57 protein-coding genes and 1 pseudogene (2 of these 58 running past the window's edge) are annotated in these 57,671 nt (G+C 56.7%); 39 read left to right on the top strand and 19 right to left on the bottom strand.

Annotated elements, in window-relative coordinates:
• The 10 genes from GNG27_RS01610 to GNG27_RS01565 form a co-directional block, all read left to right on the top strand.
• On the top strand, positions 1-456 hold the 3' portion of the coding sequence (locus tag GNG27_RS01610) for a DUF932 domain-containing protein (protein ID WP_023336625.1). Its footprint begins 363 nt before the window's first position; the window shows 456 of its 819 coding nt (coding positions 364-819); its start codon lies beyond the left edge, outside the window; the stop codon is at positions 454-456.
• A complete protein-coding gene (locus tag GNG27_RS01605; RefSeq protein ID WP_023336624.1) occupies positions 456-710 on the top strand; it encodes a hypothetical protein in 255 nt (84 codons plus the stop codon). Before GNG27_RS01610 ends, GNG27_RS01605 begins: the two co-directional genes overlap by 1 nt.
• A 16-nt stretch (positions 711-726) precedes the next feature.
• Positions 727-1,200 (top strand): antirestriction protein, encoded by a 474-nt coding sequence (locus GNG27_RS01600; RefSeq protein WP_023336623.1) that lies wholly within the window; start codon positions 727-729, stop codon positions 1,198-1,200.
• Between the two features lie 11 nt (positions 1,201-1,211).
• Entirely contained in the window at positions 1,212-1,691 is a 480-nt protein-coding gene (radC, locus tag GNG27_RS01595; protein WP_023336622.1) for a DNA repair protein RadC, read from the top strand.
• A 14-nt stretch (positions 1,692-1,705) separates the two neighbouring features.
• Positions 1,706-1,927 (top strand): DUF987 domain-containing protein, encoded by a 222-nt coding sequence (locus GNG27_RS01590; protein ID WP_023336621.1) that lies wholly within the window; start codon positions 1,706-1,708, stop codon positions 1,925-1,927.
• A 22-nt stretch (positions 1,928-1,949) separates the two neighbouring features.
• Positions 1,950-2,321: a type IV toxin-antitoxin system YeeU family antitoxin gene (locus GNG27_RS01585; protein WP_023336620.1), complete on the top strand. Its 372-nt coding sequence runs from the start codon at positions 1,950-1,952 to the stop codon at positions 2,319-2,321.
• Between the two features lie 327 nt (positions 2,322-2,648).
• On the top strand, positions 2,649-3,026 hold the full coding sequence (locus GNG27_RS01580) for a TA system toxin CbtA family protein (protein WP_023336619.1): 378 nt from the start codon (positions 2,649-2,651) through the stop codon (positions 3,024-3,026).
• Complete coding sequence (locus tag GNG27_RS01575; RefSeq protein ID WP_023336618.1) at positions 3,023-3,514, top strand: DUF5983 family protein; 492 nt, start codon at positions 3,023-3,025, stop codon at positions 3,512-3,514. Before GNG27_RS01580 ends, GNG27_RS01575 begins: the two co-directional genes overlap by 4 nt.
• 128 nt (positions 3,515-3,642) lie before the next feature.
• The gene (locus GNG27_RS01570) at positions 3,643-4,488 is read left to right on the top strand and encodes a DUF4942 domain-containing protein (protein ID WP_023336617.1); all 846 of its coding nucleotides are present in this window, start codon (positions 3,643-3,645) and stop codon (positions 4,486-4,488) included.
• Between the two features lie 277 nt (positions 4,489-4,765).
• Complete coding sequence (locus tag GNG27_RS01565; RefSeq protein WP_156262728.1) at positions 4,766-5,437, top strand: hypothetical protein; 672 nt, start codon at positions 4,766-4,768, stop codon at positions 5,435-5,437.
• 170 nt (positions 5,438-5,607) lie between these two features.
• Here the strand turns inward: GNG27_RS01565 and GNG27_RS01560 are convergent, their stop codons facing one another.
• Entirely contained in the window at positions 5,608-7,032 is a 1,425-nt protein-coding gene (locus GNG27_RS01560) for a DUF4832 domain-containing protein (protein ID WP_156262727.1), read from the bottom strand.
• 230 nt (positions 7,033-7,262) lie between these two features.
• On the opposite strand from GNG27_RS01560, the gene GNG27_RS01555 reads away from it, so the two are divergent.
• The gene (locus tag GNG27_RS01555; protein ID WP_156262726.1) at positions 7,263-8,189 is read left to right on the top strand and encodes a hypothetical protein; all 927 of its coding nucleotides are present in this window, start codon (positions 7,263-7,265) and stop codon (positions 8,187-8,189) included.
• Positions 8,190-8,310: 121 nt separating this feature from the next.
• Entirely contained in the window at positions 8,311-9,327 is a 1,017-nt protein-coding gene (gene galE / locus GNG27_RS01550; RefSeq protein ID WP_142487914.1) for a UDP-glucose 4-epimerase GalE, read from the top strand.
• Here the strand turns inward: galE and GNG27_RS01545 are convergent, their stop codons facing one another.
• From GNG27_RS01545 to proP, 11 genes are all read right to left on the bottom strand, one after another.
• On the bottom strand, positions 9,328-9,735 hold the full coding sequence (locus tag GNG27_RS01545; RefSeq protein WP_142487913.1) for a hypothetical protein: 408 nt from the start codon (positions 9,733-9,735) through the stop codon (positions 9,328-9,330).
• A gap of 2 nt (positions 9,736-9,737) precedes the next feature.
• Complete coding sequence (locus GNG27_RS01540; protein WP_156262725.1) at positions 9,738-10,850, bottom strand: glycosyltransferase family 4 protein; 1,113 nt, start codon at positions 10,848-10,850, stop codon at positions 9,738-9,740.
• Position 10,851: 1 nt separating this feature from the next.
• Positions 10,852-12,063, bottom strand: a complete 1,212-nt coding sequence (locus tag GNG27_RS01535) for a glycosyltransferase family 4 protein (RefSeq protein ID WP_156262724.1) — start codon at positions 12,061-12,063, stop codon at positions 10,852-10,854.
• The gene (locus GNG27_RS01530; protein ID WP_142487910.1) at positions 12,063-13,061 is read right to left on the bottom strand and encodes a glycosyltransferase family 2 protein; all 999 of its coding nucleotides are present in this window, start codon (positions 13,059-13,061) and stop codon (positions 12,063-12,065) included. The genes GNG27_RS01535 and GNG27_RS01530 overlap by 1 nt, the downstream gene beginning before the upstream one ends.
• Positions 13,058-14,434, bottom strand: coding sequence for a capsular biosynthesis protein (locus GNG27_RS01525; protein WP_142487909.1), 1,377 nt, complete (start codon positions 14,432-14,434; stop codon positions 13,058-13,060). The genes GNG27_RS01530 and GNG27_RS01525 overlap by 4 nt, the downstream gene beginning before the upstream one ends.
• Complete coding sequence (locus GNG27_RS01520; RefSeq protein WP_142487908.1) at positions 14,431-15,642, bottom strand: oligosaccharide flippase family protein; 1,212 nt, start codon at positions 15,640-15,642, stop codon at positions 14,431-14,433. Before GNG27_RS01520 ends, GNG27_RS01525 begins: the two co-directional genes overlap by 4 nt.
• Positions 15,639-17,756 (bottom strand): polysaccharide biosynthesis tyrosine autokinase, encoded by a 2,118-nt coding sequence (locus GNG27_RS01515; protein ID WP_156262723.1) that lies wholly within the window; start codon positions 17,754-17,756, stop codon positions 15,639-15,641. Before GNG27_RS01515 ends, GNG27_RS01520 begins: the two co-directional genes overlap by 4 nt.
• 2 nt (positions 17,757-17,758) lie before the next feature.
• On the bottom strand, positions 17,759-18,316 hold the full coding sequence (locus GNG27_RS01510) for a polysaccharide biosynthesis/export family protein (protein WP_142487906.1): 558 nt from the start codon (positions 18,314-18,316) through the stop codon (positions 17,759-17,761).
• Between the two features lies 1 nt (position 18,317).
• Positions 18,318-19,604, bottom strand: a complete 1,287-nt coding sequence (locus tag GNG27_RS01505) for an outer membrane beta-barrel protein (protein ID WP_156262722.1) — start codon at positions 19,602-19,604, stop codon at positions 18,318-18,320.
• On the bottom strand, positions 19,594-21,009 hold the full coding sequence (locus GNG27_RS01500) for an undecaprenyl-phosphate glucose phosphotransferase (protein ID WP_156262721.1): 1,416 nt from the start codon (positions 21,007-21,009) through the stop codon (positions 19,594-19,596). Before GNG27_RS01500 ends, GNG27_RS01505 begins: the two co-directional genes overlap by 11 nt.
• A gap of 318 nt (positions 21,010-21,327) precedes the next feature.
• Positions 21,328-22,830 (bottom strand): glycine betaine/L-proline transporter ProP, encoded by a 1,503-nt coding sequence (gene proP / locus GNG27_RS01495; protein WP_142487903.1) that lies wholly within the window; start codon positions 22,828-22,830, stop codon positions 21,328-21,330.
• A gap of 655 nt (positions 22,831-23,485) precedes the next feature.
• Here proP and kdgT point away from each other — a divergent pair.
• A complete protein-coding gene (gene kdgT / locus GNG27_RS01490; protein WP_142487902.1) occupies positions 23,486-24,481 on the top strand; it encodes a 2-keto-3-deoxygluconate transporter in 996 nt (331 codons plus the stop codon).
• A 40-nt stretch (positions 24,482-24,521) separates the two neighbouring features.
• Here kdgT and GNG27_RS01485 read toward each other — a convergent pair whose 3' ends face one another.
• Both GNG27_RS01485 and crfC read right to left on the bottom strand, forming a co-directional pair.
• The gene (locus GNG27_RS01485; protein WP_142487901.1) at positions 24,522-25,400 is read right to left on the bottom strand and encodes a diguanylate cyclase regulator RdcB family protein; all 879 of its coding nucleotides are present in this window, start codon (positions 25,398-25,400) and stop codon (positions 24,522-24,524) included.
• A complete protein-coding gene (gene crfC / locus GNG27_RS01480; protein WP_142487900.1) occupies positions 25,397-27,754 on the bottom strand; it encodes a clamp-binding protein CrfC in 2,358 nt (785 codons plus the stop codon). The genes GNG27_RS01485 and crfC overlap by 4 nt, the downstream gene beginning before the upstream one ends.
• Before the next feature lie 591 nt (positions 27,755-28,345).
• On the opposite strand from crfC, the gene GNG27_RS01475 reads away from it, so the two are divergent.
• From GNG27_RS01475 to phnP, 16 genes are all read left to right on the top strand, one after another.
• Positions 28,346-28,681: a zinc ribbon domain-containing protein YjdM gene (locus GNG27_RS01475; protein WP_142487899.1), complete on the top strand. Its 336-nt coding sequence runs from the start codon at positions 28,346-28,348 to the stop codon at positions 28,679-28,681.
• A gap of 123 nt (positions 28,682-28,804) precedes the next feature.
• Positions 28,805-29,233, top strand: coding sequence for a VOC family metalloprotein YjdN (yjdN, locus tag GNG27_RS01470; RefSeq protein WP_156262720.1), 429 nt, complete (start codon positions 28,805-28,807; stop codon positions 29,231-29,233).
• Positions 29,234-29,406: 173 nt separating this feature from the next.
• Positions 29,407-30,195, top strand: coding sequence for a phosphonate ABC transporter ATP-binding protein (phnC, locus tag GNG27_RS01465; protein ID WP_156262719.1), 789 nt, complete (start codon positions 29,407-29,409; stop codon positions 30,193-30,195).
• 23 nt (positions 30,196-30,218) lie between these two features.
• Positions 30,219-31,235, top strand: a complete 1,017-nt coding sequence (gene phnD, locus GNG27_RS01460) for a phosphonate ABC transporter substrate-binding protein (RefSeq protein ID WP_142487896.1) — start codon at positions 30,219-30,221, stop codon at positions 31,233-31,235.
• A 100-nt stretch (positions 31,236-31,335) separates the two neighbouring features.
• Complete coding sequence (phnE, locus tag GNG27_RS01455) at positions 31,336-32,091, top strand: phosphonate ABC transporter, permease protein PhnE (protein ID WP_156262718.1); 756 nt, start codon at positions 31,336-31,338, stop codon at positions 32,089-32,091.
• A 20-nt stretch (positions 32,092-32,111) separates the two neighbouring features.
• A complete protein-coding gene (gene phnF / locus GNG27_RS01450) occupies positions 32,112-32,837 on the top strand; it encodes a phosphonate metabolism transcriptional regulator PhnF (RefSeq protein WP_156262717.1) in 726 nt (241 codons plus the stop codon).
• Complete coding sequence (phnG, locus tag GNG27_RS01445) at positions 32,838-33,290, top strand: phosphonate C-P lyase system protein PhnG (protein WP_156262716.1); 453 nt, start codon at positions 32,838-32,840, stop codon at positions 33,288-33,290.
• The gene (phnH, locus tag GNG27_RS01440; RefSeq protein ID WP_142487892.1) at positions 33,287-33,871 is read left to right on the top strand and encodes a phosphonate C-P lyase system protein PhnH; all 585 of its coding nucleotides are present in this window, start codon (positions 33,287-33,289) and stop codon (positions 33,869-33,871) included. The genes phnG and phnH overlap by 4 nt, the downstream gene beginning before the upstream one ends.
• Positions 33,871-34,935 carry a carbon-phosphorus lyase complex subunit PhnI gene (locus GNG27_RS01435; RefSeq protein ID WP_156262715.1) on the top strand — a complete coding sequence of 355 codons (1,065 nt, stop codon included), beginning with the start codon at positions 33,871-33,873 and terminating at the stop codon, positions 34,933-34,935. The genes phnH and GNG27_RS01435 overlap by 1 nt, the downstream gene beginning before the upstream one ends.
• Positions 34,928-35,773 (top strand): alpha-D-ribose 1-methylphosphonate 5-phosphate C-P-lyase PhnJ, encoded by an 846-nt coding sequence (phnJ, locus tag GNG27_RS01430; protein ID WP_142487890.1) that lies wholly within the window; start codon positions 34,928-34,930, stop codon positions 35,771-35,773. The genes GNG27_RS01435 and phnJ overlap by 8 nt, the downstream gene beginning before the upstream one ends.
• Positions 35,770-36,525, top strand: a complete 756-nt coding sequence (phnK, locus tag GNG27_RS01425; RefSeq protein ID WP_156262714.1) for a phosphonate C-P lyase system protein PhnK — start codon at positions 35,770-35,772, stop codon at positions 36,523-36,525. Before phnJ ends, phnK begins: the two co-directional genes overlap by 4 nt.
• A 108-nt stretch (positions 36,526-36,633) precedes the next feature.
• Positions 36,634-37,314, top strand: coding sequence for a phosphonate C-P lyase system protein PhnL (gene phnL / locus GNG27_RS01420; RefSeq protein WP_156262713.1), 681 nt, complete (start codon positions 36,634-36,636; stop codon positions 37,312-37,314).
• Entirely contained in the window at positions 37,311-38,447 is a 1,137-nt protein-coding gene (gene phnM / locus GNG27_RS01415) for an alpha-D-ribose 1-methylphosphonate 5-triphosphate diphosphatase (RefSeq protein ID WP_156262712.1), read from the top strand. The genes phnL and phnM overlap by 4 nt, the downstream gene beginning before the upstream one ends.
• A complete protein-coding gene (gene phnN, locus GNG27_RS01410) occupies positions 38,444-39,001 on the top strand; it encodes a ribose 1,5-bisphosphokinase (protein ID WP_142487886.1) in 558 nt (185 codons plus the stop codon). The genes phnM and phnN overlap by 4 nt, the downstream gene beginning before the upstream one ends.
• The gene (gene phnO / locus GNG27_RS01405) at positions 38,988-39,422 is read left to right on the top strand and encodes an aminoalkylphosphonate N-acetyltransferase (RefSeq protein WP_142487885.1); all 435 of its coding nucleotides are present in this window, start codon (positions 38,988-38,990) and stop codon (positions 39,420-39,422) included. The genes phnN and phnO overlap by 14 nt, the downstream gene beginning before the upstream one ends.
• Positions 39,423-39,431: 9 nt before the next feature.
• Complete coding sequence (phnP, locus tag GNG27_RS01400; protein ID WP_156262711.1) at positions 39,432-40,190, top strand: phosphonate metabolism protein PhnP; 759 nt, start codon at positions 39,432-39,434, stop codon at positions 40,188-40,190.
• 106 nt (positions 40,191-40,296) lie between these two features.
• Here the strand turns inward: phnP and yjdP are convergent, their stop codons facing one another.
• From yjdP to GNG27_RS01385, 3 genes and pseudogenes are all read right to left on the bottom strand, one after another.
• Positions 40,297-40,623 carry a DDRRRQL repeat protein YjdP gene (yjdP, locus tag GNG27_RS01395; RefSeq protein WP_156262710.1) on the bottom strand — a complete coding sequence of 109 codons (327 nt, stop codon included), beginning with the start codon at positions 40,621-40,623 and terminating at the stop codon, positions 40,297-40,299.
• Between the two features lie 108 nt (positions 40,624-40,731).
• Positions 40,732-41,109: pseudogene (locus GNG27_RS01390) on the bottom strand (GNAT family N-acetyltransferase); the annotation flags it as partial.
• Positions 41,110-41,216: 107 nt separating this feature from the next.
• Positions 41,217-43,523, bottom strand: coding sequence for a hybrid sensor histidine kinase/response regulator (locus GNG27_RS01385; protein ID WP_156262709.1), 2,307 nt, complete (start codon positions 43,521-43,523; stop codon positions 41,217-41,219).
• 130 nt (positions 43,524-43,653) lie between these two features.
• On the opposite strand from GNG27_RS01385, the gene GNG27_RS01380 reads away from it, so the two are divergent.
• The 6 genes from GNG27_RS01380 (at position 43,654) to GNG27_RS01355 (ending at position 49,788) form a co-directional block, all read left to right on the top strand.
• Positions 43,654-45,168, top strand: a complete 1,515-nt coding sequence (locus tag GNG27_RS01380) for a sugar ABC transporter ATP-binding protein (protein WP_156262708.1) — start codon at positions 43,654-43,656, stop codon at positions 45,166-45,168.
• Positions 45,169-45,170: 2 nt separating this feature from the next.
• Positions 45,171-46,166 (top strand): ribose ABC transporter permease, encoded by a 996-nt coding sequence (locus tag GNG27_RS01375; RefSeq protein WP_156262707.1) that lies wholly within the window; start codon positions 45,171-45,173, stop codon positions 46,164-46,166.
• Between the two features lie 29 nt (positions 46,167-46,195).
• Positions 46,196-47,137 (top strand): ABC transporter substrate-binding protein, encoded by a 942-nt coding sequence (locus GNG27_RS01370; RefSeq protein WP_156262706.1) that lies wholly within the window; start codon positions 46,196-46,198, stop codon positions 47,135-47,137.
• 83 nt (positions 47,138-47,220) lie between these two features.
• Positions 47,221-47,907 (top strand): D-lyxose/D-mannose family sugar isomerase, encoded by a 687-nt coding sequence (locus GNG27_RS01365; RefSeq protein ID WP_156262705.1) that lies wholly within the window; start codon positions 47,221-47,223, stop codon positions 47,905-47,907.
• Positions 47,908-47,917: 10 nt separating this feature from the next.
• Positions 47,918-48,778: a ketose 1,6-bisphosphate aldolase gene (locus GNG27_RS01360; RefSeq protein WP_156262704.1), complete on the top strand. Its 861-nt coding sequence runs from the start codon at positions 47,918-47,920 to the stop codon at positions 48,776-48,778.
• Positions 48,778-49,788 (top strand): carbohydrate kinase family protein, encoded by a 1,011-nt coding sequence (locus tag GNG27_RS01355; protein WP_142490046.1) that lies wholly within the window; start codon positions 48,778-48,780, stop codon positions 49,786-49,788. The genes GNG27_RS01360 and GNG27_RS01355 overlap by 1 nt, the downstream gene beginning before the upstream one ends.
• On the opposite strand, the gene GNG27_RS01350 is transcribed toward GNG27_RS01355, so the two are convergent.
• The gene (locus tag GNG27_RS01350; protein ID WP_142487876.1) at positions 49,785-50,516 is read right to left on the bottom strand and encodes a response regulator; all 732 of its coding nucleotides are present in this window, start codon (positions 50,514-50,516) and stop codon (positions 49,785-49,787) included. The genes GNG27_RS01355 and GNG27_RS01350 overlap by 4 nt on opposite strands.
• A 265-nt stretch (positions 50,517-50,781) precedes the next feature.
• On the opposite strand from GNG27_RS01350, the gene fdhF reads away from it, so the two are divergent.
• The 3 genes from fdhF (at position 50,782) to GNG27_RS01335 (ending at position 54,196) form a co-directional block, all read left to right on the top strand.
• Positions 50,782-52,929, top strand: a complete 2,148-nt coding sequence (gene fdhF, locus GNG27_RS01345; protein WP_156262703.1) for a formate dehydrogenase subunit alpha — start codon at positions 50,782-50,784, stop codon at positions 52,927-52,929.
• A 322-nt stretch (positions 52,930-53,251) separates the two neighbouring features.
• The gene (locus GNG27_RS01340; RefSeq protein WP_142487874.1) at positions 53,252-53,404 is read left to right on the top strand and encodes a Hok/Gef family protein; all 153 of its coding nucleotides are present in this window, start codon (positions 53,252-53,254) and stop codon (positions 53,402-53,404) included.
• Positions 53,405-53,521: 117 nt separating this feature from the next.
• Positions 53,522-54,196, top strand: a complete 675-nt coding sequence (locus GNG27_RS01335) for a tetratricopeptide repeat protein (RefSeq protein ID WP_142487873.1) — start codon at positions 53,522-53,524, stop codon at positions 54,194-54,196.
• Positions 54,197-54,281: 85 nt separating this feature from the next.
• On the opposite strand, the gene gltP is transcribed toward GNG27_RS01335, so the two are convergent.
• A complete protein-coding gene (gltP, locus tag GNG27_RS01330; RefSeq protein ID WP_142487872.1) occupies positions 54,282-55,595 on the bottom strand; it encodes a glutamate/aspartate:proton symporter GltP in 1,314 nt (437 codons plus the stop codon).
• A gap of 420 nt (positions 55,596-56,015) precedes the next feature.
• Between gltP and acs the strand changes: the two genes are divergently transcribed.
• A protein-coding gene (acs, locus tag GNG27_RS01325; RefSeq protein ID WP_156262702.1) for an acetate--CoA ligase crosses the window boundary here: on the top strand, positions 56,016-57,671 show its 5' portion. Its footprint extends 303 nt past the window's final position; 1,656 of the gene's 1,959 nt are visible here — the first part of the coding sequence; it begins with the start codon at positions 56,016-56,018; its stop codon lies off the right edge, out of view.

Genomic DNA, 57,671 nt, shown 5'->3' with positions numbered 1-57,671 from the left:
GTCTGCCAGAACGGACTTGTCTGTGGCGAAACCTTTGGTGAGGTGCGCGTGCCACATAAAGGCAACGTGGTTGAGAAGGTCATTGAAGGGGCTTATGAGGTGCTGGGGATATTTGACCGGGTGGAAGAAAAGCGGGACGCCATGCAGTCACTGCTACTTCCCCCACCGGCACAGCAGGCTTTTGCCAGAGCCGCGCTGACGTATCGCTTCGGGGAAGAGCACCAGCCAGTGGCGGCATCCCAGATACTGACGCCCCGACGCTATGAAGACCGTCAGGACGACCTGTGGTCAGTGTTCAATCGTTGCCAGGAGAACCTGCTGAAAGGGGGTCTGCCAGGACGTACCGCCAAAGGCAAACGCAGCCATACCCGGGCGGTTAAAGGCATAGACGGCGACGTTAAGCTCAATCGCGCCCTCTGGGTGATGGCGGAAGAACTTCAGCAGGCGCTGAGCTGATGCCACCGCTACCTGATAACGCCCACCAGGCAACCCTTTATCCGACCGCCCTGGAGAACAATCCCTGCAGCCGCTCCATCTCCGATGACGACCTGTGCGCCTGGTGCTCACACCTTCTTTATCGTCCCGGCGAACTCAGCCTGTGCAGCTTAAGCCTCCCGGAGGGCCACTGGCCGTCACGCTGTGATGAGGACGGCTATGCGCAGTCCTGCCCGTCACTCCGGCTGAACCAACATCCCCAACCCGATAAATAAACAAGGAAAAACCAGCATGACCGATATTATTAACCTTAACGATATCCTCCCGTTACCGCCACAACCTGCCAGTTCTTCGCCAGCGCTGACCGCCACACTCGTACAGGACGAGCAGCGCATCAGCTTCTGGCCGCAGCACTTCGGCAGCATCCCGCAGTGGATAATCCTCGAACCGACAGTCTTCGCGTGGATGGACCGCTTCTGCACAGACTACCACGGCGGTATCTGGCAGTTTTACACGCTCAGCAACGGCGGCGCGTTTATGGCCCCGGAAGCGGAGAGCGATAAACTCTGGTCGCTGTTCAACACCCTGAACGGTAACGGCGGTGAGCTCAGCGCCGGGGCTGCCGGGATCGCGGTCTGCCTGATGACTTACAGCCACCACGCCATGCGCACCGAATGCGACGCCATGACGGAGCACTATTACCGCCTGCGGGACTACGCGCTCAGCCATGCGGAATGCAGTGCGATCATGCACATCATCGACTGAGGTCAGCCGCCATGGAACAACAGTTACCGCTGTTTGCCCGTGAATTACCCTCTGCCGACCAGCTGACGGTCAGGGAAGCCTTAACCCTGCTGGAAGGGCAGCTCCGTGAACCCGGTGCGTCATTTACGTCCGGCAATGCCGTGCGCGACTGGCTGCGCCTGCATCTGGCCACGCAGGAGAGGGAGTCGCTGATGGTGCTGTGGCTGGACAACCAGCACCGCCTCATCGCCTGCGATACGCTTTTTCTCGGCACCATCAACAGCATTACCGTCCATCCACGGGAGGTCGTGAAGGCCGGACTTCACCACAACGCTGCCGCCGCGCTACTCGCGCACAATCATCCTTCCGGAGAGGCTGAACCCAGTCAGGCCGACCGGCTGATTACCGGACGCCTGAAACAGGCCCTGGAGCTGGTCGATATTCGCCTGCTGGACCACCTGGTGGTTGGCGGGATGGATATAGTGTCTTTTGCCGAACGCGGCTGGCTGTAAGGAGAAAAACAACGATGAAGATTATCAGCAAACGCCAGGTGATGGCGATATACCGCCAGCATCCGCAGTCGCGGCTGTTCCGCTTCTGTACAGGGAAATACCTGTGGTCCGGTAGCATCTGCCACTATGCCGGACGGGAGGTGCAGGATATCTGCGGTGTGCTCGCCGTATTCGCTGAACGCCGCCAGGACCGCAACGGCCCGTATGTTGTCCTGCGCAGCGTTACCCTGAATTAACACCTAGTTAAGGATTACTTAAATGCAAAGCTCAACAAATGTAGCAAATCACGATATTGCCGCCCCCTGGTGGGGACTTAAGCCTGCAGCTATCCCGTGTTTTGGCGCACGACTGGTACAGGAGGGCAACCGGCTGCATTACCTGGCTGATCGCGCCAGCATCACCGGTACCTTCAGCGAATCAGACCTGCGCCATCTGGACCAGGCATTTCCACTGCTGTTGAAACAACTTGAGTTAATGCTCACCAGCGGTGAACTCACTCCCCGACATCAGCACGGCGTCACGCTCTACGCAAAAGGACTGACCTGCGAGGCAGACACCCTCGGCTCCTGCGGATACGTTTATCTTGCGATTTATGCGACGCCACCTGTGGCACAACCCGGAGGAGAATAGCCATGCCACACGCCTGTAAAATCAGCGAGGTCATTGAACTGCTGAAACAACATCAAAATGACGACTTCGTATTGTGTTCACTCTGATACGAAGACGATGTACGCAATGTGGATGACTCTGTGACGGCAGAAGAGGCCAGAGCGGCATTATGCCATGCAGCCAGCCATCACGACGCAGAACAGGGCATTAACTGGTTCACACTGGAGGCCGCACCTGACGCCATCAGACAGTAAGTGGATTACCTGAAAAACACCGTGACTCACCATCCCCCTTCACCGTTATCCCCCCGACCATCAACATCTTATTTATTTAACAGAGATCAACTTTATGCAAACCTTACCCACCATCCCGACGAGGAAGGTATCGTCACACCCGTCGCCGGTAGAAATCTGGCAGCAACTTCTTACTTATCTGCTGGAAAGGCATTACGGCCTTTCGCTTAACGACACACAGTTTGGTGATAGTAATGTGATTCAGCAGCATATTGACGCCGGGATTTCACTGGCAGATGCACTCAATTTTCTCGTTGAAAAATCTGAACTGGTTCGAATTGATCGCCCCGGTTTCTCCATTCAGCATCAGTCTCCGTTCATCAGCGCTATTGACATACTCCGGGCCAGAAAGGCCACCGGCCTGATGCAACGTACCGGCTATAAGGCGGTGACTTGCGCCATCAGTGGGCAGTCATCCAGGGGGCAGCAATGAAGCTGTCCCTGACGGTGGAAGCCGATACCGTTAATGTACTGGCCCTTAATGGGGGCCGGATCGCCGTCGATCTCGATGGTATTGAGCTGGCTGCGCTGATTGATGTGGTCAATGATAACGGTTACTCGCTTCGTATTGCTGATGCCCCCGGGAAGTTGGTTGTTGAAGATCAGCTACCACGTACCGCCCGTCTGAATGGGATCCAGTGCAGTACCGCTCATATCACGTGTGAGGATAACGCTATTCTCGACCAGGTCACTCTTCAACGCCACGAAGGCGGCAACAGTGACTGGATACTGTACACCGGCTACGGTTACCTGCTCAGACTTAATGCTCGCTTATACCCAGTGCTGGAACTAAAGAGATTGGGGCTTTCAAAGGGCTGCCGTCGGTTAGTGACCACACTGATACGACGTTACGGGATCGATATGCTACATCTGGATGCAGCGGGTGACCTGTTGCCGGGTTTTAGCACCTTCGACGGGTAGTCTCTCCTTCCGACATGCTCAGTCTCTGCAACACATCCGCTCAGAATAATCACAGCCCTGTATTTACCACACGCATAAACGCCAGCCCTCACCGACTGGCGTTTTGCTTTATACAAAGGATATAAACTATGTCAGAACTCACCATCACCAGACCCGAAGTTTTAACCGACCATACCGATATAATTTGCTCCACCAGCATTGAACGTATCGTCACCGGACGTAACGCTGCGCTGGAGCAGATTAAGACACTGATACGCCAGCTTGCCGACATCTCGACGCTGACCAGCAGCATCGGTGGTGGGGATGCAAAGGACTGGGGAATGCGACAATACCGTTATGACTGCTGGCTGATGGAGGACACTGATACGGCTATGAAAGCCATTACCCGCAGCATCGATCGCGATATCTGGCGAGAGCTGATGCAACGGTCCGGAATGCTCTCACTTATGGACGCTCAGGCGCGCGACGAGTGGCACAACAGCCTGGAGAAAGACGATATTCCTGCTATCAGCGAAGAAAATATCCTTAGCACTTTTAAACAATTACATCTGAATAAAGGTGAAGTTTTTGAACGTGGCGTGATTAACGTGTTTAAAGGTCTGAGCTGGAATTTTAAGACAAACAGCCCTTGTAGGTTTGGCGGGAAAATCATCGTGACGGGACTGGTCAAATATGACCGGTGGGGATTTGGTTTGAACTGGGGGTGGCAGCGTGATCGCCTGGCTGACCTTGAGCGCATGCTGATGCTTCTCGATGGAAAACCTGTCCCCGACAACCGCGACGATGTTACCCGTCGACTGGGAGACCATATCCATGAAAATAGGCACGGCAATCATTATGAGGATGAGATGTTTACTATTAAGTACTTTCAGAAGGGAACAGCGCATATCAGCTTCAAAAGGCCAGAACTGCTTGATAAAATGAACGACATTGTCGCGAAGCATTTTCCTTCGATGTTACCCGCTCGTTCCTGAGTTTGAATCCCCCAATCCAGCACCAAAAAGGACTGAGGGTACAAATGAGGGCACAAAAACAATCAAACAAAAAATAAACAATAAAATTCAATAAGTTAACTGATAAAGTCGATTCCGAGTCCGGCACCACTATTTAGAAGAACCCGCCTATGGCGGGTTTTTTGCTTTTGATTCGGCGCAATCCTGTCAACTGACCCACCCAATGCTTCCACAGTTACAACATTTCAGATAGCCTATACGGTTGGATTTCTCCCAGCGAACATTCGCAGAGATGCCCATGGGCCGCAAACATACGCCATTCACCTCTCTTTCGCGTCGAAAACGTCGGGCTAAAACCTTACACATCAAAAATCTTATCTATCGTGAACGCGATAGGCTGGGTGGCATCTTCTTTGATGAATGCGACCAGGTTGCAGCTCTCGCCAGTGGCCGCTGGACCTGGAGCGATATTATTTTTCTCAGCCAGGATCCCGCTATTTTCTGGAATGCGGAGATCATCACAGCGAATGTGGCTTTTGCCGATGCCGTAGAAGATATTGCTTTCAACGAGGCTTTTTCGAAGCTGAATGCCGCTGAAACACAGCAGGAAATGCACCTTGATTTCACACCTGACGTCAGTAGCAATGGCAAGAGATGGCTGCGCAAGCCCGCACTAAAGTACCCGCAGTTTGACGGCTTAACCTTTAATGATTTTATCGATAAACGCGCGCTGGAAATCGCACGGGATAATCCGCCAGCCATTTACTGCGGTTACCGCATCTTACCTGGATACGCTTCCGGGATTGGTTTGCAGATTGTCGTTGAGGCTGACAGATTAAACCGGGCTGTGATTGAAACGGCTATTGCAGATTTTCGTGCTCGTGGAGAACGTAACTGGATTTCTGATGTTCCTGCACGTGTCTGCTACTCAGATAAAACGATCTGCACACCACTGAAAATTAAAGAATAAGCCTGCCCCGTATGTATATGACCAGGCCACGTCGGGCAAAGGAGTCCGCAGCTATCGCACGTATCAGGAAGGGAGCCGATCCCGATGGCGTTCTGTTCCCTCATCCCACTAAGCCCTATGTCTAACTGAGCACAACCCCCTTCTGCAGGGCTTTTTACTGGAGCTAATCTTCAGTTAATCATCACCGACGACAGCCGGTACCAGCCATCACTCAGCTTTCCCTCGTTGGCGAGCTGAATACGCGCCTTACCGGTTTTATCCACCAGCGCCACGTCCAGCTGGTAGCGTCCTGCCGCCAGGCCAGGCGGGGTTGCCAGCTGATACGCCGAGCTGTGGCTACCCGGCAGCCATTGACGAATATCATCCCCGGCGTTGCCCTGCACGACCGTGCTTCCGCGCTTGTCCTGTAAACGCCAGGCGAGGGTATAGCGCAAATATATCGGCGCCACGCCGTCGTTTGACCACTGGCTGCTGAGCGAAACGGCCTGTCCGGCACCAGCGCTTGCCGGATGGGTCAGCGACACCACCCGGAAGCGATAACCGATCTTCGTCAGCGCCTTATCGAGGATATCGCGGTACACCTGCGGCACGTCGGTAGATTTCAGGTTCAGGGTGCTGGCATGCTGTGCCAGGGCCCAGTCAAAGGTGGCCTGTACCTCTTCCCGGGTATACTTCTGCTCGCTCAGCCATTCCGCCATGTGGCCGCAAATCTCCAGGCTGACGGGCGCTTTTTTCCACGCCTGGTTGAACCCCGGCCAGGCCGCCTGTGCCGCCGCAATGCGCTCCGGGTAATCATTGCCCATATGGCTCCAGCTGGGGCTAAAGTTACGCCAGTCGCCCCAGCAGTCCGCACGCCAGCCTGCCCCTCTCTTCGTCGCCCAGGCCACAGAATCATAACCGTTGAGCAGCATGATTTTAGGGGTATCAGGGAAGGCACTGAAGTGCATGTCGACATAGCGATTGAGCAGTTCGGGAGGGTAACGTTCCTGCAACGGCTTCAGGGTCGGGAAATTACTGTTGTGCCACTCCCCCCATGAGCCCACCATCCCGATATCGATAAAGGCCAGCTCGGGGTTATTGTTATAACGCGCGCCAAAGGCCTGAAGAAGACGCTGGGCGTAGGCAATATAGGTAGGATCGTCCAGATCGGGGACAAAGGTCTTATGATCCGGCGTCCATATGCCTTTGATCCCCTTGTTGATCAGCCACTCCGGGATCTCAGAGCCTGACTCAGGCCCGTCGAGGATCATAAAACGCAGACCAACGTTCATTGCCGGCTGATGCGCTGCCGCAGCGGCAAACCCCTCATCCACCAGCGCAAAATTGTACTGCCCTTCCCGCGGTTCAACTTCGCTCCAGTAGTAGCGACGATACTCGAGGCCCGTCGCCGGATACTGCGCGATGCTTAGGTCCTGGTTGTGAAAACGGGCCACGCCATTGCCCGGATTGGTCAGCAGTCCGCCGATGGCTGGAGGATTCACCGTTTGCAGCGGTTCCGCACTCTCCGCCTTCGCCCACCCCGACGAGAGCGCAAGCGCCCCGGCGACCCACAACAAATACCGATTTTTTTTGCATAGCAGATCGTGTAAATGCATCAATGCCTCTTTTCCCGGGAGCGAGTATTACAGGCGCGGCTGACAAGCCCGCGCGAAAGATGACCTCATTTTATTTCATAAGATATATCCCGGACTCACCCTTTTACATTATTTATTTAAAGAAACATTGGTCATATGGTTGTTATACACATGACGTACCGCTTTTCCTCGTGCTGTTTATGACAGCACATTCTGGATTTATTCATATTTCCTCTGAGAAGCAGGATAAAATGTTTAATAAAAATAACAGGATAATCAAAAAGCTGTTCTTCCATGAGTCCTGGGACATCATGGTCATTAACAGCTATGGCCAGCACGTTTTCCCGGAGAACACGCTGGATATCCTCAGTAACGCCAAAGCACAGCAGCTTGATAAAAAATATATCTTCCAGGCCGATCCTTTTATTATTGATAAAGACGATCTGCTGTATGTTTTTTATGAAGCGTTTTCCTTCCTTAACTCAAAAGGGGTGCTGCGCTGCCGCATCCTGAATAAAGATCTGGAAGAGATTGATGACGTGAAGCTGGAAGGGTTTGATGAATTAAAATGTCATCTCTCTTTCCCGTTCCTGTTCCAGCTCGACGGTAAGCTGTTCATGATCCCGGAGTCGGCAGAACGCAAAGAGGTGATTCTGTTCCAGTCCGTCGATTTCCCCGCGCGCTGGGAAAAGGTCAAAGTGCTGGTCTCCGATATGGCCGTCACGGATAACGTCGTCTTCGAGTTGAATGGCGTCAGTTATCTGGTCTCGACGACCATGGATAACGAACTGGTTATTCACACTTCTGATGGCATTCTTGGCGACTGGAAGCTGATCTCCCCAAACCTGGATGTCTGCAACGTGCATTTCAGAGGTGCCGGCAAGCCGTACTCGATCAACAACAAAACCTACCTCTTTACCCAGGAGTGCAATCCTGATGTATACGGAAAATCCATCTTCATCAAAGAATTGACCAGCTTAACCCCGGATAAATATGAAGAAAAACTGGTAGGGAAAATAAGCGCGTCGATCAATAACAGTGATGGTATTCACACCTTAAACTTCACCGACAATTATATTGTCTACGATACCAAGCACCTGACATTCAGCCTGCTCTCTACGCTTAAAAAACTGGCGTATAAAATTATGGTCAACTACCGTAAGCGGCTGCTTAGCTAAGTGACAATATGGGGAAGTCGCACTACGCTAACCAGAGCGGCAAAATAAAACACTGTGAAAGCGCATCTCTGTTCCGGCAACTTTTTGTGTCGGCCGGCGATGGCTTTTTGGGGGATTTATTATGGCAATTCTGGTCACGGGTGGCGCAGGCTATATTGGTTCACACACGGTGCTGGCTTTACTGGAGAGAGGTGAAGATGTCGTCGTCATTGATAACCTCTCCAATGCCTCGCAGGAGTCATTAATCCGGGTCGCAGAATTAACGGGCAAACAGCCGGTGGTCTGCATCGCTGATATTCTGGATCGCGACGCGTTAAAAAAACTTTTCGCGCAACATACCATTTCTGACGTTATCCATTTCGCCGGTCTTAAATCGGTTTCAGACTCTATTGTCCGGCCTCTCGCCTATTATGAAAATAATGTCGTCGGAACCATGGTGCTTTTGGATGAAATGCAGCGTGCGGGCGTGCACAGTCTTATTTTCAGCTCATCGGCAACGGTATATGGCAACCCCGAATCCGTTCCTTTAAGCGAACAGTCCCGCACCGGCGGTACCACGAATCCGTACGGTACCTCCAAGCTGATGGTGGAGCATATTTTACGTGACTTCTCCGTTGCCGAGCCGTACTTCAGGATCGCCTGCCTGCGCTATTTCAATCCCGTTGGCGCACACCCCTCCGGGCGTCTGGGGGAGGATCCGAACGGTATCCCGAATAACCTTGTGCCCTATATTTCACAGGTGGCCATCGGCAAGCTGGCGTGCCTGACCGTCTTTGGTGATGATTATCCAACGCCGGATGGCACCGGCGTGCGTGACTATATTCACGTGATGGATCTCGCCTATGGCCACCTTGCCGCGCTGGATCATAAAGATGACGGCGAGGCGTTTAAGGCCATCAATCTCGGCACCGGGGTGGGCTATTCAGTGATTGACCTGATCAGGGCCTTTGAAAAAGCCGCGCAGACCAAAATCAACTACCGAATTGTCGGCAGGCGTTCCGGCGACGTGGCAGAGTGCTGGTCGGATTCATCGCTGGCGCGCCAGCAGCTGGGATGGCAGGCCACGCGCAACCTCGAGGAGATGATGCGCGACGCCTGGAACTGGCAGAAGAACAATCCCGGGGGCTACAGCGCCTGATTACTGATATTTCAGGTTGAGCCACCAGTCCCAAATCCCGACGTGATAGTTCTGGAAAACGTCTATGCCCAGCGCGGATTTGATCATATACAGCGTCAACAGCACGCAACACAGCAAGAACAAGGTGGCGAACAGGATCAGAAACGTCACCACGATCCGCGACAGCTTTGACTCCGGACGCGAGCGCGCACGGTGATCCCGCCCCAGTAAGAACACCATATAGAGGCGTTTGCCGAAGAAAGGAAAACTTTTACGGACATCGATGCGGTGGCGCGACGCCAGGGTAATCGTGATGATGGCGCTCTCGATCTCCTCTTTTTGCTCCGGGGTCAGCTGGGCGCTAACATCCTTATCAAGCACTTCATAAAAACGGTCGATAACAACCGGGTTTCTGGTCTTACTGGTCAATTTTAACCTATTGTTTTATCTAATCTATGGTAAATGGATACGGTTTTCCTGGCGATTTCATCCCAGTTGTAGCGCTGCAGAAAATCGCCATAATCAATCCGTGGAGAGTTCGCCCACCGGGTCATTTTGTCTGCCAGGTCAGCGACATCACCCAGCTTAAAACTGGTCTCAGCCGGTAAGCCGACCTCAAGGTTCGGCAAAATATCGCTCACCACCACCGGCAGCGAAAACGACATCGCCTCCAGCAGCGCAATAGGTAATCCCTCATGGTAAGAGGGCATCACAAATAGCGAGGCCTGTGAGAAGATGACCTGCAGCGCCTCGCCTTTTAAAAAGCCGGTCATGACGACGCCAGGCGTCTGAAACGCCAGCTGCTTCAGGTGTATGCTGTACTCCGTGTCATGATCCGCATCCCCGACCAACACCAGCGGCAGCGTCAGGCCCGACTGTTGATAAGCGGCAATGGCATCATGCATCCCCTTCTCTTCAACGAACCGCCCGACCATCACGATATAATGCCCGGGCTGCAACGCATAACGCCCGAGGATCCTGTCGATCGTCTCGTCAGCCAGCGGCGCCGGCACATTAGCGCCGTTATAAACCAGATGCGCATCATAGCGATGGTATTTCTGCTGGATCAGCTGGTTGATCACCTCAGAAATGACAATCACTTCGTTGGCATACTTCACCGCCACTTTCTCACCGAGCATCAGGATTTTTTTCGCCATCCTGCCCCACTTCTGGCGCTCGTAGTCCGGCCCATGATGGGTAAAGACCACGCGTTTGCCCAGCAGGCGTAACAGCGGCACCACGAGGCCGGGTCCGATGGCGTGAACATGCACAATATCGGATCGGTCAACAAATGTCCTCAACGCCGCAATAACAGAATGCACAATGGCTTCGAAACTGCGTTTTTTAGGCGCCCAGAGCGCCAGCGTCTCGACGTTTTTATAACTCGAGCGCCGGTAGGGCACGTAGGGTGACCGGGCAATCACGCAAATCTCCACGTCATATTGCTGCCGGATAGCCGGGTACAGGTTCTGACAATGGGTTTCGACGCCGCCTAATACATCGGGGATCCCGCGTGTCCCCAATACCGTGATTTTTTTTGGCATATTATGGCCTGTCGAGCAGTTCGCGATAGAGCGACTGCAACGTTTCCATGTGCTTGCGCAGTGAGTATTTCTGGCAAAGCCTGACCCGGCCTTTCAGCCCCATCTCGTGGGCCTGCGCCGGGTTTTCCGCCATCACGTCCAGCGCATCGGCCAGATCCTGAGCGTTGCCAGGTTCAAACAGCAATCCTTCCACACCGTGACGTATCTGCTCCGGGATCCCGCCAATGCGTGCCCCTACCACCGCCCGGGCGAATGACATCGCCTCCAGCACCGCCATGGAGCAGTTTTCATAACACTCTGATGGCAGCACCACGGCCCGGGCGTTTTGAATCAGCGCATCCAGCGCCGGGCCCTGTTGCACATAGCCGAGGAACTCCGCGTTGGGATAGTCCACCACCATCTCGTCATACAGCGGCCCGTGGCCGACGATTTTTAACGGCATTTTATTGCGCATTAACTGATGCGCCCGGGTCAGGGTCGGAACCCCTTTCTCCGGACTCAGGCGCCCGACGTACAGCAGATAACCCTGATCCGCACCCGCCTCTGGCGTGTGGCTGTCGTCTATACCGTTCACAATCACATCGATGCGGGAATCCGGTAGCGAGCGTTTCAGCTCGTTACGCAGAAACTCGCTCGGGGAGACAATCACGTCCAGCGCCTGATAATTTTGCGCGATGTACTGCCAGGTCGCTTCTAACGACAGCAGCAGACTCTTCGCCGCCGAGCCCTCCTGACAGCGATAGCGAAACGCATTAAATACGCTGCCCGTCACGCACGCATCGCATACTTTGCCGTCGCGCAGCATCGAGTACGACGGGCACATAATCTTATAGTCGTGGGCGGTTAAGACGGTTCTACAGCCGAAGTCCCGGGCAACCTTGATCAGAGCCGGGGTCAGCTGGTGATAGATATTGTGGAAATGGACGATCTCCGGGCGCGTCTGCTCCAGCAGCGCCTGCATTTTTTTACAGGCTTCGCGGTTGTGAATAAAGCTGATGGCGGTCTTCACCCCCGCCAGCAGCCCGCCCTCTTTGTGATAATCGACATTGCTGACGAAGTAGTCGGCATAGTCAGACGGAAAGTTCTTCTCATGCTGCATGGAGAAATCGATCACCTCCACACCGGCCTCTTTCAGCATATTGCGTTCCTGAAAATAGACCGTCTCCGCTCCTCCCTTGATAAAGAAGAACTTATTCACCAGTAAAACTTTCATTACTCTACCTGTTCATGAATAACTTTATTGTCCGGCGGAACCCGGGGATCGCGCTGCGGGTGGAAAAGACCTTTCACCAGCCCGGCAGAGAGCACGGCAAGGTTGATTACGCTATTCAGGCCGTTTTTTAATGAGCGGTTCTGAATGGTTTTTAGCAGGATAAAGGCCAGCAGCGGCAGCAGCGCGATATCAATCAGGCTGACGTCGAAGGTGAAGAATGCAATCAGCACGATGAAGATGTAACTCGCAAAGATCACTTCGTTTTTCACCAGCATCAGCGCATCGCGGAACCAGGGTTTACCCCACGCGCTGCGCAACAGCTCACCGGGCGCCTGATGGAAGCCGCTTTTCCAGCGATAGCGCAGCATCCTGAAGGTCGGCATCGTATAGGAGGTATGACGAAAATAAGGTACGTTCAGGCGATGCAGTTTATAGCCTGCGGTCAGCAGGCGAATGCCTAACTCCGCCTCTTCATAGGCGTGCAGGCTGCGGTTGGTGAGATAACCAATATCGGCAATCGCCGACAGACGATAAAGGCCGCCGCCGCCCAAATGATCGTTATCGCCCAGCGGGTAGATTTTATTGATGCGCTGCTTGCGGGAGGTAAATTCATAGTTTGAGGCGTCGTCCATCTCCACCGTACCGGCCACGCCAGCGTACGTCGGGTTGTTCTGCAGAAACGCCACCGCATGATCGATAAAACCGGGCTCCAGCTCCATATCGCCATCCATCAGCAGGATAAACTCCCCTTCGCTGTGAAGGTAGCCCAGCTGATGCCCGACACCGCAGCTGCGGTCCGCCGGTTCGGTTAACGACACCACCATCACCCCTTTATCGCTGGCCAGCTGCTGGGTGTTGTCCGTTGAAAGACTGTCAGCAACAATAATTTTATGCGGATACTCACCGATCTGGCTGCGAATACTGTCGATGGTTTTCTCAATACACTCGGCTTCGTTAAAGGTTTTGATACTTACGGTAATAAAGGGTTTGTACATCAATAGTGCCCCGTATAACGGCGTACGGTCCGGCGAATAATCAAACTGGAACCTAACGACATGTAAAACAAGAACTGCAACATCGGCGTGATCATCATTATCTGGCTGTACGGCAGGCTGAGCAGACAGGCAATGGCGAAGACGTTAAACGCTGGCGCGAAACTCAGAAGGTGAACGTCAGGCGCATCAAGCTGTTCAACCGACAGCACCGGTTCGGGCCGGGCCGCCTTCAGGGTGTAGATAATCAGGCCCACAAACAGCAGGGTCCCCACCACACCGACTTCCCATAGCAACATACTCAGGGAAGTACTATCGAGATACAGGTTGTAATACTGATGCAGGAAGCCCGGCGAGACGGAACTGCCGCTGTTAGTGGCGTTCAGGCCATAGCCGAACAACGTTCCCGGCAGCCCCGACAGATCGTTATGCTGTATCCAGAACAGCAGGGAGGTGAATCGTCCTACTTCCCCGCCCGGCGTAATGAAATCGGGATCGAAGATGTAGTCCATGGAACCGAGGAAGACTTCAAAAGGGTTATCCGCCGTGTCGCCGCCATAGGCTGACGAGTAGGAGTAGGCCAGGGCGATGACCGCCACCACGATCAGCAGCGCCATGCCGATCAGAATAGAGAGCAGCACGGTTAAGTTGACCTTGCTTGCCTCTTTAACCCAGGAGGGCGTCAGCCACACCCAGCCCAGCAGCAGCGGCGACAGCAGGATCACGAATTTCACTTCGCCAATGATGCACATCACAAACCCCAGCACGATATGCAGCGCCATAGATTTAAAGCTGGTCAGCCCATGCTTATATTCCGAGACTTTCAGCAGCATGATCAGCAGACAGAACAGCCCCATAGCGGCCGTGTTACCGCCCCCCATAGGATCGCCGCCAAAGGTCCCCACTACGGAGTCCCATTTTTCACCCTCACCATACAGCGCCACGCGCTCCGGCAGGACAAAGATCAGCTGGTAAATGGCCACCGGGAACTGAATATAAAAGACCCAGTACAGCGCGCGAGTCACCTGATAGATCTGCGATTCCCGGCAGAACCCGAGCAGCAGGCAGACCATCACCAGCGACAGCCCAATTTCGTTTTTGAACCCGACGAGGGTAATCAGCGCCCCGCCCTGGAAGAGCGTTGAAATGACGGACAGCACGATAAAGGCGCCATACAGCGTCAGGATGATGGCCTCCTGGGCATCCAGCCGCAGGGGTTCATCGCGGGTCTGCAATACCAGGAAACCGGCCATCAGCAGCGTCATGACAAAGGGCAGCCACAGTACCGCCAGCTCACCGGTAAAATACTGCACCAGCCCGCAGAAGATCAGGGTAAACAGCGCGAAGGTCTGTAAATAATGTCCGGTATTAAGATTCATGATGCCACTGACCCGTTTTTCAGAATGTCGGCGCGCTTATTCACCTTCAGATAGATGAAGGCGTAGCGAATGAACGTCAGAATCGAAAATAAGATGATGGAGGTCGCATAGTCATTGTAGAGATACGGCACGACGACAAACGCGATGACCACGATCGCCAGTTGCTCAAGCTGGATCCGCAGGAAATAGCGGTGCGAGCCGAAAATCAGCTCTATCACCGTCAGCGGACAGACCGCCAGCGCCGGGAACAGGTACGGCAGCATATAGCGCGAGGTGGGCACAGAGGCAATCCACTCCTCGCTGAAACCCAGATTCATCACAATCGGATAGAAGATAAATACGCCCAGCGTGCAGACCACGCCCAGCACCAACAGCAGCAGACGGACCTTCGTGTACTCTTCGTAGTTGAAGATGTTGTTTCTGAAATCAATCGACCACTTCGAGAAAATGGTATTGCGCACCGCATTGCCGATAATCACCACCGGGGCCAGGCAGAAGCGGCTGACCACCGAAAAGTAACCCGCCGTTAAGGCCGAGAACCAGAAGTTGATCAGCATAATCGGCAGGTTGTTGCTCGCCATCGCCAGCACCTCTGCACTGCCCACCTTCGTAACGTGGTGAATATTTTTTTTCAGGAACGCCAGGTTACTGGAGGGCCGCAGGTGATGCAGGGTGATAGAGCGAATATCAAATGTCCGCAGGATGCAGGCGCTGGTCAGCACCATCATCAGGATCGCCCACATCCAGTAAAATGCCATCACCTGTTGGGTGAGCAGAACAGAGACTACCACCACTACCGAGACGGAGATGCGCTGGACCACCAGAAAGCGAAAGTTCGCCGTACGCAGCGACAGGTTTTCTGCCACCAGCACCCAGGTATTCGAGAGCGTAAGCAGGTAAAGGAACAGCACATTCTGATGAAACAGCCAGCCCGTCAGCACGGCATAGGGGATGGCAATCGTCAGGCTTTGCAGGAGACAAAACACCACGTTCTGGGCCAGTTCGTCATCCTGCTGCCGGGGAATTAACAGCTGCGAGGCAAAGGTGCATACCTGTGCCCCGATCAGGGCAATACTGTAATTGAGCGCGTAGAGCCCCACTTCGCCAAGATCGTACTTATGCGAAATGAGCCAGATCGACAGGGCGCCAATCAGTTGTGAAATAACTGATGACCCTGCGATCGTGGAAGCGCTCCTGAGCAGACTCATGCCCGGCCTGTGTTATTCATCAGTTCATGCGTATGGTAGTTAAGTGAACGCAGCCCCTCTTTGCTCTCCAGGTTTTTATCCACCACCTGATTCAGCACCCCACCAATCACCACGCAGCGATTGCTGACGGCTTTATCAATGGCATGTCCAACGGTGTCGGCACTGTTCTGGCCCGCTTTCAGGACGAAGATCAGACCGTCCGTCACCTGGCTCACCAGCTGCACTTCCTGGCTCTGATTCACCGCGGCCACATCAATGATGATGCGCTGGTAACGGCTGCGCAGCGACCCGAGCAGCGGTTTCAAGCGTTCGGGCGACAGCAGCAACAGCGCAGAGACCGGCGTATTGCCGCGGGGCAGGAAGTCGAGCTTATCGTTGACCTTCACCAGCACGCTGTCGGTATCGCTGTCGCCGCGCAGGACTTCCGCCACGCCCGGCGCCTTCGGTGAGCCCAGCTCGCCCGACAGACCGTCATTGTTGAAGAAGTCCATATCGATCAGCAGCGTTTTCTGGTCAAAGCTAAAGGAGTTCGCCAGCAGGTTCGCCAGTAGCGTCCGCCCCTCTCCGGCTTCCGCCGACGTAACGGCAATAACCTGCAACGGGTGACTGCTCAGCATGATCTGCGTGCGCATGCTGTGAATGATGTCGGCATTCAGCGGATCGCTGGTAATCAGATCGCGGATCTTGCCTCGCCCTCCCACGCCCTTAAAGCGGCGGATCTCACCCAGCGGCACCAGGTTAAGGCGCTTTTGCATCTGGCTGAGGGTGTTCACTGAGCGATCCGTGGCGGCTTTCACCATGACGTACATCACGTAGAAGAGCATCACCAGCAGCACGATCATCAGCATCAGCAGCGGTTTATTTGGCTTAACAGGACGCGCGGCGGGCACGGCAGGATCGTAGAGCTCCGCGTCAGCATCGGTATAGGTGCCCGGCAGCGTCAGCTCCTGCGTACGCTGGTAGATCACCTTGTACATCTCTTCCGTCTTATCCAGCGCCAGCTTCAGCTCGTTGTAGCCTTCGCGCTTCATCGACAGCCGCTGGAAGTTCTCTCTCTGCTCATCCAGCTGCTTCTGGTAATTTTTTTCATCCGCCACCGCCGCCTCGTAGTTCTGGCGTAATCCGGCCTCCTGCTCTCTGAGCGTCATCGCCGTTTGCGCCTGGATCGCGCCGATACGCGCCCGGGCCTGGATCACTTTGTCATGCTGCGGTCCGTAGGTTTTCTCCAGTTGCGAAAGCTCGCTGTTCGCCTGGATCAACGCAATGCGTAAATCCTGGATCTGGGCATGATTTGAAATCGACGGCAGCGAGATGGCCTTACCGCCACCGGAACGCACTTCGTTATAAATAGATTCTGCCGCCACCCGGCGTTCGGTAGCATTTGCCAGCCGGTTGGTGACAATGCCCATCTGTTCAGTTTCAAAACCGTCAACGCCGCGGAAGGTCAGTAACCCCGCTTTCGCCAGATAGTTATCCAGCGCCGTTTTTTGCTGGATCATTTGCTCCTTGAGCAGCGCCAGCTTGTGCTGGGTATCTTCACTGGCCTGCAGTGTTTTCTGCTGCTTGAGCCCCAGGCTGTAATTGATAAACGACTCGGCCACCCCGTTGGCAACGTCTGCCGACAGCTGCGGGGAGGTGGACTCATACGAGACGGTGGCAAGATGGGTGGTACGCACGCTGTTAATGGTGAGGTTTTTACCTAACGTCTTGAGCGCATTTTCAACCCGCTGCTGCTCGTTCTCTTTCCCCGTTGCACCATCGTCGCCCCCGTTGAAAGCCGGATTTTGATCCAGCTTCAGGGTACGCACCGCCTGTTCCAGCACCACGCGCGACTGCATCAGCGCGTTTTGGGTTTCGTAGTAGCCGTTACGGGTGGAGTCATACCCCTCAACCTTCTGGAAAGGGGTCACATTATCGGGCTGGGCTTTAAGCAGGACCGTTGCCGTAGAGACATATTTTGACGGCATCAAACTCATTAGTGGCCAGGCAATCGCCCCGGCAATGACGCCGGAGAGAATGATTTTCCAGGAGTTCTTTTTAATTTCACTGGCAAATCTGGAGATATCGATAGCGCTTTCTCGCTTTTTGCCATTTTCCACTATTGATAGTTTCATGGTCAGAAGAACCCTATGCCAATAATTACGAGATCACCGGGGAGCACGGAGTGAGTCACATCAACATTTTCGAGTAACTCGCCAGTGGATGATTGTCGAATACTAAGGTCACTGCGGTCTGCACGGTCGGTATATCCTCCGCCTAAGGCGATAGCTTTTTCCACGGTCAGCCCTGGTTCATAGGCATAACCATTGGGATTCTCGATCTCACCAGAGATATAGAATTTGCGGAATTCAGCAATATTCACGGTCACCATGGGATTGAGCACAAACCCTTTGCGCAGGCGTTGCGTAATCTCTGCATCAACCTGACTTGCGGTTTTGCCCTTTAATTCCAGCTTGCCAATATAGGGGTAATTAATAGCCCCACTATTATCAAGCACTACCTTCATGGTCAGGTCAGGTTGACCGGCAACGTTAATGTTGACGGTATCGCCAGAGCCCAGTAAATAATTTGCTGTATCAACCACGCTATTGTCCATTAACGTCGGCTGTGGTGATTTGCAGCCGGCGAAAACAACGCTGAGGAGTAAAAACGCGCACAGTTTCATTATTTTCATTTTAAATCTGAACCTTAGCTGTAAGCATAATCAAAGATTGATCATAGCCCAACGTTTCAGTCACTACGCGGTCATCGTTGGGGCCGATGGTAAACGTATCTGTATCTTTATTAGACTTAAGCGTATCAAGATGATATTCCACACCAAAGTTAATCGATGGTGTGAGGTCATAACCTACGATAAATGAAAACACGCCATTCTTGTCGTGACGATCCTTGTCCTGATCTTTGTAGTCTTCTGTAATGTATGCATAATCAAGCAACGTCGTTAAACGGTTGTTCATCCATAGATGTTTGTAAGAAATACCGTATTCCGTTACTAAATTATATCCTCCCGCTTCGGAAGGGTCCTTAATACTTTGGGATGTTCTTAATGTAAAAAGTGACTGTTGCAAAGGTCTCCATTCACCCAGAATATCCCAGTTAATCCCGTTGAAATCCTTCGACCCGGGGTTATTTTCAAAGGTTTTATAGAGCCACGACACGTTCGCATCGACGTTTGTTTTGCCCGTTAGCTGCGATTGAACGCCGTATCGCAAATAATATTCATTACTGTCTTTTTCTGACGCATGGCCATAACGAAACTGGTTGGTAATAAAACTATAGCGAAAACGCGTCTTAGATGTGTACTGATCGAAAATTTCTGCAATCAGCGTATTTTCGTCCCACTCCTGCTCATCGATATATTCTGCAAAGTCCGCATCCTGGCTTTCAACCTGACCGGTATTGCCAAAGGTCCACTTGCGGTGCATCAACGCCAGGTCTGCTCTTCCACGTCCGTCCGGCGCACCATAACTATAGCGTAGCTCGCTGTTGAATAGATTGGTGGTTAAGGGTGACTTGACGCCAAATTGCCGGAACTGTTCCGGCAGGAACCCTTCCGTCACGCCGCGCCCGCGTGCCTCATGGCCGAGTGAATCTTCGAGATTCAGGGTCAGGCCATGCATCAAACCAAAGCGCCAGTCGCCTTTGAAGCGGAAAACGTGGTCATCGTAATCATCCGCAGAATCGCTGGAGTAGTGACGATAGTCCCCGGAGTACATCAGCAGATACTTATCCTGCCCACGCTCCCCGTTCAGGCTGATAACGGGCTTGAGCCCCTGGAAGTCGGAGCCTTTCGCGTCGCTGTCATCGTGCTGGTAAGTCACGTTATCGTTGTGCCCATAATCAGCAGCGACGTTGCTCTGAAAGTCGATGCCCGCAAAGCCGATGTGTGATTTTGGCGTTAATTCTGCCAGGGCGACCGGAGACGCTATAATCCCAGCGATAATAATAATTTTAGTATGCATTCTTACCGACAAATCCCTTAAAAATGGTTTTAATGATGATTTTTATATCTAACCAAAAGGACCAGTTCTGAATATATTCAATGTCGTACTGGACTCGCTTTTCCATTTTGTATAGCGCATCAATTTCGCCACGATAGCCATTAATTTGCGCTAAACCTGTGATCCCAGGCTTTACTTTATGGCGAATCATGTAGTTTTCGACCTGCTTACGGTAAAGCTCGTTGTGCGCCACAGCGTGCGGCCGTGGACCGACAATAGACATATTCCCCTGTATTACATTAATGAATTGCGGCAGTTCATCCAGAGATGTCCGACGTAAGAATGCGCCAAAGCGGGTGACCCGAGGATCGTCCCGTGTCGCCTGTACCACCGTGTCGGTATTTTCCATCACCTTCATCGTCCGGAACTTCCAGACTTTAATCTTCTGCCCGCTCAGGCCATAGCGATCCTGTTTGAAGAAAACAGGCCCACGTGAAGTGAGTTTGATACCTATAGCAATAGCGATCATTAACGTGGCAATCATTACCATAATCACGCTGCCCAATACCAGATCTTCTGCTCGTTTTATAAACGACCCGCCCCCGTCCAGCGGGGAGGTAAAAATGCCAATGGTCTGCAGGTTGTGGATAGAACGGATCTGGGAGGTATTAGTGCTGTAGGCGTAAAAGTCCGGCACAATATAGGTGTTGACCGTGGTATCAGACATCATCGCCAGAAAATGGCGGATGCGCTCCAGGGCCACCATCGGCAGGGCAATATAGATCTCGTCGACTCTGCTGGCTTTGGCTTCTTCAACCAGCTTGATCACCGGCCCGTTATAGGGGCTGGTAATTCTGGTGGCCAGCTCGCCGAGCCGCTCAGGACCGCGTTCATCGTAGAAGGCCAGGTCCAGCTGCACATCAGAGTACTCCAGGCGCAGCGCCCGTTCAGCCGCCAGGCCGTTATCCGTAATGCCGATAATAGCCACCCTTATTTTCTTTTTTGCCGACAGCTTGAAAATAATCAGACGGACGACGTAGAGAAAAGGGATCGGCGAGGCATACCAGAGCAGCATAGCAGGTATATTACGCACATCGATAAAGCTGACGTAGCCCAGAGCGTATAATTTCGCGACCAGCAGACGCACCAGGCCGATAAAAAGAATGGCAAAAAAAGCCGTCAGAAAGAGGCGTCTTTGGTTACGCAACTGGTTGTTTTTAGGACGATAGAGATAGCACTGCGTGTATTCACCAAACAGTAAAAAAGCGGTGGAGTACAATAAGCTGATCAAAATTACAGTATCGAAAGACTCCATTTTCAATACCCACCCACTCAGTATTAAAATTAAATTAATTGAGAAGAAATCAATTAATTTAATGAATACCGAGTATCCTCCATGGGTAATCTTTTGCGAATTTCTCAGCATGTCCAGACCTACTTATAATTAAGCTTGGTATTATTTTTTTGTTGTACTAATTGCATAAGCAAATAGTTTAGAAAATAAAATGCTGTTTCATGCAAGGGAGAGTGACAGGAATTGTCAACACCCTGTGTAATGCCTGCGTTTACAACTATGTCGGTGTAAAACTCAGCATACACACCCCTAATAGAGAAGAAAGCGTCGATTTTATAGAGACATCCGCTTATATACAGCGTAAGCACTATTCAATAAAATCGCCAATAAACTTTCGTTGTATTCCATTTGGATATGAAAAAAAAACCCGGCCGAAGCCGGGTTTTTTATTTACTCATTTATGCGGGGATGTTGATCGACCAGTCTGGAACGCTTCGCCTGTAGCTCGGCAATTTCAGCATCGATATCTTCTATCTTCTGCTCAATGTTGTCGTGGTGCTCGCGGAGGATCTCTTTGGCTTCCTGAAGGTCAGACGCAGCAGGCGTCGCCCCTTTCAGCGGCAGGTTCGCCGTCTCTTTCATGTAAATACCGGTAATCAGGCCAATCACCGCAATCACCATCAGATAGTAGGCAGGCATCATCAGGTTCTGGGTGCTCTCCACCAGCGAGGCTGCCAGCGTTGGCGTCAGACCGGCAATCAGTACCGAGATGTTAAAGGCCGCCGCCAGCGCGCTGTAACGGATATGCGTCGGGAACATCGCCGGCAGCGTCGAGGCCATCACGCCAATAAAGCAGTTGAGGATCACCGCCAGCATCAGCAGGCCGGCAAAAATCAGGCCGATCACATCACTGTTAATCATGATGAAGGCCGGGATAGCCAGCACAAAGAGCGCGATACTGCCGAAGATAATGAACGGACGACGTCCGAAGCGGTCGCTCAGCAGGCCCATGATCGGCTGCACAAACAGCATCCCCACCATGATGGCGATGATGATCAGCACACCGTGATCTTCTGAGTAGTGCAGGTTGTGCGACAGGTAGCTCGGCATGTAGGTCAGCAGCATGTAATAGGTCACGTTGGTGGAGATCACCAGACCAATACAGGTCAGCAGGCTACGCCAGTGGCGAGTCGCGATCTCTTTGAATGAGACTTTCGGTCCATCCTGCAGACCTTCGCGATCGCCCTGCTCCAGCTTTTCAACATGCTGCTGGAACGCCGGGGTCTCTTCTAACGCGTGACGCAAATAGAGGCCAATCAGCCCCAGCGGCAGCGCCAGGAAGAACGGAATACGCCAGCCCCAGGAGAGGAAGTTCTCTTCGCCCACCACGGTGGAGAGCAACACCACCACGCCCGCACCCAGCACGAACCCGGCAATAGAACCGAAATCAAGCCAGCTGCCCATAAAGCCGCGCTTACGGTCCGGAGAATATTCGGCAACAAAAATTGACGCGCCGGTATATTCACCCCCCACCGAGAAGCCCTGGGCCATCTTACACAGCAGCAGCAGGATCGGCGCCCAGATGCCTATGCTCGCATACGACGGTATCAGGCCGATACAGAACGTACTGACCGACATAATCACTATCGTGATAGCGAGGATTTTCTGGCGACCATACTTGTCCCCCAGCATCCCGAAGAACAGCCCCCCTAACGGGCGGATAAGGAAAGGAACAGAGAACGTCCCAAGCGCGGCAATCATCTGCACGCTGGGATCGGCACCAGGGAAGAAGACTTTACCCAGCGCGTAGGCCACGAAGCCATACACACCGAAATCGAACCATTCCATCGCATTACCGAGCGAGGCGGCGGTGATCGCTTTGCGCAGTTTCCCGTCATCAATAATGGTGACGTCGCGCAGGGTGATCGGTTTAACTTTTTTCCTTTTCAGCATGGCTATCCTCGTTGACTAAGCCCAGTCCTCACCACAGCGCCTAAAAAGTGCGCTCTGTGGAACCCGGGAAGCGCCTCATGCGCATTCTCCTTTCTCAAGCGTAGCAGGTTTACTTACACTGACCTTTCGGAGCGGTACAACCGAACCTGTGACGCCTGTCTGGGCTGTTAATGATGCCTTTACCCTACCAGCGTTTATATTTGTGATCAACTTCACATATATTTTTAAGGTTTCTACCAGAAGTGTCAAAAGTGTAAATACAGCGTAATGCGTTGTTTCTTATACCCGGCGCTGAAAATATTCTTTCAGGCGTTATTATTTGCTACCAAATCAAAAAATAACGACATTTTTTTACAATGCATTCACAGCCATTTTAATAATCAAGAAGCAAATATCGTGTTTCCTTAAAATATGTGATGGAGATAACTAAAACACTGTTTTATTTTCATTGAATCATCATTCCAACGATCGCATCATAAGCCCGTCAAAACGAGTCTGGTGACCTTCAAGCGAAGGTTTAAAAAGCCAAACTGGTTATATCTGCTGTATGAACGACGAATCGCCTGACGCATCTTTGTCACAATTCGTTGAATTCATTAGATTATTAAATATCACTTGTCCGCGGGCGATGCGTGATGAGATGTGAGGGTTAATGATGAAGATTAAAGCCGCGATTGAACGCATCCCCGGAGGGATGATGCTGGTACCGCTGGTACTGGGTGCAATTTTAAATACCTTAGCACCTAATACCGGAGCCTATTTTGGTGGTTTCACCAAAGGCATGATTACCGGGACAGTTCCGATTCTGGCGGTATGGTTCTTCTGTATCGGCGCCTCCATTAATTTACGGGCAACGGGCACAGTATTACGTAAATCCGGTACGCTGGTGATTACCAAAATTGCCGTAGCCTGGATTGTGGCGATGGTTTGCGCCATGTTTATCCCGGAAAATGGTATTCAGACCGGCTTCTTCGCTGGCCTCTCCGTGCTGGCGATTGTCTCTGCAATGGACATGACCAACGGCGGCCTGTATGCCAGCCTGATGAACCAGTACGGCACCAAAGAAGAGTCCGGCGCCTTCGTTCTGATGTCTCTGGAATCTGGCCCGCTGATGACCATGCTGATCCTCGGCTCCGCCGGTCTGGCCTCCTTTGAACCACACCACTTTGTCGGCGCCGTCCTGCCGTTCCTGATCGGTTTTGCCCTCGGCAACCTCGACCACGATCTGCGTGACTTCTTCAGCAAAGCGACCCCGGTTCTGATCCCGTTCTTCGGCTTCGCGCTGGGTAATACCATCAACCTGAACGTGATTCTGGATACTGGCCTGCTGGGTATCGTGCTGGGTGTGGCGGTTATCATCATCACCGGTATCCCGCTGATTATTGCCGACCGTGTAATCGGTGGAGGGAATGGTACTGCGGGTGTCGCCGCCTCGTCCGCAGCGGGTGCTGCCGTGGCGAACCCGGTCATTATCGCCCAGATTAACCCGGCCTTCGAACCGGTTGCCGCTTCTGCTACCGCGCTGGTTGCCGCAAGCGTCATCGTGACGGCGATTCTGGTGCCGATTATTACCGCCCTGTATGCCAAACGCTTTGGTAAGGTCCCTGAGAATACCGCGGAACAGAGTCCGGTTGAATCTCTGCACCACTAATACGTAGCCCTCTCCCCGCCCGGGGAGAGGGTGAAAATCCTTACTCGCCAAACACCTCTTCCACCATCGCCTTTGCCAGCCTTGCCGCCGAACAGAGCCTCGGCATTCCCAGCGCCACATTCTGCCAGCTCTGCGTCACCGACCAGCACACCGGATGTCTGTCGGCATCGCACCAGTCCCCCAGCCAGCCAAGCATATCTTTATGATCGATAATCCCCGGCGTACTGGGTGTGGTCAGCCACTGATGGTAAAAATGACGGGTCGCGGGCGCCGCATTGATCCCCTGCGCCAGGTAGTTGGCCACCATGCTGCGCAGATTATCTTTGAGCATGGCGCTGACATCCGCATTCGCCAGCCGACAGGCGTCACCGAACGCCCCCCAGCGCAGCTCCTCCAGCACCACATAGCCGCGCCCGGCCAGCGACCAGCCGTCATAATGTCCGGCCCGCCAGCGGGTAAAAATCTGTTCGCTGTGAACGCCCGCCTGCACCGTTAACCCACGCTGGGTTAATGCCTTCTCTTTAAACTGGGCGCGTTGCTGAAAATGGGCAGAGAGGATTTCGTACTGTTGCACCACGCCGATGGGGGGTTGATTGCGCAGGTTGGCCTGCTGGCGCAGCGTGGTCAGGGTCTGGGTCATGCGGGTCAGCGCCAGATGGCCGGGATCGACCATGCCCGCCAGTTTCTCTGCCAGCCCGAGCCGCAGCACAGCATTTTCGCTGAACATTCCCCCCATCGCCCACTGGCGAAGCTGAGTCTGCGCCATGATCTCCTGGGTTAAACGTTCACGAAAGTGCTGCTGTTGCGACCCCACAGAGGTGTGACGCTGTGCGTCAGCCCCCTGAACCAGGTCGACCATAAATTTAGGATGTATGCATTCCAGCGTCCGCCCGGGACCGTCCAGTAATTGTTTTGTCATGGTTGCTCTGCCGCGAATAGCGTTTGAATATCATCGCGTAACAGTCGGGTATCTTCCTGAATCCACGCTGCAGTCGTAATACATTGCTGCAGCAGCTGGCTGAGCGCGCGCGTGGCATGCTCATTCTGCTGGCGCACCGCGAGGCTATCACGCAAGCTTTCCTGTAACCCTGCAAGGCATAACGAGAACTCGGCAAAGAATGTCGCCATACCTGCTGTAACAGAGACATCGACCTGGGCGGCCAAAGCTTTACGGATTTGTTCACAAAATTGATCGATATGTTGTTTAAATTTCTCATGAAGCTGTGACACGTTGATAACATACCGCGTCCGCGTCATCACATAGTCTTCCCAGCCCCAGCCCGGATTGTTCAACCAGCGGGAGACCGTCTCACGCAGCACGCTGCCGGCTCCCTGGGACTGACTGGCAGGCTGACTCTCCTGGGCGATAGCATCGCTGAACAGCCCCCGGGTATTAAAGTTAAGCTGGTTGGCCTGAAACGCCGGGAAGCTGATCCGCGCGCGAAAACCGGCGTGACTCAACTCTTCTTTAATACGCGTTTCAATCGGGCGCATGGCATCGTTCAGCGCCCGCGCCAGCGTGGACTCCAGCTGGTCGAAACGCAGCGCCAGCTCACGGCCGATTTTCGCCTGTGCATCCAGCATGATCATCTCGCAGGAGGAGCGGATTTTGCTCAACAGGATCTGCGCCTGGCCTTCATCCTCCAGTACCAGCTGACCGGGCGTCGCCGCGGCATCTGCACGCTGTTTATGCGGATCAAACCCCGCCAGGTCGAGCAAATTGTCGGGATTAAAGATATGCGCGATGGCGAGTTTAATATCGTTCTGCTGGGAGGTGAGAAACAGATCCGTGGCGCTCAACGCCTGACTCACCTCATGGCGAACCTCATCGCTTACCGACGCCTGGCGGGAGTGCAGCAGCGCCATGTCATCTTCCAGACGGGCAATATTGTGCTGTAACTCGTCAAAGGCTACCGTCAGCCCCTGATAGCGGAAATCCAGGTACTCCCGGGCGTTCTGGGCGTAGTTCAGCAGCTTATGCGACGCGGAGCGCAACGCATACAGCGAGGCGTTGGAGTAGGCAGCATAAATCAGCTTGCGGATCGGCTGCTCAAACAGGGAGTCCTCCCACAGCAGATCGGCGGAGTGGCGAAGGTGTTCAATATCATCCAGATCGGCGGTTCGCCAGCGGCGGCCCAGTGCGGCCTCGGCAAAATCCTGCACCCAGCGCTGCTCCTGGTGATCGGGCAATTTACCGTGCATAGCCAGTTCGTGACGCGCCCGGTTCGCCAGGTATCCCCACATCGACGAGACCGGGAAGATCTGACCCGGGGAGATATGGCCCTTCATCAGGGTGCCGGAAATCATCGCCCGCACCTGCTCTTCATCATCGCTGTTGCGGTCTTTCTGATCGAACTTATTAACCAGGGCGTACAGCGGCACCGCTTTGCCGACGGCGGAGATGGCCAGCCGCACTTCGGCATCGGAGATCGACTTCAGTTGGGTATAGTCCATCACCGCCAGCACCGCCGATGCCCGGGCGAGCTGCTCGGTGAGCATTTTTTGCAGATGCGGCTGTCCGGCCTCGTTCGGCCCCGGGGTATCCAGCAGGGTTAATTGCCCCAGATGGACATCCAGCCCGGCCAGATGGACAAACTCCACTTCGATAACCGGGATATTCTCGATCGCAGCATAGGCCGGGAACGGAAAATCCGTGCCCAGCGCCTGAGAAAGCCGCACTAAATCGTTCAGGTTTTTTAAACAATTAAATATCGGCTGCGCACCTAAATAATGTTTTTCAAATGCCGCGCCGGTTTCGATACGCCCAAGTAGCGCATTCATATCTTTGTCAATTTCCAGCTGCTGCGCCAGCTTGCCGCGATCGTAATTGGCAAGCTTCTTTTGCATTTGTTTTATTAATGTATCGATGGGGGCGACGTGAGAAAAATGCAGCACCGGCTCTTTCTGGCCAGGAGTGTGACGGATCAGCGTCGGCAACGCGGTCATCGGGCGGTTGCGATTGGGTAACACTTCGGTGCCCACGATGGCGTTGATGGTGGTGGACTTTCCGGCCTTCATGGTGCCCACGATCGCCAGCACCATCTCCAGGCGGGTAATTTTGCGCAGCTCATTATTCAGCATCGACTGCTGCGCCTCTAAGCCACGGGCACTAAAATGCAGAGGTAAGACATTGCTGGTTTCGCCGGTAATGGCCGACGTGGCGTTGTCCAGCATGGCGACAGGCATGGCGCTCAACGACTCAAGATTCTGCAACGAGAGCTGCAGCAGCCTTTCGGCCTCCTGGCTCAATTCAAATATTGTCTGTGTGTGCATAGTAAAAGCCTTCCCTTAACACAAATTTTATATAACCGAATTGTTTATAAGAATGAAGGATCGGCTTATATGATTACGTGTTGTAAATATGTTCGAAGCCATATAATTGTGTAATGATAGTAAAAATATATTCTTTCAGCGCTTAAAGCAGCAGAACGCGCTCCTTCGGTCAGGGAAACCGAAAGATTAAGAGCGTAGCTCAATTTTTAAAAACTTCAGGAAAAATCATCGTTAGTTACCCACCAAAAATGAGGGGTAAATCATCCCTTACAGACCAAGGAGGGTTATTAAAGCAAGTCAGTAAAATATCATTAGCGTCTTAACCTTATCTGAAATGACACGGCGTATCAATTTGCCACAATAAAATATTATCGCTTTTAATCAGGCGCGTTTATCCCCTGTGTCTGACTCTTAACATTGCCCCGATCGCTGACAAATTCTGTCATCGAAAAGACCCTTTTCGCTAAAAGCGAAAAACAATATCACCGACAACAGTAAGGACATGCGTTATACTTGCCGCCTTTTTCGACAACCTGTCGATTTTTGGCGGGCCTGATTGCCGCCGCTTCGCACTATTTTGAGGAGAACACCATGCAACTACCACAGTGTCCAAAATGCAGTTCTGAATATACCTATGAAGATAACGGTATGTTCATTTGCCCGGAATGCGCTTACGAATGGAACAACGCAGAACCCGCGCAAGAGAGCGATGAGCTGATTGTTAAAGATGCCAACGGCAACCTGCTGGCCGACGGCGACAACGTCACCGTGATTAAAGATCTAAAAGTCAAAGGCAGCTCGTCGATGCTGAAGATCGGCACCAAAGTCAAAGGCATCCGCCTGGTTGAAGGCGACCACAACATCGACTGCAAAATTGACGGTTTCGGCCCGATGAAGCTGAAATCCGAGTTCGTGAAAAAGAACTGATTTTTTTATGTAGGCCCGGCAAGCGAAGCGCCGCCGGGCGCTTTTGCCGGATGCGCTACGCTTATCCGGCCTACAAATACCGAACTACACTTAACGGGCTTCTCTTTACCTGAGGTAATGATTATGCCGTTAAGTCCCTACATTTCATTCGCCGGTAACTGCGCAGAGGCCACGGCCTTCTATCAGCAGGCCGTCGGCGCGGAACTCCTCTATAAAATCACCTTCGGCGAAATGCCCAAAGACGACAACCGCGAAGAGGGCTGCCCGTCAGGCATGGCGTTCCCGGACTCCGCTATCGCCCACTCCAACGTGCGCATCGCCGGCAGCGTTATCATGATGAGTGACGGTTCGCCCGGCACAAACGCCACCTACGCCGGCTTTACGCTGGTGCTCGACACCCAGGACGTGGCGGAAGGCAAACGCTGGTTCGACAACCTGGCCGCGGGGGGTACCATCGACATGGCCTGGCAGGAGACCTTCTGGGCGCGCGGCTTCGGCAAGGTGACCGATAAATACGGCGTTCCCTGGATGATCAACGTCGTTAAACAGTAAGCCGGATAAGCGCAGCGCATCCCGCAACAGCGCCCGGTGGCGCTGCGCTTAAAGGGCCTACAATGATTGTCATCGCTTTCACGTCAACTCTTCAAACTCCCGCAACCAACACTTAACCTAAATGTCATATTGATCCGCCAGCATGAGGCCACATTTGAATCGAGGCCTCCCCCATGCAAACTGTCATCCGCGTCGAGAAACTGAGCAAGACCTTCCATCACAATAAGGCTCTGCATGCCGTTGATCTGACCGTCCAGCAGGGCGAAATGGTAGCGCTGCTGGGGCCATCCGGTTCAGGTAAATCCACCCTTCTGCGCCACCTGAGCGGCCTTATCACCTGCGATAAAACCCCGGAAAGCCACGTTGAGCTGCTGGGCAATACCGTGCAGCGCGCGGGGCGTCTGGCGGGCGATATCCGCAAAAGCCGCGCGCAGACCGGCTACATCTTCCAGCAGTTCAACCTGGTGAACCGCCTGACGGTGCTTGAAAACGTGCTGATTGGCGCGCTCGGCAGTACCCCGTTCTGGCGCACCTGTCTGCGCTGGTTTTCGCCCTCGCAAAAACAGGAGGCGCTGCAGGCGCTGACCCGCGTCGGCATGGCCCACTTCGCCCACCAGCGCGTCTCCACCCTGTCCGGTGGCCAGCAGCAGCGCGTGGCGATTGCCCGGGCGCTGATGCAGAAAGCCAAAATTATTCTTGCCGATGAGCCGATTGCCTCGCTGGATCCGGAGTCGGCCCGCATCGTGATGGAAACCCTGCGCGACATTAACCAGCACGACGGCATCACCATCGTGGTGACGCTGCATCAGGTGGATTACGCCCTGCGCTACTGCGAGCGCATCGTCGCCCTGCGTCAGGGGCACGTGTTCTTTGATGGCGCCAGCCATCAGTTTGATAACGAACGTTTTGACCATCTCTACCGCAGCATTAACCGCGTCGAAGAGAACGCGCAGGCTGCTTAACGTCTCCACAATGAGGAATGGAAATGAGCTATAAAACGGTTGCCGCGCTGGCCTTCACCAGCATGTTCAGTATCAGCACCCTGTTAAGCCCGGCGTATGCGGAAGAGCAGGAAAAAGCACTGAACTTTGGCATCATTTCGACGGAATCACAGCAGAACCTGAAGCCACAGTGGGAACCCTTCCTGAAAGACATGGAAAGCAAGCTGGGGATCAAAGTGAACGCCTTCTTCGCCCCGGACTACGCGGGCATCATCCAGGGGATGCGCTTTAATAAAGTGGACATCGCCTGGTACGGCAACCTCTCCGCCATGGAAGCGGTGGACCGCGCCAACGGTCAGGTCTTTGCACAGACCGTTGCGGCAGATGGCTCCCCGGGTTACTGGAGCGTGCTGATCGTCAACAAAGACAGTCCGATCAACAACCTCAATGACATGCTCGCCAAACGCAAAGAGCTGACCTTTGGCAACGGCGACCCGAACTCCACCTCCGGCTTCCTGGTCCCGGGTTACTACGTCTTCGCCAAGAACAACGTCTCCACCAGCGAATTCAAACGCACGGTCAACGCCGGGCATGAAACCAACGCCCTCGCCGTCGCCAACAAGCAGGTGGATGTTGCCACCAACAACACCGAAAACCTCGACAAGCTGAAGACCTCCGCACCGGACAAGCTGAAAGAGCTGAAGGTGATCTGGAAATCGCCGCTGATCCCGGGCGACCCGATTGTGTGGCGTAAAAACCTCTCCGAAAGCACCAAGGACAAGGTATACGACTTCTTTATGAACTACGGCAAAACCGCCGAAGAGAAAACCGTGCTGGAACGCCTGGGCTGGGCGCCGTTCCGCGCCTCCAGCGATTTGCAGCTGGTGCCGATTCGCCAGCTGGCGCTGTTCAAACAGATCCAGGGCGTGAAGGAGAACAAGGGCCTGAAGGACGAAGAGAAGAGCAGCAAGATGTCTGAAATTCAGGCGCAGCTGGACGATCTCGACCGCCTGACCGCGGCGCTGGGCGCGATGACCAGCGTGAATAAAGCGGTTCAGTAGTGCTTTTTGCCCGGTGGCGCTTCGCTTACCGGGCCTACTTTCTGGATCGTAGGCCGGATAAGCGTAGCGCCATCCGGCACACAAACCGCAAGGAACCTACATGCAAACCATCACTCTCCCACCGCCAAAGCGCAGCTGGTTCTCGCTGATCGGCTGGGCCGTTCTGCTGGCGGTGCTCGTTGTCTCCTGGAAGGGGGCGGAAATGGCTCCGCTCACGCTGATTCAGGACTCTGGCAACATGGCGACCTTCGCCGCCGACTTCTTCCCGCCGGACTTCAGCCAGTGGCAGGACTACCTCAGCGAAATGGCCATCACCCTGCAAATCGCCGTCTGGGGTACCGCGCTGGCGGTGGTGCTCTCCATTCCGTTTGGCCTGATGAGCGCCGACAACATTGTGCCCTGGTGGATTTACCAGCCGGTGCGGCGCCTGATGGACGCCTGCCGCGCCATCAATGAAATGGTCTTTGCGATGCTGTTCGTGGTGGCGGTCGGTCTCGGGCCGTTCGCCGGGGTGATGGCGCTATTTATTCACACCACCGGGGTGCTCTCCAAGCTGCTCTCGGAAGCGGTGGAAGGCATTCGCGCCACCGGGGCCAACAAGCTGGAAGAGATCCTCTATGGCGTCCTGCCGCAGGTGATGCCGCTGCTTATCTCCTACTCCCTGTACCGCTTTGAATCTAACGTTCGCTCCGCAACGGTGGTGGGGATGGTCGGCGCGGGCGGGATTGGCGTCACCCTGTGGGAAGCGATTCGCGGTTTCCAGTTCCAGCAAACCTGCGCCCTGATGGTGCTCATCATCGTGACGGTCAGCCTGCTGGATTTCCTCTCTCAACGTTTGCGTAAGCACTTCATCTGAGAAGCGAGGCTTTGATTTGTATGCACTTATCCAGACATCCGACCAGTTACCCGACACGCTGGCAAGAGATTGCCGCGAAGCTTGAAGTGGAGCTGCGCACCCACTACCGCTGCGGGGATTATCTGCCTGCTGAACAGCAGCTTGCGGATCGCTATGAAGTGAACCGCCATACCCTGCGCCGCGCCATTGACCAGCTGGTTGAACGCGGATGGGTACAGCGTCGTCAGGGCGTCGGCGTGCTGGTGCTGATGCGCCCGTTCGACTACCCCCTCAACGCTCAGGCGCGCTTCAGCCAGAACCTGCTGGATCAGGGCAGCCACCCCACCAGCGAAAAACTGCTCTCGGTGCTGCGTCCGGCCTCCAGCCACGTGGCAGACGCGCTGGGGATTTCGGAGGGCGATAACGTCGTCCACCTGCGCACCCTGCGCCGGGTCAACGGCGTGGCGGTGTGTCAGATCGACCACTACTTCGCTGACCTGACTCTCTGGCCGGTGCTGCAGAACTTCGCCAGCGGCTCGCTGCACGACTTCCTGTTCGAAGCCACCGGGATTGCGCTCAGGCGCACCCAGACCCGCATCAGCGCCCGCCGCGCGCAGGCCAAAGAGAGCAAGGTGCTGGAGATTCCCAACATGGCGCCCCTGCTCTGCGTGCGCACCCTTAACCACCGTGACGGCGAGATCAACGCGACGGAGTACTCCGTCAGCCTGACCCGCGCCGACATGATTGAATTCACCATGGAGCACTGAATGCATTTCGATACCTCCACCCGCCAGCACTGGATGGCCGTTCTCGCCCACAGCCAGCCTGCGGCGCTTGCCGAGCGGATGTCGGCCCTGAGCCTGACGCCCGCTTATGAACCGATCCGCGCCCCGGAAACCGGGCTGGTGCAGATCCAGGCGCGGATGGGCGGCACCGGGGCACGCTACTTTGCCGGTGATGCCACCCTGACCCGCGCCGTGGTGCGCCTTGCCAGCGGCACGCTCGGCTACAGCTACCTGCTCGGGCGCAACAAAGCGCATGCCGAGCAGTGCGCGGTGATCGACGCCCTGCTGCAGGAAGCGCCGCATTTTCAGTCCTTAATGGAAACCCTTATTGCCCCGCTGGAAGCCGACCGCGCCGCACGCCTTGCCGCGCGTCAGGCCGAGGTGAACACCAGCCGGGTCGACTTCTTTACGCTCGTTCGCGGAGACAACGCATGACCCTTCAACCCGCTTTTACCCTTGCCGTGCAGGATGCCCAACACAGTTTTCGCCGTCTGCTAAAAGCGATGAGCGAACCGGGGGTGATCGTCTCCCTGCATCAGCTTAAACACGGCTGGCAGCCGCTGAACCTCGCCACCACCAGCGTGCTGCTGACCCTGGCCGATAATGACACTCCGGTCTGGCTGTCGGGCGCGGTGAGTAACGATATCGTCAGCTCTAACCTGCGTTTTCATACCAGCGCCCCGCTGGTGGATCAGCCCCAGCTGGCGGTGTTCGCCGTTGCCGACGAGCAGATTAGCCACGAGCAGCTCAACGCCCTGAGCGAAGGCAGCGCCGTCGCGCCGGAGACCAGCGCCACCCTGATTTTGCAGGTGCCGAGCCTGAGCGGCGGGCGCATGCTGCGCCTGACCGGAGCCGGAATTGCCGAGGAACGCATGGTCGCCCCGCAGCTGCCGGAGTGCATTATTCATGAACTGACCGAGCGCCCGCACCCGTTCCCGCTGGGGATCGACCTGCTCCTGACCTGCGGCGAACGCCTGCTGGCGATCCCGCGAACCACCCACGTGGAGGTGTGCTGATGTACGTTGCCGTCAAAGGGGGCGAAAAGGCGATCGCCGCCGCCCATGCCCTGCAGGAGCACAGACGCCGGGGCGATGAGCAGCTCCCGGAGCTGAGCGTCGCCCAGATCGAACAGCAGCTCAACCTGGCCGTGGACCGGGTGATGACCGAAGGCGGCATTGCCGACCGCGAGCTGGCAGCGCTGGCGCTGAAGCAGGCCAGCGGCGATAACGTCGAGGCCATCTTCCTGCTGCGCGCCTACCGCACCACCCTGGCGAAGCTGGCGGTGAGCGAGCCGATTAATAGCGCAGAGATGCGCCTTGAGCGCCGAATTTCTGCCGTTTATAAAGATATCCCGGGTGGTCAGCTGCTCGGCCCGACCTACGACTACACCCACCGCCTGCTCGATTTTACCCTGCTGGCGAACGGCGAGGCCCCTCGCCTGACCACCTCAGACGCCCCGCAGGATGCCGCCCCGCACGTCTTCAGCCTGCTGGCACACCAGGGGCTGGCGAAGGCGGAAGAGGATCGCGGCGATGAGCCGGACGACATCACCCGCACCCCGCCGGTCTACCCCTGCTCCCGCGCCTCGCGCCTGCAGCAGCTGATGCGCGGCGACGAGGGCTACCTGCTGGCGCTGGCCTACTCCACCCAGCGCGGCTACGGGCGTAACCACCCCTTTGCCGGCGAAATTCGCAGCGGCTATATCGACGTTGAAATCGTGCCGGAAGAGCTGGGTTTCGCAGTGAACGTCGGTGAACTGCTGATGACCGAGTGCGAAATGGTTAACGGCTTTGTCACCCCGGACAACGACGCCCCGCACTTCACCCGCGGCTACGGGCTGGTGTTCGGCATGGGTGAACGCAAGGCGATGGCGATGGCGCTGGTCGACCGGGCGCTACAGGCCCCGGACTACGGCGAGAACCTCGCCGGCCCGGCGCAGGACGAGGAGTTTGTGCTGGCCCACGCGGATAACGTCGAGGCTGCCGGATTTGTCTCGCACCTCAAGCTGCCGCACTACGTCGATTTCCAGGCCGAGCTGGAACTGCTGAAACGCCTGCAACAGGAGCGCAAGAATGGCTAACCTCAGCGGCTATAACTTTGCTTATCTGGATGAGCAAACTAAACGCATGATCCGCCGCGCCATTTTAAAAGCGGTGGCGATCCCCGGCTATCAGGTGCCGTTCGGCGGTCGTGAGATGCCGATGCCTTACGGCTGGGGCACCGGGGGGATCCAGATCACCGCCAGCGTGATTGGCGAAGCCGACGTCCTGAAGGTGATTGACCAGGGCGCTGACGATACCACCAACGCCGTGTCGATCCGCCAGTTCTTCCAGCGCGTCACCGGGGTGAATACCACCGAGCGCACCGAAGACGCCACGCTGATCCAGACCCGCCACCGCATCCCGGAAACCCCGCTCGTTGAAGACCAGATTTTGATTTTCCAGGTACCGATCCCCGAGCCACTGCGCTTTATCGAACCCCGCGAAACCGAAACCCGCACCATGCACGCGCTGGAAGAGTACGGCGTGATGCAGGTGAAACTCTATGAAGACATCGCCCGCTTTGGCCATATCGCCACCACCTACGCCTACCCGGTGAAGGTCAACGGGCGCTACGTGATGGACCCGTCGCCGATCCCGAAATTCGATAACCCGAAGATGGACATGATGCCCGCGTTGCAGCTGTTCGGGGCCGGGCGCGAAAAACGCATTTACGCCGTGCCGCCGTACACCCGCGTGGAGAGTCTCGATTTCGACGACCATCCGTTTACGGTGCAGGAGTGGGACGAGCCGTGCGCCATCTGCGGATCGAAACACAGCTATCTCGATGAAGTGGTGCTGGATGACACGGGCAACCGGATGTTTGTCTGCTCCGATACCGATTACTGCCGCCAACAGAGCGAGGCCAACAGCCAATGAAACCGCTGCTTTCGGTCAATAACCTGACCCACCTCTATGCGCCGGGCAAAGGCTTCAGCGACGTGTCGTTCGACCTCTGGCCGGGTGAAGTGCTGGGCATTGTCGGCGAGTCCGGCTCCGGTAAAACCACCCTGCTGAAGGCGATCTCTGCCCGTCTGGCCCCGCAAAATGGCGAGATTCTGTATGAAGACCACTCCCTGTACGGCATAAGCGAGGCCGAACGCCGCCGCCTGCTGCGCACCGAGTGGGGCGTGGTGCATCAGCACCCGATGGACGGCCTGCGCCGCCAGGTGTCGGCGGGGGGCAACATCGGTGAGCGGCTGATGGCCACCGGTGCACGCCATTACGGCGACATCCGCGCCACGGCGCAGAAGTGGCTGGAAGAGGTAGAGATCCCGGCGTCGCGCATCGACGACCTGCCAACAACGTTTTCCGGCGGGATGCAGCAGCGTTTACAGATTGCCCGCAACCTGGTCACCCATCCGAAGCTGGTGTTTATGGATGAACCCACCGGTGGGCTGGACGTCTCTGTTCAGGCGCGCCTGCTGGATCTGCTCCGCGGCCTGGTGGTGGAGCTGAACCTGGCGGTGGTGATTGTCACCCACGATTTAGGCGTTGCCCGTCTGCTGGCGGACCGTCTGCTGGTGATGAAGAGCGGCGAGGTGGTGGAAAGTGGGCTGACCGACCGGGTCCTCGACGATCCGCATCATCCGTACACCCAGCTGCTGGTGTCGTCCGTGTTGCAGAATTGAGGTTGCTGTTGCCGGGTGGCGGCTTCGCCTTACCCGGCCTACGGACCGCGCTCTTTGTAGGCCGGGTAAGCGAAGCGCCACCCGGCAAGAAAACGCCACGAGGCCAAGATGATCCACGTACAAAACGTAAGTAAAACCTTCGTGCTCCACCAGCAAAACGGCGTGCGCCTGCCGGTACTGCAAAATGCCTCTCTGGAGGTCAGCAGCGGCGAGTGCGTGGTGCTGCACGGTCACTCCGGCAGCGGCAAATCGACCCTGCTGCGATCCCTGTACGCCAACTACCTGCCGGACGAAGGCCATATCCATATCCGTCACGGCGACGAATGGGTGGATCTGGTGCAGGCCCCGGCGCGCAAGGTGCGGGACGTGCGCCGCACCACCATCGGCTGGGTCAGCCAGTTTTTACGGGTCATCCCCCGCGTCCCGGCGCTGGAGGTGGTGATGCAGCCCCTGCTGGATCTCGGCGTGCCGCGCGATACCTGCGCCGCCAAAGCCGCCCGCCTGCTGACGCGCCTCAACGTGCCGGAGCGCCTGTGGCATCTCGCTCCCTCCACCTTCTCCGGCGGGGAGCAGCAGCGGGTCAACATCGCCCGCGGCTTTATCGTCGATTACCCGATTTTACTGCTCGATGAACCGACCGCCTCGCTGGATGCGAAAAACAGCGCCGCAGTCATGGAACTGATCGAAGAAGCCAAAGCGCGCGGCGCGGCGATCGTCGGGATCTTCCACGACGACGCGGTGCGGGATCGCGTAGCGGATCGTCTGCACCCGATGGGGATCACCGCATGATCGTAAACAACGTAAAACTGGTGCTGGAAAACGAGGTTGTCGACGGCTCCATCGAGGTTCAGGACGGCGTCATTCGCGCCTTTGCTGAAACCCCGAGCCGCTCGCCGCAGGCGATGGACGGCGAAGGCGGCTGGCTGCTGCCGGGGCTGATTGAGTTGCACACCGACAACATGGACAAGTTCTTCACCCCGCGGCCAAAGGTAGACTGGCCCGCCCATTCGGCGATGAGCAGCCACGACGGAATGATGGTCGCCAGCGGCATCACCACCGTGCTGGACGCGGTGGCGATCGGTGACGTGCGCGACGGCGGCGACCGGCTGGAGAATCTGGAGAAGATGATCAACGCCGTGGAGGAGACGCAGAAGCGCGGCCTCAACCGCGCCGAGCACCGCCTGCACCTGCGCTGCGAGCTGCCCCACCACACCACCCTGCCGCTGTTCGAGAAGCTGGTCGGCCGCGAACCGGTGACCCTGGTGTCGCTGATGGATCACTCCCCGGGCCAGCGCCAGTTCGCCAACATCGAAAAGTACCGTGAATATTATCAGGGCAAATACTCTCTCAACGACCAGCAGATGGCGCGCTACGAAGAGGAGCAGCTGGCCCTGGCCGCCCGCTGGTCGCAGCCCAATCGCCAGGCTATTGCCGCTCTGTGCCGGGAGCGCAATATCGCACTGGCGAGCCACGACGACGCCACCGCGGATCATGTACTTGAATCCCATCAGCTTGGCAGCACAATTGCCGAATTTCCCACCACGTTCGAGGCGGCAGAAGCCTCCCGCCAGTACGGGATGAACGTCCTGATGGGTGCGCCGAACATCGTGCGCGGCGGATCGCACTCCGGCAACGTGGCGGCAAGCTCGCTGGCCTCGCTCGGCCTGCTGGATATTCTCTCCTCCGATTATTACCCCGCCAGCCTGCTGGATGCGGCGTTCCGGGTGGCCGACGATACGGGCAACGGCTTTACTCTGCCGCAGGCGATCCGTCTGGTGACGAAGAATCCGGCGCAGGCGCTAAATCTGCACGATCGCGGGGTGATTGGCGAAGGTAAGCGGGCCGACCTGGTGCTGGCGCACCGTAAAGGCGAGCATATTCATATCGACCACGTCTGGCGTCAGGGAAAAAGGGTGTTCTGATGGGAAGAGTGATCTGGTTAATGGGGCCGTCCGGCTCCGGAAAGGACAGCCTGCTGGCGGCGTTGCGCCAGCAGACCCACCCGCAGCTGCTGGTGGCGCACCGCTACATCACCCGCCCGGCCAGTGCGGGGAGCGAAAACCACATCGCCCTCAGCGAGCCGGAGTTTTTTACCCGCGCCGGGCAGCAACTGTTTGCCCTGAGCTGGCACGCTAACGGCTATTATTATGGGGTGGGTCTGGAGATCGACCTCTGGCTGCATGCCGGATTCGACGTGGTAGTGAACGGCTCGCGTGCCCATCTTCCCCAGGCGCGGGCGCGCTATGCGGGGGCGCTGCTGCCGATCTGCCTGCAGGTATCGCCAGATATTCTGCGCAGCCGGCTGCAAAGCCGCGGTCGGGAGAACGCCAGAGAGATCGACCAGCGGCTTGAGCGTGCCGCCCGCTATACCCCGTCCGATTGTCCTGTCCTGAATAACGACGGAAGCTTGCTCCAGTCCGTCGAACACTTTCTTTCACTGATTCACCAGAAGGAGAACAACCATGCCCGAGTGTGAGTTGCGTCCCGCCACCGCGGAGGACGTCGACGCCGTCTATGGCCTTATTTGTGAATTAAAACAGGCGGAGCTTGACCGGTCAGCGTTCCATGCCGGGTTCGCGGCCAATTTGCAGGATCACAATATGCGCTACCAGCTGGCCGAACAGGATGGACACATCATCGGCATGATCGGCCTGCATATGCAGTTTCATCTGCATCATGCCAACTGGATCGGCGAGATCCAGGAGCTGGTGGTGATGCCGCAGGCGCGCGGGCTCAGGGTTGGCAGCCAGCTGCTGGCCTGGGCAGAAGAAGAGGCCCGTCACGCCGGGGCTGAGATGACCGAGCTTTCCACCAGCGTAAAGCGCCTCGACGCGCACCGCTTTTATCTTCGTGAAGGGTACACACAGAGCCATTTCCGCTTTACCAAACCGCTGTAAGGGGGCGCTATGAGTCTGACCATTACGTTAACAGGAACCGGTGGCGCCCAGCTGGTGCCCGCTTTTGGCTGTGACTGTCCGGCCTGCCGCCGGGCGCGTTTGCAGGACGACTATCGCCGTCGCCCCTGTAGCGCGGTGGTCAAATTCAACGACGCGGTAACGCTGCTGGACGCGGGGATCCCGCACCTGATGGACGACTGGCCCGCAGGCAGTTTTCAGCAGTTTTTACTCACCCACTACCATATGGATCATGTCCAGGGGCTGTTCCCGCTGCGCTGGGGCGTGGGGGCGACCATCCCGGTATACGGCCCGCCGGACGAAGCCGGCTGCGACGATCTGTTTAAGCACCCCGGCATTCTCGACTTTAGCCACACGCTTGAGCCCTTTGTGGTGTTTGAACTCCAGGGGTTACGCGTGACCCCGCTGCCGCTCAACCATTCGAAGCTGACGTTTGGCTATCTGCTGGAGAGCGCCCACAGCCGCGTCGCCTGGCTGTCGGACACCGCCGGGCTGCCGGACAAAACGGTGAAGTTTTTACTCAACAACCACCCGCAGGCGATGGTGATTGACTGTAGCCACGAGCCGCGCGCGGAGACCCCGCGCAACCATTGCGATCTGAATACGGTGATTGCCCTGAATCAGGTGATTGGCTGTCCGCAGGTGATCCTGACCCACATCAGCCATCAGTTTGACGTGTGGATGATGGACAACCCGCTGCCGGAAGGGTTCGAGGCGGGGTATGACGGGATGGTGCTGGTGCTGGATTAACGATTTTCTCCCTCTCCCTGTGGGAGAGGGCCGGGGTGAGGCATCAGGCCGCACGTTACTGCCGGGTGGCGGCTGCGCCTTACCCGGCCTACGGTTTTGTAGGCCCTTACCGCCGATCGTAATCATCCTCTAACCGCCGCTCGTCATCTTCAAGGCGACGTCGATCTTCGTCCAGCTGGCGCTGGCGCTCATCTAGACGCTGGCGTCTGTCCTCCAGCTGCCTGCGACGATCGTCATACTGGCGGCTATCGCTGCTGCGACGGCTCTCTTCGTAGCGATCGTCGTCGGCATCGCGATTATTGCTGTTGGGGTTGTAGGCGTCGTTGATGGCCTGCTGGATATTGCCGATCGCATCGTCAACGATGTCGGCATGCGCCAGCTGGCTGGTTAAAGAGATCAGACCAAATAACAGAGCGGTAAAGGTACGTTTCATAAAGCCAGTCTCGCAGGGTGAGCTGGCCTTACGGTAATAAACGGCAGGTAGAGCGAGTAGCGGAGGAATCTCAAATTCTGGAAGGCAGAGTTGCTCCCATTATTACTATTGGTCAAAAACGCATATTAATGGGATACCGCATCGTAGGATTAACGCCTCATACAACCGAGTTGCCAGCCCTTTATCTCGCTCTGCGGGATCGACACAAATCCCCTCGACCTGAATAATATTGGCATCTTCCCAGCAGCGTTCAACAGCAACAATATCTTTCCCCAGGGTGGGTTTTCGCTGTAAATCCAGCGCCGCCACCACACGATGGCGCGGTACCCCTTCAAAGGTTTCGATATCCGCTTCAATAATGGCCGCACGAGGCGTCTGTGGATCGTAGATAACATGCAGCAGTCGCCCGGAGAGTTCAAACTCTTCCACCTGTTTAAAGGCGCGCGCGACTGTCATCGGGCTATAGGTTGTAGGCATCACGATCATATGTGAGTCCCCTCTCGTCAGTACCGGCATAATTCCCTTTATATCCTAATCCGCTTATTTTTGCGCAGATTAGCACCACCGATACCGCGGAAACGATTGATTAATTCTTAAACACTGCGGCGAATTTTCTCCGCATTCGTATCGATTTTACGCAGCGCCTGCGCCAGCTGCCCGCGGGTGAACGGCTTACGCAGCAGCTCCACCTCGGGCAGCTGTGGGTTGTGCGCCGGACGCAGATCCTGGCCGCTCATCAACAGCACCGGGAGATGGGGGAAATGCTGGCGCACATGCTGGATCACCTCCGCGCCGCTCAGGTTGCCGGGCAGCATTAAGTCGCTGATAAAAATCTCGATATCCGCAGAGGCGCTCAGCATCTGTATCGCCTGCTCGCCGGTTTCGGCCTCCAGGGTCAGGTAGCCCAGCTGGTGGAGCTGTTCGCACAGCGTCTGCCGGACGTCGGTCTGGTCGTCCAGCACCAGCACCAGCCGGTCGCCTGGCGGCGAGGCGGGGGTTGCCCCGTTTTCCGACGAGGGTAGCGCCTGTAAGGTGGCGCGCGGCAGATGCAGCCGCACGGTGGTGCCCTGGCCGGGCGCGCTTTCGATCTCCACCCGCCCGCCGGACTGACGCACGAAGCCATACACCATCGACAGCCCCAGCCCGCTGCCGCTGCCGGTCTGTTTGGTGGTGAAGAAGGGTTCAAAGACCTGAGATTTAATCGCCTGCGACATCCCGGCGCCGTGGTCGATCACCTCCAGCGCCACCATGTCCTGCTTACGCCCGTCGCTGCGGGTCACGCGCTGGTTCCAGGTGCGGATTTTGATGGTGCCGCTGTGCCCTTCCATCGCATCGCGGGCGTTCATCACCAGGTTGATGATGGCGTTCTCCAGCTGGCCCACGTCAATCCACGCCGGCCACGCCGGCGTTTGCGCTTCGATATCCAGCGCGACCGTGGCGGGCAGAGAGTGGCGCATCAGCTCGGCCAGGTTTTCCAGCAGGGGCTTCATCTCCACCGCGTGCGGGTTCAGGGACTGCTTACGGGAGAAGGCCAGCAGGCGCTGGGTTAACAGCGCCCCGCGCTCGGCGGCCTTCAGCGCACGGCCAATGCGTGGGGCATCCGGCGAGTGGGGATCGGCCAGCTCCAGGCTGCCGATGATCACCGCCAGCAGGTTATTGAAATCATGGGCCAGCCCGCCCGTCAGCTGCCCGACCGCCTTCATCTTCTGGCTGTGCACCAGTGCCTCCTCCAGCCCCTGACGTTCAAGGCGATCCACCTCCATCTGCGAGGTCTTCTCCTTCAGCAGTCGGGTGGTGTGCTCCAGCGACGCGGTATTGCGGGCAAAGACGTTAAACGCCCTCGCCAGCTCGCCCAGCTCATCCCGACGCTGCAGCGCAGGCACCGAGACATCCTGTTCCCCGTGGGCCAGCCGCGACATCGCCCGGGAGATGGCGGTCAGGTTGGTGCCCAGATTGCGGTAGATATACCAGCAGGCAAAGGCGGTGATGATCAGCGCCAGCACGGCGGACACCGTGATAAAGACGCTGATCGAGCGCAGCTCCCGATGGCTCTCGGCGGTGCGCAGCTGCGAGGCCTGGGCCACCTGCTCCACATACTGATTGATATCGCTGTTTAAGATCGCCACCAGCGCCTTGATGTGGAACATATACCAGCTGATAGCGAGATCGCTCTCTTCCAGCTGCCCGGAGAGCGGGCCGAGCTTGTTCAGCTCGGCGTTAAAATCAGGCAGGACGAAGCTCACCACCGGCTGCGCGGCCTGGCGGGGCAACATCGCCGTCACCGTATCCAGCTGCTGAAGGGTCGCGCGCGGCGAAGGGGTTTGAATGGCGGCGACGATCAGCCGATCCATCTCGCTGAGCAGCCGGGCGTCGGGCAGGTTGCTGGCATCGCGGCGGTTGATCTCCTGCAGATGGCGGAGATAGCTCTGGCTCTGGTAGAGGGAGCTGAGCAGCGCGTTACGCTCCAGGTGGCGTCGCTGCCCGCGCTCCAGCATGCCGGTCACGCTTTGCTGGAGCTCATTGCTGCGCTGGATGATCCGCGCCACCAGCGCCGGCTCCTGCTGCGCCAGCGGCGCGTCGGCAAGCTGCTCCAGCGCGCGGCCCAGCGCCGTCTGGGTCTGTTTCAGCCGGTTGGCTTCATCTTTATACTCCAGCGCCCCCACCACCTGCGACAGCCGCACCGCCGCCGTCGCCACGTTGGCGGTTTCACGCGCCAGGTTCATGCTGCCGGTCATATCGTCCAGGGTCTGGCGCTGCACCTGCTCCTGAATATGGCTGGCATGACGAAAGCCCAGCACCGCCACACCGCTGACCATTAACGTTACCGCCACCACCAGCAGATTGAAGATCAGCAGGCGGCCACGGGCGCTGGCGAAGAAGGGGGGACGGCGTGAGGGCATATTGGCTCCGCGGCGTAACTGTGATCCACATTAACTATTCATAACTATGACAAATATGAACGACTTCTGACATTTTGCATTTACCGGGGTGTGATGAAGTGCGGATATCGACCTTCACAGGAGATCCGCCATGAGCAGAACCCCGGTTTTAGAGATGCGCAGCATTGCCAAAACCTTTGGCAACTTCCACGCGCTGAAGGGTGTGGATCTGACGGTCTTCCCCGGCGAGATCCATGCCTTAATGGGCGAAAACGGCGCCGGAAAAAGCACCCTGATGAAAATCCTCGCCGGGGCCTACATCGCCACCGGCGGCGAGATCCTGATCGACGGCAAGCCGTTTCATATCAAAGGCCCAAAAGATGCGCTGGCGGCGGGCATCACTTTGATCTATCAGGAGATGCAGCTGGCCCCTAACCTTACCGTGGCCGAGAACATCTTCCTCGGCAGCGAGCTGTCGCGCGGCGGGCTGGTACAGCGCAAAGAGATGGCCGCCCAGGCCCAGGCGGTGATCGATCGCCTCGGCGCCAATTTCAAAGCCACCGATCTGGTGATGAAGCTGACCATCGCCGAGCAGCAGCAGGTGGAAATCGCCCGCGCGCTGCACCGCAACAGCCGCATCCTGGTGATGGATGAACCCACCGCCGCCCTCTCCTCGCGCGAAACCCACCGCCTGTTCGAGCTGATTTTGCGTCTGCGCGACGAAGGGATGGCGATTATCTATATCAGCCACCGCATGGCGGAAGTGTATGAGTTATCCGACCGCGTCAGCGTACTGCGCGACGGCCAGTACGTCGGTAGTCTGACCCGCGACAAGCTCAACGCCCCGGAACTGGTGCGAATGATGGTTGGGCGACCCCTGAGCGATCTGTTCAACAAAGAGCGCGATATTCCTCTCGGCAGCCCGCGCCTGAACGTCCACCACCTGACCGACGGCGGCAAAGTGCAGCCCTGCAGCCTGCAGGTGCGTTCCGGCGAAATCGTCGGCCTCGCCGGGCTGGTGGGTGCCGGGCGTTCCGAGCTGGCGCAGCTGATTTTCGGCGTGCGCAAGGCCACCGGCGGGATGATTGAGGTGGATGCCGAGCCGGTGGTGATCCACTCCCCGCGCGCCGCCATCGACCACGGCATCGGCTTTTTAACCGAGAACCGCAAGGAGCAGGGGCTGTTCCTCGAGCTGGCGGCGCAGGAGAACATCACCATGGCGACGCTGGAACGCGATGCCAGCTTCGGCTGGCTGAACCGCAAAAAAGCCCAGTCGATCTCCGATGACGCCATCGCCCTGCTCAATATTCGCGTGCCGCACTCCCAGGTGCGGGCGGGCGGACTCTCCGGCGGCAACCAGCAAAAGCTGCTCATCTCCCGCTGGGTGGCGATTGGCCCGCGCATTCTGATCCTCGACGAGCCGACCCGCGGCGTGGACGTCGGGGCCAAAAGCGAGATCTACCGGATCATGAACCAGATGGCGCGTAAAGGGGTGGCGATCCTGATGATCTCCAGCGAACTGCCGGAAGTGGTCGGCATGAGCGATCGCGTGTACGTCATGCGCGAAGGGAGCATTGCCGGGGAACTCCATCGGGCCGATATCTCACAAGAAAACATCATGACGCTGGCGACCGGCGTTAACGACTCTCATCATCGGGCGGTATAACCATGACGCAACCTAACACTCCGCAACAGGTGGCCAAAGCGGCCTCCGCCAAAAAAATGCTGATGGGCGATCTGATGCAAACCATCGGTATCCTGCCGATATTGATCCTGATCGTCGCGGTATTTGGCTTTATCGCGCCGAACTTTTTTACCGAAAGTAATCTGCTGAACATCACCCGTCAGGCGTCGATCAACATCGTGCTGGCGGCGGGGATGACCTTCATTATTTTGACCGGCGGCATCGACCTGTCGGTGGGCTCGATTCTGGGCACCACCGCGGTGGCGGCGATGGTGGTCTCGCTGATGCCGGAGCTGTCGATGCTCTCGGTGCCGGCGGCGCTGATGCTCGGCATGGTGCTGGGGCTGTTCAACGGCGCGCTGGTGGCCTTTGCCGGGTTACCGCCCTTTATCGTCACCCTCGGCACCTACACGGCACTGCGCGGCGCGGCCTACCTGCTTGCGGACGGCACTACGGTCATCAACTCCAGCATCAGCTTTGAATGGATCGGCAATAACTATCTCGGGCCGGTGCCGTGGCTGGTGGTGATTGCCCTGGCGGTGATCGTTGTCTGCTGGTTCATCCTGCGCCGCACCACCCTCGGGGTACATATCTATGCGGTGGGCGGCAACATGCAGGCCGCGCGCTTAACGGGCATCAAGGTCTGGATGGTGCTGCTGTTTGTCTACGGCATGAGCGGCCTGCTCTCGGGCCTCGGTGGGGTAATGAGCGCATCAAGGCTGTACAGCGCCAACGGCAACCTCGGTACCGGCTATGAGCTGGACGCTATCGCGGCGGTGATCCTCGGCGGCACCAGCTTCGTCGGCGGGATCGGCACCATCACCGGCACGCTGGTGGGGGCGCTGATTATCGCCACCCTCAACAACGGCATGACGCTGATGGGCGTCTCCTATTTCTGGCAACTGGTGATCAAAGGGGCGGTGATCATCATTGCGGTGCTGATCGACAAATACCGTACCCGACACCATCAAAGTGCATAACAACAACATCTTACTTCGAGGAATAGAGCATGAAATTGAAGCCCTTAGTGACCGCGCTCTGTGCTGGCGCACTGCTTGCAGCAAGCCCGTTTGTCCAGGCCAAAGAGCTGAAGTCCATCGGCGTGACGGTGGGCGATCTGGCCAACCCGTTCTTTGTGCAGATCACCAAAGGGGCGGAGCTGGAAGCGCGCAAGCTGGCGGGGGATAACGTGAAAGTGACGCTGGTGTCCAGCGGCTACGATCTCGGCCAGCAGGTTTCTCAGATTGATAACTTTATCGCCGCCAAAGTCGATATGATCATTCTTAACGCCGCCGATTCGAAAGGGATTGGCCCGGCGGTGAAGCGCGCGAAAGACGCCGGGATCGTGGTGGTGGCGGTTGACGTGGCGGCAGAGGGTGCCGATGCCACTATCACCTCCAACAACACCCAGGCCGGTGAGATGGCCTGTAAGCTGATCACCGACCGCCTGAAAGGCAAAGGCAACGTGGTCATCATCAACGGACCGCCGGTCTCTGCGGTACAAAACCGTGTGGAAGGCTGTAAGGCTGAATTTAAAAAACATCCGGATATCAAAGTCCTTTCGGATAACCAGAACGCCAAAGGCAGCCGTGACGGCGGGCTGGAGGTGATGACCTCCCTGCTGGCGGCCAATCCGAAGATCGACGGCGTGTTCGCCATCAACGATCCGACGGGGATCGGCGCCGATCTGGCGGCAAAACAGGCACAACGTAACGAGTTCTTTATCGTCGGCGTCGATGGCTCACCGGATGCGGAAGAGGCGCTGAAGCGGGAAAACTCCCTGTTTGTTGCTACCCCGGCGCAGGACCCGCAGGTGATGGCGGCGAAAGCGGTGGAGATCGGCTATGACATTCTGCAGGGCAAACCGGCGCCGAAAGAGCCGGTGCTGATCCCGGTGACGATGATCGATAAGAGCAACGTCGGCAATTATAAGGGCTGGACGGTTAAGTAATGACTGTACGCCTCTCCCCACAGGGGTAAGGATGTTCACGTTCCCTCTCCCCTGCGGGGAGAGGGTCAGGATGAGGAGTTTTCATGAAACGCTCCGAAATTAACGAGATCCTCGGCCACACGCGACAGTTTTTCTCCATGCACGATGTGCATCTGCCCCCCTTTGCCAGCTTCCCTCCTGCCCGCTGGCAGCAGCTTGACGGCGACGCCTGGCAGGAAGTGTTCGACCTGCGGCTCGGCTGGGACGTGACCGCGTTCGGCGGCGATAACTTTGCGGCGCAGGGCTTAACCCTTTTTGCCCTGCGCAACGGCTCTCCCGGCGGCAAGCCATGGGACAAATGTTATGCCGAGAAGATCATGCATGTGCTTGAGGGCCAGGTGACGCCTTTGCACTTTCACTGGCGCAAACGCGAGGACATCATCAACCGCGGCGGCGGCAACCTCATTGTCGAGCTGTGGAACGCCGATGAGCATGAACAGAAAGAGGAGGGAGATATCAGGGTCGCCATCGATGGTTGCCAGCAGACCCACGTGGCGGGCAGCCATATCCGCCTCGCGCCGGGGGAGAGCATCTGCCTGCCGCCCGGCCTGTACCACAGTTTCTGGGGTGAGGTGGGCTTTGGCGACGTGCTGGTGGGTGAAGTCTCCTCGGTGAATGACGACGAGACGGACAACCACTTCCTGCAACCCACCGCCCGTTATAACAACATTGATGAAGACGAACCGGCCGTGCTGGTGTTGTGCAATGAATACAGCCTGTTTCGCCTGTAAGGAGTGAACCATGCCGCTTATCTCTCTCGCCGACGGGCTGGCCCATGCCCGCGAACATCGTTATGCGCTGGGGGCGTTTAACGTCCTCGACTCCCACTTCCTGCGGGCGCTGTTTGCCGCCGCCCGTCAGGAGAACTCGCCCTTTATCATCAACATTGCCGAAGTGCATTTTAAGTACGTCTCCCTCGACTCACTGGTGGAGGCGGTCAAATTCGAAGCCGCCCGGCATGATATTCCGGTGGTGCTGAATCTCGATCACGGCCTGCATTTCGAGGCGGTGGTGCGGGCGCTGCGCTTAGGGTTCAGCTCGGTGATGTTCGACGGTTCCACCCTGAGCTACGAGGAGAACATCCGCCAGACGCGGGAAGTGGTGAAGATGTGCCACGCGGTGGGCGTGTCGGTGGAGGCGGAACTCGGCGCGGTGGGAGGCGATGAGGGCGGTGCCCTGTACGGCCATGCCGACGAAGCCTTTTTCACCGATCCTGGGCTTGCGCGGGAATTTGTCGACCAGACCGGCATCGACGCCCTGGCGGTGGCGATCGGTAATGCCCACGGCAAATATAAGGGCGAGCCGAAGCTCGATTTCGCCCGTCTTGACGCCATCCGCCAGCAAACCGGCCTGCCGCTGGTGCTGCACGGCGGGTCCGGGATCGGCGACGCCGATTTCCGCCGCGCCATTGAGCTTGGGATCCACAAGATTAACTTCTACACCGGCATGTCCCAGGCGGCGCTGGCGGAGGTGGAGCAGCGAATGGCCAACCGCCAGCCGCTGTACGATGAGTTTGCTGAACTGCTGCTGGGCATCGAAGAGGCCATTACCGATACCGTCGCCGCGCAGATGCGCACCTTCGGCAGCGCGGGGTTTGCGTGATGGAACGCCGGGGCATTATCGCGGCGGGCAATATGCTGGTGGATCACGTCCACCAGATTGTGCAGTGGCCGGAGCGCGGCTGGCTGGCGGAGATCGTCCACAGCGAACGCGCCACCGGCGGGGCGCCGCTCAACGTGCTGTTAACGGTGGCGAAAATGCACGCCGGGATCCCGCTGCAGGCGGTGGGACTGGTGGGGGATGACCACGACGGGGATTACATTCTCGCCATGCTCGACCAGTATCACGTCAACCGCCAGCGGGTGCAGCGCACCACCTTCGCCCCCACCTCCATGTCGCAGGTGATGACCGACCCCAGCGGCCAGCGCACCTTTTTCCACTCCCCGGGGGCCAACCGGCTGCTGGATCTGCCCGCCTTCGACCGGCTCGACTCCAGCCTGAAGATCTTCCATCTGGGTTATCTGCTGCTGCTGGACAGCCTGGATATGCCGGACGAGGAGTACGGCACCCGCAGCGCGCGCTTGCTGGCGCAGATGCGCGAGCTGGGGTTTCAAACCTCTCTCGACCTGGTGTCGCGCAAGGGCGATCCGCGCTATCAGCCGCTGGTGCTCCCTGCCCTGCGCCATCTCGACTATCTGGTGATCAACGAGCTGGAGGCGGGCGAGTTCAGCGGCCTGGCAATGCGCGATGACCAGGATGCGCCGACGATCGCCAATATTGCCGCGGCGGCGGCAGAGCTGCTGGCAGCGGGCGTTAAGTCGCGGGTGGTGATCCACTGCCCGGAAGGGGCCTGGGGACAGGAGCCGGATCGGGAGGGGTGCTGGATCCCCTCGTGGCGGCTGACCCGGGAGGAGATCGTCGGCAGCGTCGGGGCGGGAGATGCTTTCTGCGCCGGATTTTTGTATGGCTGCCACGAATCGCTGTCGCTGGCGGAGAGCATCCGGATGGCGCACGCCTGCGCGCGGGCCAGCCTGCTGGCGGCCAACGCTATCGACGGGGCGAAAACCCTGCAGGAGTTACAGCTTTTTATTCAGGAGAACCGGTTGGCCTAGGCCGCCCTGTCGCCATGCAGCACGTCGGCGGCAAAGACATAGCCCAGCCCGCGGATGGTTTTAATCAGCAGCGGCTGATGGGGATTGATTTCGATTTTGCGGCGCAGGCGCATGATCAACACGTCGATGGTGCGATCAAAAACCTCCGCGCTTTCGCTGTGGGTCAGCTCCAGCAGCTGTTCGCGGCTCAGAACCCGCCGGGCGTTCTGCGTCAACGCCAGCAACAAACCGTACTCGCCCTGGGTCAGGGCGACCACGCCGCGCTGAGGGTCAATCAGTTCACAGCGGGTGGTATCCAGCGTCCAGCCGTTAAAGCCGATCCCGGCCGCCCGCGTAACGATCGGTTCTGCCGCCAGCGCGCCGGTGCGGCGCAGCACGGCTTTGACGCGCGCCACCACCACCCGGGGATTGAAGGGTTTGCCGATGTAGTCGTCCGCCCCCATCTCAAGGCCCACCACCACGTCCGACTCGCTGCCGAGCCCGGTGAGCATGATGACCGGCAATTCGGGGCGCTGCTTTTGCAGCTGCTGTAACACCTGCAGGCCGTTAATATCCGGCAGCATCATATCCAGCAATACCAGCGCGATATCCGGTGCCTGCTGCGCCAGACGCAGAGCATCCTGACCGGTATGGCACAGGTGGACGGTGAAGACGTGCTCGTTAAGCACATCCTGCAACAGTTCACACACCGCGGTGTCGTCATCGACCACCAGAATTGCTGGTTTCATCACTGGATTCCATTAGGGGGATAGAGATCAGTCTGGCCCATTCTGTGCAAGGCTCCAGCCAAAACGCCCTTTCCGTCACGGATCTTCAACCGCCGTCACATCCCCATTGCCACCAGGGCCGCAATTTTTGACGCGGGCCTGTTTTTCGTCAGGGTTTTGACCAGGATTCGCCCGTAAAGTCAGGGGAAATCCACAACAAAATTGTGGCATAGAGGCGGCATACTAAACCGACATCTCAGCGTCATTTGAAACTGGAGCAAGACTGATGAAAAACGTCATCACGGTGTGCCCCTATTGCGCATCAGGCTGCAAGATAAACCTGGTGGTCGATAACGGCAAAATCGTCCGGGCGGAGGCAGCCGGGGGGAAAACCAACCAGGGCAAACTGTGCCTGAAGGGCTATTACGGCTGGGACTTTATTAACGACACCCAGATTCTAACCCCGCGGCTGAAAACCCCGATGATCCGCCGCGTTCGCGGCGGCAGGCTGGAGCCCGTCTCCTGGGATGAGGCGCTGGACTATGTTGCCCGCCGCCTCAGCGACATCAGGGCGCAGCACGGTCCGGATGCGATCCAGACCACCGGCTCCTCGCGCGGCACCGGGAATGAAACCAACTACATCATGCAAAAATTTGCCCGCGCGGTGATTGGTACCAACAACGTCGACTGCTGCGCACGCGTCTGACACGGCCCCTCGGTTGCAGGTCTGCACCAGTCGGTCGGTAATGGCGCCATGAGCAATGCCATCAACGAGATTGATGGCACCGATCTGGTGTTTATTTTTGGCTATAACCCGGCGGATTCGCATCCGATCGTCGCAAATCATATTCTGCGCGCAAAGCAGAACGGGGCAAAAATTATCGTCTGCGATCCGCGGCGCATCGAAACCGCGCGCATTGCCGATATGCATATCGCGTTGCGAAACGGCTCAAACATCGCCCTGCTCAATGCCATCGGCCACGTGATTATTGCCGAGCAGCTCTACGATCGGACCTTCGTTGCCACCCGCACGGAGGGCTTTGATGAGTACCGTAAGATCGTTGAAAACTATACGCCTGAGTCGGTCGAAACCATTACCGGCGTAAGCGCGCGGGAGATCCGCCAGGCTGCGCGTCTGTATGCCGGAGCGAAAACGGCCACCCTGCTGTGGGGAATGGGCGTCACCCAGTTCTGGCAGGGGGTGGAGACCGTGCGTGCGCTCACCAGCCTCGCCATGCTGACCGGCAACCTCGGCAAAGCCCACGTCGGGGTCAACCCGGTGCGCGGGCAGAATAACGTGCAGGGTGCCTGCGACATGGGGGCGCTACCGGACACCTACCCGGGATACCAGTTTATTAAGTTCCCGGAAAACCGCGAGAAATTCGCCAGAGCCTGGGGCGTCAAGAGCCTGCCGGCGCATCCCGGCTACCGTATCAGCGAGCTGCCGCACCGCGTGGCCCACAAAGAGGTGCGCGCGGCGTACATCATGGGCGAAGATCCGCTCCAGACCGATGCTGAACTGTCGGCGGTGCGTCAGGCGTTTGACGATCTCGAGCTGGTGATTGTCCAGGATATCTTTATGACTAAAACCGCGGCGGTGGCGGATGTTGTCCTGCCGTCTACCTCGTGGGGCGAGCATGAAGGGGTTTACACCGCAGCCGATCGCGGCTTCCAGCGCTTCTTTAAGGCGGTCGAGCCGAAGTGGGATTTGAAAACCGACTGGCAGATCATCAGCGAGATCGCGACCCGGATGGGTTATCCGATGCACTACGACAACACGCAGCAAATCTGGGATGAGCTGCGCCAGCTGTGTCCGGGATTCAAAGGGGCAACCTACGAGAAGATGGGCGAACTGGGCTACATCCAGTGGCCGTGCCGGGACGAGTCGCCGGCGGACCAGGGCACCTCGTTCCTGTTCGAGGAGAAATTCGATACCCCGAACGGGCTGGCGCAGTTCTTCACCTGCGACTGGATGGCGCCGATGGATAAATTGGATGACGATTACCCGATGGTGCTCTCCACCGTGCGCGAAGTGGGCCACTACTCCTGCCGCTCGATGACCGGCAACTGTGCGGCCCTGTCGGCACTGGCCGATGAGCCCGGCTATGTGCAGATCAACACCGAGGATGCCGCAAGGCTGGGCATTGAGGATGAGGCGCTGGTGTGGGTTAACTCCCGCAAAGGTCGGGTTATCACCCGGGCTCAGGTCAGCGATCGGCCTAACGTCGGGGCGGTATACATGACTTACCAATGGTGGATCGGGGCCTGCAACGAGCTGGTGACGGAAAACCTCAGCCCGATAACCAAAACGCCGGAATATAAATATTGTGCCGTGCGCGTCGAGCCGATAGCGGATCAATCCGCCGCCGAAAACTATGTGGTTGAAGAATATAATAAGCTGAAAAAATCGTTACGGGAAACCGCGATGGGTTGATGCAATTAAAGGTGCAATTAATAAAACGGGGTGAAATATTCATCCCGTTTTTATTTGCATAATAGAAATAATATATGGTGAATATTATTTTGCGAGCAGTATTCCAGAGAAATGTAATTCCCCACAAAGTGAATTACATCTTTTCTTTTGAGTTCATAGGGATAAGATTATCGGCGGGTGCTTAAGGCTTTCTGTCTTAAGCCGTATTGAGGGACAGAAAGTGAAAAACCCCGGAAATGTTTCCATTAACCGGGGGCTATCCCTCAACCACTCACAAGTTGAGGATAGCCCCTTATTCTTTTATTAGCAAGGAGTAAAGGGCATGACGCCATTAAAAACCGTGCCAGGCATAATATTAATTATTTGCCTGACCATAGTGATATTCGCCTTTATTAATCGCGGCACGTTATGCGAACTGACAATAAAGAGCGAGCAGCTTGAAGTGGCGGCTAAATTAGCCTGCGCAGCAGGTTAACGTCAGCGGGCGGGGAAACCCGCCCGGCTTGTGGGGAGTGGAGGTCTTAACGCACCCATTTTTTTCTTCTCATCCCGCGCTTATACTGCCCGTTATCTACCCCTACGAAAATAACGCATGAAACCTCTTTATCTGTTGTTGATCCTTTTTTCTTCCCTGGTTTGCGCCGAGGAGATTGGCGGCCAGTACCTGAAGCAGGCTGAGGCCGGCGACAGCCGGGCGCAGTACTATCTTGCCGAAACCTATTACAGCTCGGGTGATGATAAGCAGGCCGAAACCTGGGCCGAAAAAGCGGCGAAAAACGGCGATATCGATGCTATGGCGCTGCTGTCACAAATCAAGTTTAAGCACGGCGATTTAGCCCAGGCAAAAGGGCTGGCGCAGCAGGCCACGGTGGCGGGCAGCTCGCCGGGTGCGGTGATGCTGGCACGTTTGCTGGTCAATACCCGGGCCGGAAAAACTGACTACCCGCAGGCGCTGAGCTTACTGCACAAAGTCGCAGAGAATACCGAGGATGATGCCGCGGTCGATGCCCGGCAGCTGCTGGGGCTGATCTACGCCAACGGCGTGGAGGTGGCGCAGGATGATGTCCAGGCCGCACAGTGGTTTAAGCAGAGCTCCACCCTCTCGCGTACAGGCTATGCGGAGTACTGGGCGGGTCAGGTATTTCAGCAGGGCGAGGACGGGTTTATCACCCCGAATAAACAGAAGGCGCTGTACTGGTTTAATCTGAGCTGTAGCGAAGGTTTTGATACCGGCTGCGAAGAGTTTGATGCGTTAAGCGGGGAGTAAACGCCCGCCGACGGGAGCGAGCGGTCTGCGTGCCGGGGGCGCTTCGCTTGCCCGGCCTACAGGACCGTAGGCCGGGCAATGTACTTTACTGGTCAGCGGTTTTATCAAAACGACCCAGCACATCGCGTTCATACGCCAGGGCTTTCTTACGGTCGAACTGATGTTCCCACTTGGCAATCACCAGCACCGCCAGCGCATTACCGACCACGTTCAGCGCGGTACGCGCCATGTCGAGAATACGGTCAACACCGGCGATAAACGCCAGCCCTTCCAGCGGAATACCCACGCTTCCCAGGGTCGCCAGCAGCACCACGAAGGAGACGCCCGGCACGCCGGCAATCCCTTTTGAGGTCACCATCAGGGTCAGCACCAGCACGATCTCCTGCCACAGGGAGAGGTCGATACCGTAGAGCTGGGCAATAAAGATCGCGGCGATGCTCTGGTACAGCGTAGAGCCGTCGAGGTTGAACGAGTAACCGGTCGGCACCACGAAGCTGGTGATCGACGCAGGCGCCCCATAGGCTTCCATCTTCTCAATAATACGCGGCAGCACGCTCTCGGAGCTGGCAGTGGAGTACGCCAGAATCAGCTCGTCTTTCAGGATGCGGATCAGGATCCAGATGCTCAGGCCACACATCCGCGCCACCAGCCCCAGCACCACCAGAGCGAAGAACAGGATCGCGAAGTGCACCAGCAGCACCAGCTTCGCCAGCGGCCACAGGGAAGCAAAACCGAAGTTCGCTACCGTCACCGAGATCAGCGCGAACACCCCTACCGGCGCATAGCGCATCACCATGTGGGTCACTTTGAACATGGTTTCAGAGATGGAGCGGAACACGGTCACCAGCGGCTGGCGGTGAGTGGACGGCAGTGACGCCAGGCCCAGACCAAACAGCACCGAGAAGAAGATGATCGGCAGCATTTCGCCCTTCGCCATCGATGCCACGATATTGGTCGGCACCAGCGAGAGGATGGTCCCCATCAGGCCATGAGAATGGCTTTGCACATCCGCGGTCGTGCTTTGGTATTTCGAAATATCCACCGTCGCCAGCTGCGACATATCAATGCCCGCGCCAGGCTGGAACACATTCGCCAGCGTGATGCCGAGAACGATCGCCACCGTAGTGATCACTTCGAAATAAAGGATGGTTTTTGCACCGATGCGGCCCAGCTGCTTCGCGTCACCCACCCCGGCAATCCCTACCACCAGCGTCGAGATGACAATCGGCACCACAATCATTTTGATCAGATGGATAAAGATATCACCGGCAGGCGACAGTAAATTCGCGATCAGCCATTCGCGGCTGTCACTGTGATAATGCAGATAACTACCCAGCAAGATACCCAGCACAAGGGCCAGCAAAATTTGCCAGGCCAGGCTGACTTTCAAATTTTTCATGACAAGAAACTTCCTCAATGAAGTGTTCGTACTCGTAAAACGATGGGGACGACACATACTGAAAGGGTATGAATTGTGTTGCGTTCATTTATGGGGTTTTTTAACGCGCGGTATCAGTACCATTTGCACGGCATGCTACGCAAGCCTTTAAGAACGAGGCATTTGACTGACAAAAGGCGTTATCACGCTAATTTGTATTAGTCATGATAAATAACCTTTTGTTATAAAAACGCTTTTTTACGCAGTAATGCAAATAATCATTTCAGGCAATTATTTTTTTTCAAAGTGTCATTTGCTCATTTTTTATACTCTCTAATTTTTGCGTGATCTGTCGCCCAAATAGTAAACAAAGCTGGCAAAGCCCCTACAATTAACGTTTTTGCGACATATTATTAACATTCTACAAGGAGAACAAAAACCATGAGCCAGGTCCATAAACACGACATTCCCGCAAATATTGCGGACCGCTGCCTGATTAACCCGGAGCAGTACCAGGAGAAGTACCAGCTGTCTATTACTGACCCTGACGCCTTCTGGGGCGAGCAGGGCAAAATCCTTGACTGGATGACCCCGTATCAGACGGTCAAGAACACCTCTTTTGCCCCCGGCAACGTCTCTATTAAATGGTATGAAGACGGCACGCTGAACCTTGCCGCCAACTGCCTGGATCGTCACCTCGCCGATCGCGGCGACCAGACGGCAATCATCTGGGAGGGCGACGACGCGACCCAGAGCAAAAATATCACCTACCGCGAACTGCACCGCGATGTCTGCCGCTTTGCCAACGTGCTGCTGGCCCAGGGCATCAAAAAAGGCGACGTCGTGGCTATCTATATGCCGATGGTGCCGGAAGCGGCCGTGGCGATGCTGGCCTGCGCCCGCATCGGGGCCGTGCACTCCGTTATCTTCGGCGGCTTTTCGCCGGAAGCGGTGGCCGGACGCATCATCGACTCCAGCTCAAAGCTGGTGATCACCGCCGACGAAGGCGTGCGTGCTGGTCGTGCCGTTCCGCTGAAAAAGAACGCCGACGACGCGCTGAAAAACCCGAATGTGAACAGCGTCAACAGCGTGATTGTGCTGAAGCGCACCGGCAATGCCATTGAATGGCATGAGGGCCGCGACCTGTGGTGGAGCGACCTGATTGAGCAGGCCAGCGACCAGCATCAGCCGGAAGCGATGAACGCGGAAGATCCGCTGTTTATCCTTTATACCTCCGGCTCCACCGGCAAGCCAAAGGGCGTGCTGCACACCACCGGCGGCTATCTGGTCTATGCGGCCACAACCTTCAAATATGTCTTTGATTATCATCAGGGCGATATCTACTGGTGCACCGCCGACGTGGGCTGGGTCACCGGTCACAGCTACCTGCTGTACGGCCCGCTGGCCTGCGGCGCCACCACCCTGATGTTCGAAGGCGTACCTAACTGGCCGACCCCGGCGCGTATGAGCCAGGTGGTGGACAAACATCAGGTCAATATTCTCTACACCGCCCCTACCGCCATCCGCGCCCTGATGGCCGAAGGCGACAAGGCGATTGAAGGGACCGACCGCTCCTCCCTGCGCATCCTCGGATCCGTGGGCGAGCCGATCAACCCGGAAGCCTGGGAATGGTACTGGAAGAAGATCGGTAACGAGAAGTGCCCGGTGGTCGACACCTGGTGGCAGACCGAAACCGGCGGGTTCATGATCACCCCGCTGCCGGGCGCTACCCAGCTGAAAGCCGGCTCTGCCACCCGTCCGTTCTTCGGCGTCCAGCCTGCGCTGGTGGATAACGAAGGCAACCCGCTGGAAGGGGCCACCGAGGGCAACCTGGTAATCGTCGACTCCTGGCCGGGTCAGGCGCGTACCCTGTTTGGCGATCACGACCGCTTCGAGCAGACCTACTTCTCCACCTTCAAAAACATGTACTTCAGCGGCGACGGCGCGCGTCGTGATGAAGATGGTTACTACTGGATCACCGGCCGCGTGGACGACGTGCTGAACGTCTCCGGGCATCGACTGGGGACCGCCGAGATTGAATCAGCGCTGGTGTCGCATCCGAAAATCGCCGAAGCGGCGGTGGTCGGTATTCCGCAC

It is taken from the genome of Leclercia sp. 119287 (genome assembly GCF_009734485.1).
GTDB classification, from domain to species: domain Bacteria; phylum Pseudomonadota; class Gammaproteobacteria; order Enterobacterales; family Enterobacteriaceae; genus Enterobacter; species Enterobacter adecarboxylatus_C.
This window is presented reverse-complemented; position numbering and strand designations above follow the sequence as displayed.

Coding starts and splice junctions, on each gene's coding strand:
- gltP (WP_142487872.1), bottom strand. CDS start 55,595: ATGAAAAATTTGAAAGTCAGCCTGGCCTGGCAAATTTTGCTGGCCCTT.
- GNG27_RS01335 (WP_142487873.1), top strand. CDS start 53,522: ATGAAACCTCTTTATCTGTTGTTGATCCTTTTTTCTTCCCTGGTTTGC.
- GNG27_RS01510 (WP_142487906.1), bottom strand. CDS start 18,316: ATGAAAATAATGAAACTGTGCGCGTTTTTACTCCTCAGCGTTGTTTTC.
- GNG27_RS01585 (WP_023336620.1), top strand. CDS start 1,950: ATGCAAAGCTCAACAAATGTAGCAAATCACGATATTGCCGCCCCCTGG.
- phnP (WP_156262711.1), top strand. CDS start 39,432: ATGAGTCTGACCATTACGTTAACAGGAACCGGTGGCGCCCAGCTGGTG.
- phnJ (WP_142487890.1), top strand. CDS start 34,928: ATGGCTAACCTCAGCGGCTATAACTTTGCTTATCTGGATGAGCAAACT.
- phnF (WP_156262717.1), top strand. CDS start 32,112: ATGCACTTATCCAGACATCCGACCAGTTACCCGACACGCTGGCAAGAG.
- radC (WP_023336622.1), top strand. CDS start 1,212: ATGGAACAACAGTTACCGCTGTTTGCCCGTGAATTACCCTCTGCCGAC.
- GNG27_RS01365 (WP_156262705.1), top strand. CDS start 47,221: ATGAAACGCTCCGAAATTAACGAGATCCTCGGCCACACGCGACAGTTT.
- GNG27_RS01375 (WP_156262707.1), top strand. CDS start 45,171: ATGACGCAACCTAACACTCCGCAACAGGTGGCCAAAGCGGCCTCCGCC.
- GNG27_RS01350 (WP_142487876.1), bottom strand. CDS start 50,516: ATGAAACCAGCAATTCTGGTGGTCGATGACGACACCGCGGTGTGTGAA.
- phnH (WP_142487892.1), top strand. CDS start 33,287: ATGACCCTTCAACCCGCTTTTACCCTTGCCGTGCAGGATGCCCAACAC.
- GNG27_RS01580 (WP_023336619.1), top strand. CDS start 2,649: ATGCAAACCTTACCCACCATCCCGACGAGGAAGGTATCGTCACACCCG.
- GNG27_RS01370 (WP_156262706.1), top strand. CDS start 46,196: ATGAAATTGAAGCCCTTAGTGACCGCGCTCTGTGCTGGCGCACTGCTT.
- GNG27_RS01605 (WP_023336624.1), top strand. CDS start 456: ATGCCACCGCTACCTGATAACGCCCACCAGGCAACCCTTTATCCGACC.
- GNG27_RS01475 (WP_142487899.1), top strand. CDS start 28,346: ATGCAACTACCACAGTGTCCAAAATGCAGTTCTGAATATACCTATGAA.
- GNG27_RS01540 (WP_156262725.1), bottom strand. CDS start 10,850: ATGCCAAAAAAAATCACGGTATTGGGGACACGCGGGATCCCCGATGTA.
- phnM (WP_156262712.1), top strand. CDS start 37,311: ATGATCGTAAACAACGTAAAACTGGTGCTGGAAAACGAGGTTGTCGAC.
- GNG27_RS01535 (WP_156262724.1), bottom strand. CDS start 12,063: ATGAAAGTTTTACTGGTGAATAAGTTCTTCTTTATCAAGGGAGGAGCG.
- GNG27_RS01355 (WP_142490046.1), top strand. CDS start 48,778: ATGGAACGCCGGGGCATTATCGCGGCGGGCAATATGCTGGTGGATCAC.
- GNG27_RS01360 (WP_156262704.1), top strand. CDS start 47,918: ATGCCGCTTATCTCTCTCGCCGACGGGCTGGCCCATGCCCGCGAACAT.
- GNG27_RS01560 (WP_156262727.1), bottom strand. CDS start 7,032: ATGCATTTACACGATCTGCTATGCAAAAAAAATCGGTATTTGTTGTGG.
- phnE (WP_156262718.1), top strand. CDS start 31,336: ATGCAAACCATCACTCTCCCACCGCCAAAGCGCAGCTGGTTCTCGCTG.
- phnO (WP_142487885.1), top strand. CDS start 38,988: ATGCCCGAGTGTGAGTTGCGTCCCGCCACCGCGGAGGACGTCGACGCC.
- yjdN (WP_156262720.1), top strand. CDS start 28,805: ATGCCGTTAAGTCCCTACATTTCATTCGCCGGTAACTGCGCAGAGGCC.
- kdgT (WP_142487902.1), top strand. CDS start 23,486: ATGAAGATTAAAGCCGCGATTGAACGCATCCCCGGAGGGATGATGCTG.
- phnK (WP_156262714.1), top strand. CDS start 35,770: ATGAAACCGCTGCTTTCGGTCAATAACCTGACCCACCTCTATGCGCCG.
- GNG27_RS01575 (WP_023336618.1), top strand. CDS start 3,023: ATGAAGCTGTCCCTGACGGTGGAAGCCGATACCGTTAATGTACTGGCC.
- phnC (WP_156262719.1), top strand. CDS start 29,407: ATGCAAACTGTCATCCGCGTCGAGAAACTGAGCAAGACCTTCCATCAC.
- phnG (WP_156262716.1), top strand. CDS start 32,838: ATGCATTTCGATACCTCCACCCGCCAGCACTGGATGGCCGTTCTCGCC.
- phnD (WP_142487896.1), top strand. CDS start 30,219: ATGAGCTATAAAACGGTTGCCGCGCTGGCCTTCACCAGCATGTTCAGT.
- GNG27_RS01515 (WP_156262723.1), bottom strand. CDS start 17,756: ATGAAACTATCAATAGTGGAAAATGGCAAAAAGCGAGAAAGCGCTATC.
- GNG27_RS01555 (WP_156262726.1), top strand. CDS start 7,263: ATGTTTAATAAAAATAACAGGATAATCAAAAAGCTGTTCTTCCATGAG.
- GNG27_RS01600 (WP_023336623.1), top strand. CDS start 727: ATGACCGATATTATTAACCTTAACGATATCCTCCCGTTACCGCCACAA.
- GNG27_RS01565 (WP_156262728.1), top strand. CDS start 4,766: ATGGGCCGCAAACATACGCCATTCACCTCTCTTTCGCGTCGAAAACGT.
- GNG27_RS01525 (WP_142487909.1), bottom strand. CDS start 14,434: ATGAATCTTAATACCGGACATTATTTACAGACCTTCGCGCTGTTTACC.
- galE (WP_142487914.1), top strand. CDS start 8,311: ATGGCAATTCTGGTCACGGGTGGCGCAGGCTATATTGGTTCACACACG.
- GNG27_RS01485 (WP_142487901.1), bottom strand. CDS start 25,400: ATGACAAAACAATTACTGGACGGTCCCGGGCGGACGCTGGAATGCATA.
- GNG27_RS01520 (WP_142487908.1), bottom strand. CDS start 15,642: ATGAGTCTGCTCAGGAGCGCTTCCACGATCGCAGGGTCATCAGTTATT.
- crfC (WP_142487900.1), bottom strand. CDS start 27,754: ATGCACACACAGACAATATTTGAATTGAGCCAGGAGGCCGAAAGGCTG.
- GNG27_RS01505 (WP_156262722.1), bottom strand. CDS start 19,604: ATGCATACTAAAATTATTATTATCGCTGGGATTATAGCGTCTCCGGTC.
- proP (WP_142487903.1), bottom strand. CDS start 22,830: ATGCTGAAAAGGAAAAAAGTTAAACCGATCACCCTGCGCGACGTCACC.
- GNG27_RS01500 (WP_156262721.1), bottom strand. CDS start 21,009: ATGCTGAGAAATTCGCAAAAGATTACCCATGGAGGATACTCGGTATTC.
- GNG27_RS01340 (WP_142487874.1), top strand. CDS start 53,252: ATGACGCCATTAAAAACCGTGCCAGGCATAATATTAATTATTTGCCTG.
- GNG27_RS01385 (WP_156262709.1), bottom strand. CDS start 43,523: ATGCCCTCACGCCGTCCCCCCTTCTTCGCCAGCGCCCGTGGCCGCCTG.
- GNG27_RS01435 (WP_156262715.1), top strand. CDS start 33,871: ATGTACGTTGCCGTCAAAGGGGGCGAAAAGGCGATCGCCGCCGCCCAT.
- phnL (WP_156262713.1), top strand. CDS start 36,634: ATGATCCACGTACAAAACGTAAGTAAAACCTTCGTGCTCCACCAGCAA.
- GNG27_RS01380 (WP_156262708.1), top strand. CDS start 43,654: ATGAGCAGAACCCCGGTTTTAGAGATGCGCAGCATTGCCAAAACCTTT.
- yjdP (WP_156262710.1), bottom strand. CDS start 40,623: ATGAAACGTACCTTTACCGCTCTGTTATTTGGTCTGATCTCTTTAACC.
- GNG27_RS01590 (WP_023336621.1), top strand. CDS start 1,706: ATGAAGATTATCAGCAAACGCCAGGTGATGGCGATATACCGCCAGCAT.
- GNG27_RS01570 (WP_023336617.1), top strand. CDS start 3,643: ATGTCAGAACTCACCATCACCAGACCCGAAGTTTTAACCGACCATACC.